The sequence below is a fragment of the Rhizobium mongolense subsp. loessense genome (genome assembly GCF_900099775.1).
Taxonomy (GTDB): domain Bacteria; phylum Pseudomonadota; class Alphaproteobacteria; order Rhizobiales; family Rhizobiaceae; genus Rhizobium; species Rhizobium loessense.
In genome coordinates this window covers 224,426-281,645 of the sequence record NZ_FMTM01000008.1, presented here as the reverse complement: position 1 = coordinate 281,645, position 57,220 = coordinate 224,426, and the positions used below count along the sequence as shown (strand labels likewise).

54 protein-coding genes (2 of these 54 cut by a window edge) are annotated in these 57,220 nt (G+C 60.1%); 41 read left to right on the top strand and 13 right to left on the bottom strand.

The features are described from left to right. The 3 genes from BLP23_RS24245 to exoR form a co-directional block, all read left to right on the top strand. Positions 1–714 carry the 3' portion of an OmpP1/FadL family transporter gene (locus BLP23_RS24245; protein ID WP_167363965.1) on the top strand. 522 nt of this gene lie to the left of the window's left edge, so the window shows 714 of its 1,236 coding nt (coding positions 523–1,236); the start codon falls outside the window, past its left edge; the stop codon is at positions 712–714. Between the two features lie 268 nt (positions 715–982). Beyond that, entirely contained in the window at positions 983–1,438 is a 456-nt protein-coding gene (locus BLP23_RS34105; protein WP_208603192.1) for a hypothetical protein, read from the top strand. A gap of 1 nt (position 1,439) precedes the next feature. Beyond that, positions 1,440–2,240, top strand: coding sequence for an exopolysaccharide production regulator ExoR (exoR, locus tag BLP23_RS24235; RefSeq protein ID WP_092587291.1), 801 nt, complete (start codon positions 1,440–1,442; stop codon positions 2,238–2,240). Positions 2,241–2,249: 9 nt separating this feature from the next. Here the strand turns inward: exoR and xth are convergent, their stop codons facing one another. After that, positions 2,250–3,041: an exodeoxyribonuclease III gene (xth, locus tag BLP23_RS24230; RefSeq protein ID WP_092587290.1), complete on the bottom strand. Its 792-nt coding sequence runs from the start codon at positions 3,039–3,041 to the stop codon at positions 2,250–2,252. Positions 3,042–3,164: 123 nt separating this feature from the next. Further along, positions 3,165–3,497, bottom strand: coding sequence for an iron-sulfur cluster insertion protein ErpA (erpA, locus tag BLP23_RS24225; protein WP_022715352.1), 333 nt, complete (start codon positions 3,495–3,497; stop codon positions 3,165–3,167). 222 nt (positions 3,498–3,719) lie between these two features. On the opposite strand from erpA, the gene BLP23_RS24220 reads away from it, so the two are divergent. The 13 genes from BLP23_RS24220 (at position 3,720) to BLP23_RS24160 (ending at position 19,079) form a co-directional block, all read left to right on the top strand. After that, the gene (locus BLP23_RS24220; RefSeq protein WP_092587289.1) at positions 3,720–4,937 is read left to right on the top strand and encodes a deoxyguanosinetriphosphate triphosphohydrolase; all 1,218 of its coding nucleotides are present in this window, start codon (positions 3,720–3,722) and stop codon (positions 4,935–4,937) included. 52 nt (positions 4,938–4,989) lie between these two features. Next, positions 4,990–6,747, top strand: coding sequence for an arginine--tRNA ligase (gene argS / locus BLP23_RS24215; protein ID WP_092587288.1), 1,758 nt, complete (start codon positions 4,990–4,992; stop codon positions 6,745–6,747). A gap of 61 nt (positions 6,748–6,808) precedes the next feature. Next, positions 6,809–9,847, top strand: a complete 3,039-nt coding sequence (locus tag BLP23_RS24210) for an SPOR domain-containing protein (protein ID WP_092587287.1) — start codon at positions 6,809–6,811, stop codon at positions 9,845–9,847. Between the two features lie 118 nt (positions 9,848–9,965). Beyond that, positions 9,966–10,979, top strand: coding sequence for a beta-N-acetylhexosaminidase (nagZ, locus tag BLP23_RS24205; RefSeq protein WP_092587358.1), 1,014 nt, complete (start codon positions 9,966–9,968; stop codon positions 10,977–10,979). A 20-nt stretch (positions 10,980–10,999) separates the two neighbouring features. After that, the gene (locus BLP23_RS24200; protein ID WP_092587286.1) at positions 11,000–11,860 is read left to right on the top strand and encodes a segregation and condensation protein A; all 861 of its coding nucleotides are present in this window, start codon (positions 11,000–11,002) and stop codon (positions 11,858–11,860) included. After that, positions 11,860–12,573, top strand: coding sequence for an SMC-Scp complex subunit ScpB (gene scpB, locus BLP23_RS24195; protein WP_092587285.1), 714 nt, complete (start codon positions 11,860–11,862; stop codon positions 12,571–12,573). Before BLP23_RS24200 ends, scpB begins: the two co-directional genes overlap by 1 nt. Positions 12,574–12,760: 187 nt before the next feature. Next, positions 12,761–12,952 (top strand): twin-arginine translocase TatA/TatE family subunit, encoded by a 192-nt coding sequence (locus tag BLP23_RS24190; RefSeq protein ID WP_092587284.1) that lies wholly within the window; start codon positions 12,761–12,763, stop codon positions 12,950–12,952. Between the two features lie 51 nt (positions 12,953–13,003). After that, positions 13,004–13,657 carry a Sec-independent protein translocase protein TatB gene (tatB, locus tag BLP23_RS24185; protein WP_092587283.1) on the top strand — a complete coding sequence of 218 codons (654 nt, stop codon included), beginning with the start codon at positions 13,004–13,006 and terminating at the stop codon, positions 13,655–13,657. Then, a complete protein-coding gene (gene tatC, locus BLP23_RS24180; RefSeq protein ID WP_092587282.1) occupies positions 13,654–14,481 on the top strand; it encodes a twin-arginine translocase subunit TatC in 828 nt (275 codons plus the stop codon). The genes tatB and tatC overlap by 4 nt, the downstream gene beginning before the upstream one ends. A 100-nt stretch (positions 14,482–14,581) precedes the next feature. Continuing rightward, entirely contained in the window at positions 14,582–15,865 is a 1,284-nt protein-coding gene (gene serS, locus BLP23_RS24175; protein WP_092587281.1) for a serine--tRNA ligase, read from the top strand. A gap of 4 nt (positions 15,866–15,869) precedes the next feature. Then, a complete protein-coding gene (gene surE / locus BLP23_RS24170; protein ID WP_092587280.1) occupies positions 15,870–16,637 on the top strand; it encodes a 5'/3'-nucleotidase SurE in 768 nt (255 codons plus the stop codon). A gap of 6 nt (positions 16,638–16,643) precedes the next feature. Next, positions 16,644–17,297, top strand: coding sequence for a protein-L-isoaspartate(D-aspartate) O-methyltransferase (locus tag BLP23_RS24165; RefSeq protein ID WP_092587279.1), 654 nt, complete (start codon positions 16,644–16,646; stop codon positions 17,295–17,297). Between the two features lie 171 nt (positions 17,298–17,468). Then, positions 17,469–19,079: a LysM peptidoglycan-binding domain-containing M23 family metallopeptidase gene (locus tag BLP23_RS24160; protein ID WP_092587278.1), complete on the top strand. Its 1,611-nt coding sequence runs from the start codon at positions 17,469–17,471 to the stop codon at positions 19,077–19,079. A 76-nt stretch (positions 19,080–19,155) separates the two neighbouring features. On the opposite strand, the gene BLP23_RS24155 is transcribed toward BLP23_RS24160, so the two are convergent. Then, entirely contained in the window at positions 19,156–20,028 is an 873-nt protein-coding gene (locus BLP23_RS24155) for an ATP-binding protein (RefSeq protein WP_092587277.1), read from the bottom strand. A gap of 211 nt (positions 20,029–20,239) precedes the next feature. On the opposite strand from BLP23_RS24155, the gene yajC reads away from it, so the two are divergent. The 5 genes from yajC to BLP23_RS24130 all read left to right on the top strand — a co-directional run bounded on the left by yajC (position 20,240) and on the right by BLP23_RS24130 (position 24,950). Further along, positions 20,240–20,587 carry a preprotein translocase subunit YajC gene (gene yajC / locus BLP23_RS24150; protein ID WP_022715367.1) on the top strand — a complete coding sequence of 116 codons (348 nt, stop codon included), beginning with the start codon at positions 20,240–20,242 and terminating at the stop codon, positions 20,585–20,587. A gap of 43 nt (positions 20,588–20,630) precedes the next feature. After that, positions 20,631–23,162 (top strand): protein translocase subunit SecDF, encoded by a 2,532-nt coding sequence (gene secDF, locus BLP23_RS24145; RefSeq protein WP_092587276.1) that lies wholly within the window; start codon positions 20,631–20,633, stop codon positions 23,160–23,162. Between the two features lie 3 nt (positions 23,163–23,165). Further along, positions 23,166–23,552, top strand: a complete 387-nt coding sequence (locus BLP23_RS24140; protein WP_092587275.1) for an Mth938-like domain-containing protein — start codon at positions 23,166–23,168, stop codon at positions 23,550–23,552. 2 nt (positions 23,553–23,554) lie between these two features. Next, positions 23,555–24,406: a phytoene/squalene synthase family protein gene (locus BLP23_RS24135; protein ID WP_092587274.1), complete on the top strand. Its 852-nt coding sequence runs from the start codon at positions 23,555–23,557 to the stop codon at positions 24,404–24,406. Between the two features lie 73 nt (positions 24,407–24,479). Then, positions 24,480–24,950 (top strand): hypothetical protein, encoded by a 471-nt coding sequence (locus BLP23_RS24130; RefSeq protein ID WP_092587273.1) that lies wholly within the window; start codon positions 24,480–24,482, stop codon positions 24,948–24,950. 3 nt (positions 24,951–24,953) lie between these two features. Here the strand turns inward: BLP23_RS24130 and trmFO are convergent, their stop codons facing one another. The 7 genes from trmFO to BLP23_RS24095 form a co-directional block, all read right to left on the bottom strand. Then, positions 24,954–26,387 carry a methylenetetrahydrofolate--tRNA-(uracil(54)-C(5))-methyltransferase (FADH(2)-oxidizing) TrmFO gene (gene trmFO / locus BLP23_RS24125; RefSeq protein WP_092587272.1) on the bottom strand — a complete coding sequence of 478 codons (1,434 nt, stop codon included), beginning with the start codon at positions 26,385–26,387 and terminating at the stop codon, positions 24,954–24,956. A gap of 272 nt (positions 26,388–26,659) precedes the next feature. Continuing rightward, positions 26,660–28,333, bottom strand: a complete 1,674-nt coding sequence (locus BLP23_RS24120) for a GNAT family N-acetyltransferase (RefSeq protein WP_092587271.1) — start codon at positions 28,331–28,333, stop codon at positions 26,660–26,662. Positions 28,334–28,463: 130 nt separating this feature from the next. Next, a complete protein-coding gene (locus tag BLP23_RS24115; RefSeq protein WP_092587270.1) occupies positions 28,464–28,955 on the bottom strand; it encodes a hypothetical protein in 492 nt (163 codons plus the stop codon). Between the two features lie 85 nt (positions 28,956–29,040). Further along, positions 29,041–30,387 (bottom strand): HlyD family type I secretion periplasmic adaptor subunit, encoded by a 1,347-nt coding sequence (locus BLP23_RS24110; protein WP_092587269.1) that lies wholly within the window; start codon positions 30,385–30,387, stop codon positions 29,041–29,043. Further along, entirely contained in the window at positions 30,377–32,641 is a 2,265-nt protein-coding gene (locus BLP23_RS24105) for a type I secretion system permease/ATPase (protein WP_092587268.1), read from the bottom strand. Before BLP23_RS24105 ends, BLP23_RS24110 begins: the two co-directional genes overlap by 11 nt. A gap of 22 nt (positions 32,642–32,663) precedes the next feature. Further along, positions 32,664–34,685, bottom strand: a complete 2,022-nt coding sequence (locus BLP23_RS24100; protein ID WP_092587267.1) for a hypothetical protein — start codon at positions 34,683–34,685, stop codon at positions 32,664–32,666. 143 nt (positions 34,686–34,828) lie between these two features. Beyond that, entirely contained in the window at positions 34,829–35,812 is a 984-nt protein-coding gene (locus BLP23_RS24095; protein ID WP_092587266.1) for a fibrinogen-binding protein, read from the bottom strand. Between the two features lie 867 nt (positions 35,813–36,679). Between BLP23_RS24095 and BLP23_RS24090 the strand changes: the two genes are divergently transcribed. Beyond that, a complete protein-coding gene (locus BLP23_RS24090; RefSeq protein ID WP_092587265.1) occupies positions 36,680–37,447 on the top strand; it encodes a helix-turn-helix transcriptional regulator in 768 nt (255 codons plus the stop codon). A 13-nt stretch (positions 37,448–37,460) separates the two neighbouring features. On the opposite strand, the gene BLP23_RS24085 is transcribed toward BLP23_RS24090, so the two are convergent. Further along, complete coding sequence (locus BLP23_RS24085; protein WP_092587264.1) at positions 37,461–37,790, bottom strand: hypothetical protein; 330 nt, start codon at positions 37,788–37,790, stop codon at positions 37,461–37,463. A 369-nt stretch (positions 37,791–38,159) separates the two neighbouring features. Between BLP23_RS24085 and BLP23_RS24080 the strand changes: the two genes are divergently transcribed. The 6 genes from BLP23_RS24080 (at position 38,160) to BLP23_RS24055 (ending at position 44,672) form a co-directional block, all read left to right on the top strand. After that, positions 38,160–39,179: a UDP-glucuronic acid decarboxylase family protein gene (locus BLP23_RS24080; protein ID WP_092587263.1), complete on the top strand. Its 1,020-nt coding sequence runs from the start codon at positions 38,160–38,162 to the stop codon at positions 39,177–39,179. 1 nt (position 39,180) lies between these two features. Next, entirely contained in the window at positions 39,181–40,164 is a 984-nt protein-coding gene (gene galE / locus BLP23_RS24075; RefSeq protein ID WP_092587262.1) for a UDP-glucose 4-epimerase GalE, read from the top strand. Beyond that, a complete protein-coding gene (locus BLP23_RS24070) occupies positions 40,161–42,050 on the top strand; it encodes a glycosyltransferase family 2 protein (protein WP_092587261.1) in 1,890 nt (629 codons plus the stop codon). Before galE ends, BLP23_RS24070 begins: the two co-directional genes overlap by 4 nt. Before the next feature lie 46 nt (positions 42,051–42,096). Next, a complete protein-coding gene (locus tag BLP23_RS24065; RefSeq protein ID WP_092587260.1) occupies positions 42,097–42,603 on the top strand; it encodes a DUF995 domain-containing protein in 507 nt (168 codons plus the stop codon). 12 nt (positions 42,604–42,615) lie between these two features. Next, positions 42,616–43,581 (top strand): glycoside hydrolase family 26 protein, encoded by a 966-nt coding sequence (locus tag BLP23_RS24060; RefSeq protein WP_092587259.1) that lies wholly within the window; start codon positions 42,616–42,618, stop codon positions 43,579–43,581. A 125-nt stretch (positions 43,582–43,706) separates the two neighbouring features. Beyond that, a complete protein-coding gene (locus BLP23_RS24055; RefSeq protein ID WP_092587258.1) occupies positions 43,707–44,672 on the top strand; it encodes a squalene cyclase in 966 nt (321 codons plus the stop codon). 158 nt (positions 44,673–44,830) lie between these two features. Here BLP23_RS24055 and BLP23_RS24050 read toward each other — a convergent pair whose 3' ends face one another. Both BLP23_RS24050 and BLP23_RS24045 read right to left on the bottom strand, forming a co-directional pair. Further along, the gene (locus tag BLP23_RS24050; RefSeq protein WP_084606424.1) at positions 44,831–44,974 is read right to left on the bottom strand and encodes a DUF1127 domain-containing protein; all 144 of its coding nucleotides are present in this window, start codon (positions 44,972–44,974) and stop codon (positions 44,831–44,833) included. A 296-nt stretch (positions 44,975–45,270) separates the two neighbouring features. After that, on the bottom strand, positions 45,271–45,417 hold the full coding sequence (locus tag BLP23_RS24045; protein WP_022715389.1) for a DUF1127 domain-containing protein: 147 nt from the start codon (positions 45,415–45,417) through the stop codon (positions 45,271–45,273). Between the two features lie 865 nt (positions 45,418–46,282). Between BLP23_RS24045 and BLP23_RS24040 the strand changes: the two genes are divergently transcribed. The 13 genes from BLP23_RS24040 to BLP23_RS23985 form a co-directional block, all read left to right on the top strand. Continuing rightward, entirely contained in the window at positions 46,283–47,386 is a 1,104-nt protein-coding gene (locus BLP23_RS24040) for a DUF2157 domain-containing protein (protein ID WP_092587257.1), read from the top strand. Then, positions 47,383–47,973 carry a GDYXXLXY domain-containing protein gene (locus tag BLP23_RS24035; protein WP_092587256.1) on the top strand — a complete coding sequence of 197 codons (591 nt, stop codon included), beginning with the start codon at positions 47,383–47,385 and terminating at the stop codon, positions 47,971–47,973. The genes BLP23_RS24040 and BLP23_RS24035 overlap by 4 nt, the downstream gene beginning before the upstream one ends. Positions 47,974–48,470: 497 nt before the next feature. After that, on the top strand, positions 48,471–51,047 hold the full coding sequence (locus tag BLP23_RS24030) for a DNA-directed RNA polymerase (protein ID WP_092587255.1): 2,577 nt from the start codon (positions 48,471–48,473) through the stop codon (positions 51,045–51,047). 151 nt (positions 51,048–51,198) lie between these two features. Continuing rightward, positions 51,199–51,360, top strand: coding sequence for a hypothetical protein (locus BLP23_RS33820; protein WP_167363964.1), 162 nt, complete (start codon positions 51,199–51,201; stop codon positions 51,358–51,360). A gap of 10 nt (positions 51,361–51,370) precedes the next feature. Further along, positions 51,371–52,045, top strand: coding sequence for a hypothetical protein (locus BLP23_RS24020; protein WP_139187100.1), 675 nt, complete (start codon positions 51,371–51,373; stop codon positions 52,043–52,045). After that, on the top strand, positions 52,045–52,245 hold the full coding sequence (locus BLP23_RS24015; protein ID WP_092587252.1) for a hypothetical protein: 201 nt from the start codon (positions 52,045–52,047) through the stop codon (positions 52,243–52,245). Before BLP23_RS24020 ends, BLP23_RS24015 begins: the two co-directional genes overlap by 1 nt. 32 nt (positions 52,246–52,277) lie before the next feature. Next, positions 52,278–53,072: a hypothetical protein gene (locus BLP23_RS24010; protein WP_092587251.1), complete on the top strand. Its 795-nt coding sequence runs from the start codon at positions 52,278–52,280 to the stop codon at positions 53,070–53,072. An 86-nt stretch (positions 53,073–53,158) separates the two neighbouring features. Further along, positions 53,159–53,869: a DUF2815 family protein gene (locus tag BLP23_RS24005; RefSeq protein ID WP_092587250.1), complete on the top strand. Its 711-nt coding sequence runs from the start codon at positions 53,159–53,161 to the stop codon at positions 53,867–53,869. Positions 53,870–53,876: 7 nt separating this feature from the next. After that, complete coding sequence (locus BLP23_RS24000; RefSeq protein WP_092587249.1) at positions 53,877–54,287, top strand: endodeoxyribonuclease; 411 nt, start codon at positions 53,877–53,879, stop codon at positions 54,285–54,287. Next, on the top strand, positions 54,280–54,915 hold the full coding sequence (locus BLP23_RS23995) for an N-acetylmuramoyl-L-alanine amidase (RefSeq protein WP_092587248.1): 636 nt from the start codon (positions 54,280–54,282) through the stop codon (positions 54,913–54,915). Before BLP23_RS24000 ends, BLP23_RS23995 begins: the two co-directional genes overlap by 8 nt. Positions 54,916–55,011: 96 nt before the next feature. After that, on the top strand, positions 55,012–55,881 hold the full coding sequence (locus BLP23_RS23990) for a helix-turn-helix domain-containing protein (protein ID WP_092587247.1): 870 nt from the start codon (positions 55,012–55,014) through the stop codon (positions 55,879–55,881). Next, positions 55,878–56,045, top strand: coding sequence for a hypothetical protein (locus tag BLP23_RS33815; RefSeq protein WP_167363963.1), 168 nt, complete (start codon positions 55,878–55,880; stop codon positions 56,043–56,045). The genes BLP23_RS23990 and BLP23_RS33815 overlap by 4 nt, the downstream gene beginning before the upstream one ends. Positions 56,046–56,351: 306 nt before the next feature. After that, a protein-coding gene (locus BLP23_RS23985) for a DnaB-like helicase C-terminal domain-containing protein (RefSeq protein ID WP_208603191.1) crosses the window boundary here: on the top strand, positions 56,352–57,220 show its 5' portion. 601 nt of this gene lie beyond the right edge of the window; only the first 869 of its 1,470 coding nucleotides appear in the window; the start codon lies at positions 56,352–56,354; its stop codon lies off the right edge, out of view.

Genomic DNA, 57,220 nt, shown 5'->3' with positions numbered 1-57,220 from the left:
CCGGAGCTCCTTGGCCTTCTGGGGCTTCCTGGAAGCGGTGTAGGTCGTCTTGATCTTGAGGGGGACGGCTGGGGATGGCGAGCCGGCGTAGCATACGAAATTCCGGAATATGCGCTTCGCGCGAGCTTGATGTACTACAGTGAAGTCAAGCTCAACGAAGTCACGGGAACGGTGGACCTGACGCAGGTGCCGGCCGCCCTAAATCCCCTCGGAGGGCTGATTATTCCGGTAGAGGGGTCGACGGCGATGCCGGATTCTGTCGAATTGAAGCTCCAATCGGGGATTGCACCAGATTGGCTTGCGTTCGGTTCCGTCAAATGGACGGACTGGAGCCAATTGCAGCGCATCCCGTTCTATAATAGCGGTGTCGAAATCACCTCCCTCGATCTGGGTTATCGAGACGGCTGGACAATCACCGGCGGTGTCGGTCACAAGTTCAACGATCAGTGGAGTGGCGCCGTCAGTGTCACTTGGGACCGCGGCACATCTCAGGAATTCGGTTCGCAGACCGACAGTTGGCTGCTCGGTGCCGGTGTGTCCTACTCGCCCAACCAGAACGTCGAGTTCCGCTTTGGTGGCGTCCTCGGCATATTGACGAGCGGAGATTCGTCTCCGACCACGATTGACGGTGTTGGTGTGGGCGACGAGGCGACATACGAGTTCGACAACGATCTGGTGACGGCGCTCTCGACGTCACTTAAAGTCAAATTCTGATCTTGCATCAACGAAGTAGAAGAGCCCGGCAAAAACCCCGGGCTTTTCTTTGCGCCCGCCGTATTAACCTTGCTCCAAGTCATCTCATTTTGTGACGATTCAGCAACACATTTTTACGACAGTTCGCATATCATGGCGGCGGGGCGAGTTTGTCCATTTCCCGCCACAAACAGGGCGCAGCGATATTTGCGGGCGAGGGAATGGCAGGCGTAGGGTACGTTTAAGAAGCAAGATGGGTCGAGTTTTTTCCGCGACGGGCAGAGAGCGTATGAGCGCCGGCTTTGATGCCGCTTCTTGTGCGATTCAGCTTTTCCCGCAAGGCGATTCCGCCCAAAAAATTCACGCAGAAGTCACCCACCCAAGCTGTCCTTCCCCCGACGATACGGCGTCCAATGTCGCCGCACGCGGGCACCGCGATCACGCCAGCACCGGTTTGGTCACATTTGGTGTTTACGACTATTCGAAGGGCGGAAGGACGCTTGTTCGCTCCGCAGGAATGACGCCGCAGGCATTGCAGGCGGACCAGGCCGGAACGCGGGTGGTCTATCGCGATGCGCAAAGAATTCAGGCTCTCGAAGAAGGGCCAAAGGCTGGATGCGACGCGGGCAAAGGGGCCATTGAGCCCGCCGCGGGATCGCTCGCCTGGAGGAATACGCCGGGAAGCCGGGCAGCGGAGTATATGCTGCCCTGGCGGTCTGCGATGGAAGCGAAAGAAACCGAGTGAAATGCTGACATCAGAGTTCAGACTTTTCAGATTTACGCTTATGGGGCTGTCTATCGCGCTTTCGGCGGCGATGTCCTCCCCGGCCAAGGCATTCGATATCAATGCAGGCGTCACCAAGGAATCCGGTCCCTTCGATCTCTTCAAGTTCGGCTTTAAGGCCTATAAGAGCGGCCAGAAGGAAGAGGCCATCGAAGCCTATAAATACGCCGCCGAAAAGGGCCATACCGGTTCGCGCTGGGCGCTCGCCAATATGTATGCCGACGGCGACGGCGTCGCCCAGGACGATTTTGAAGCCTTCAAGATTTACAGTGAAATCGCCCAGCAGGGCGTGGAGCCCGGCTCCGAAGATACCGGCTTCTTCATCAACGCGCTTTTGTCGCTCGCCAACTATTACAAGCATGGCATTCCCGGCAGCCCGGTGCGGACCGATCTCAGCCAGGCCCGCCAGCTCTATTTCCAGGTCGCATCGACCTTCGGCGTCGCTGAAGCGCAGTTCCAGCTCGCGCAGATGATGCTGTCGGGCGACGGCGGCACGCGCAGTCCGCAACAGGCGAAGAAGTGGCTGAACCAGGCCCGCAAGAGCGGCCACCCTGGCGCCATGTCGGTCTTCGGCAATATTCTCTTCCAGGAAGGCCAGTCGGCTCGCGGCCTGGCGCTGATGACGGCGGCGCTCGATCGCTGCAAGCCGAAGGATTGCGGCTGGATGGAATCGCTGCAGGAACAGGCCTTCTCGGTCGCGACCGAAGGTGATCGCCGCACGGCTGTTTCGCTCTCCCACAAGATCGCGACCGGCAGCGATTAATCTCCGACCCTATGGTGCGAAGTCGAAATAGGCGACGACCGGAACGTGGTCGGACGGCTTTTCCCAGGCCCGTACATGCTTTTCGATCGCCACCGACCTCATGTGATCGGCGGCCTCCGGCGAAAGCATCAGGTGGTCGATCCGGATGCCGTTGTTCTTCTGCCAGGCGCCGGCCTGGTAATCCCAGAAGGAATAGAGCTGAACGGCGTCCGTCGATGCGCGGACGGCATCGGTAAGCCCGAGATTTTCGAGCCTGCGGAATGCCTCGCGTGTCTGCGGCAGGAAGAGTGCATCGCTTTCCCAGACCTTCGGATCGAAGCAGTCGTGCGGTTCGGGGATCACGTTGTAGTCGCCGGCAAGGATGAAGACGTCCTCATAGGCGAGGCGCGAGACCGCAAATTGGCGCAGCCGCTCCATCCAGGCGAGCTTGTAAGGATATTTTTCGGTGTCGACCGGGTTGCCGTTCGGCAGATAGAGGCAGCAGACGCGAAGGGCGCGATTGCCGGGGATCGAGAACACGGCTTCCAGAAAACGCGCCTGCTCGTCGAGAGCATCGCCCGGCAGCCCGCGGCTCACCTCGCCCGGCGTGGTCTTCGAAAGGATCGCAACGCCGTTGAAACCCTTCTGGCCATGCGTCTCGACGTGATAGCCCATCGCCTCGATCTCGAGCCGCGGAAAAGCCTCGTCGATCGTCTTGATCTCCTGCAGGCAGACGATGTCCGGATCGGAATCCTTGAGCCATTGCGTGAGGTTGTCGATGCGCGCCTTGACGCCGTTGATGTTCCAGGTCGCGATCTTCATGAGGTTGTTCCTTTTGCCGCTTCGTGCCTGAGCTTTATCGTGCCGTCCCACGTGCGGACAAGACGATAAACCAGCCGGAGGGGATACTTCGGCCGGTTCGATGTGGATAGACAGGAGCACGCTTTAAATCGAGAAGCTGGTGCCGCAGCCGCAGCTTGCAACCGCGTTCGGGTTCTTGATCTGGAAGGATTGACCGAGAAGGTTGTCGACGAAGTCGATTTCCGAGCCTGCCATATAGACCAGCGACAGGCTGTCGATCAGTACCTTGGCGTTGTTCTTCTCGATGACGATGTCATCGTCCCGGGCATCGCCGGTAAGATCGAACTTGTATGAAAAACCCGAGCAACCGCCGCCTTCGACGGAAACGCGTAGCGCGTTCTTGCCGGTTTCGGCACCGACGATCGCCGCGATTCGTTTTGCCGCCGCGTCGGAAAGGGTTACACTTGTATCCGTCATGTTTCCTCCTGCCGGGGTCAAGATCCGGAGAGAATTGATATTGGCCGATGAAACGTCAAACGGCTGATATCAAAAGAATTTACCACACGCGTTGCCGGAACGCATTATTCGGCAAAGCATTTAAGAAAGCGCCTCTTTGCCGTTTATATTGGCTATAGGTATGAAGAGCGCGATGCGGCGTCAATGGGCGAGATGCTGCGCGGTGTTGAATGACGGTGAAAAATGAAGATCGACAGGCAGGCGTTGGGTTTTGGAAATGGCGAGCGGGCAACCTATGCGGCAGACCCCTGGACGACGCGCGGAAGGCTCTATGCCGAAAGCTCAAGTCCGACGCGCTCCGAATTTCAGCGCGATCGCGACCGCATCGTCCATACGACGGCCTTTCGCCGCCTGAAGCACAAGACGCAGGTCTTCATCGCGCAGGATGGCGATCATTATCGCACGCGCCTGACGCACACGATCGAGGTTGCCCAGATCGCCCGTGCCCTGGCGCGCGCCCTAAAACTTGACGAGGACCTGGCGGAGGGCGTGGCGCTCGTCCACGACTTTGGCCACACGCCTTTCGGCCACACCGGCGAGGACGCGCTGCATGAGGTGCTCTTGCCCTATGGCGGCTTCGATCATAACGCCCAGTCGCTCCGCATCGTCACCAAGCTGGAGCGGCGCTATGCAGAATTCGACGGCATCAACCTGACCTGGGAGAGCCTCGAAGGCCTCGTTAAGCACAATGGGCCGCTGCTGACGAAGGACGGGCAGGGCACGCGGGGACCGGTGCCGCAGCCGATCCTCGATTACTGCGAAATCCACGACCTCGAACTTGCGACCTTCGCCAGCCTCGAAGCACAGGTGGCAGCAATTGCCGACGACATAGCCTATAACACCCATGACATCGACGATGGTCTGCGTTCGGGCTACCTGACGTTCGAGATGCTTGAGGAAATTCCCTTCCTCGCCGGACTGATGGCCGAGGTCCGCGAGCGCTACCCCCAACTTGAGAAGAGCCGGTTCACGCATGAGATCATGCGCCGGCAGATCACGCGCATGGTCGAGGATGTCATTGCCGTCGCCCAGGACCGTCTGACTGAGGCGAAACCGAAAAGCGTCAAGGATGTACGCGAGGCCGGCAAGGTGATCGCAACCTTCTCGGAGGCGATGTCGCAGACCGACAAGCAGATCAAGCAGATGCTCTTCAAGCGCATCTACCGTCATCCCGACATCATGCGCATCCGCGCAGGCGCCGCAAAGATCGTCACCGATCTTTTCGCCGCCTACATGGCCAATCCGAAGGAGATGCAGAGCCATTACTGGGTCGATCATATTGCCGGCCTTGCCGATGCGCCGAAAGCCCGCCATGTCGGCGATTATCTGGCGGGCATGACCGACACCTATGCAATCAGCGCCCACAGGCGATTGTTTGACCGCACTCCGGATTTGCGATAGGCAGCGGGCGCCGCGGCACGAGCTGCGGCAGAGCTATGCATGGAAGAGTGCGATGAACCTTTTTACCGACTTCGAAGCCAGGATTAAGAACGCCCTTGAACAGATTGATATCGTCAAGGAAAAGCGATCCGAGCTCGATTTCGGCCGCGTTGCCGTCGAGCCGCCGCGTGATGCAAGCCACGGCGATGTCGCGACCAATGCCGCGATGGTGTTGGCAAAGGCGCTGGGGACCAATCCGCGCGCGCTCGCCGAAATCATCATCGCCAAGTTGAAGGAAGATGCCGACGTAGCCGACGTTTCCGTCGCCGGCCCCGGCTTCATCAACATCAGGCTTTCCATCGGCTACTGGCAGCGCTTGCTTGCTTCGATCATCGAGGCCGGAACCGATTACGGCCGCTCGAAGCTTGGCGCCGGCAAGAAGGTCAATGTCGAATATGTCTCGGCAAACCCGACCGGCCCGATGCATGTCGGCCATTGCCGCGGCGCAGTCGTCGGAGACGCGCTGGCTAATCTGCTTGCCTTCGCCGGCTATGCCGTCGAGAAGGAATACTACATCAACGATGCCGGCTCGCAGATTGACGTGCTGGCGCGCTCGGCCTTCCTGCGCTACCGCGAAGCGCTCGGCGAAAGCATCGGCGATATCCCGCCCGGCTTTTATCCGGGCGATTATCTGATCCCGGTCGGAAAGTCCCTTGCTGGCGACTATGGGGTGCGGCTGCACAACATGCCGGAAGAGCAGTGGATGCCGATCGTCAAGGATCGCGCGATCGACGCGATGATGACGATGATCCGCGAGGATCTCGCAGCCCTCAACGTGCATCACGACATCTTCTTTTCCGAGCGGATGCTCCATGATGCCGGCGCTGCCGCGATCCGCACCGCGATCAATGATCTGACGTTCAAGGGCTATGTCTACAAGGGCGCGCTGCCGCCGCCGAAGGGCCAGGTGCCGGAAGACTGGGAAGACCGCGAGCAGACGCTTTTCCGCTCGACGGAAGTCGGTGACGACATGGATCGCCCGCTGATCAAGTCGGATGGCTCCTACACCTATTTCGCCGCGGATGTCGCCTATTTCAAGAACAAGTTCGATCGCGGCTTCGACGAAATGATCTATGTGCTCGGCGCCGACCATGGCGGATACGTGAAGCGTCTGGAGGCCGTTGCGCGCGCCGTTTCCGAAGGGAAATCGAAGCTCACCGTTCTGCTTTGCCAGCTCGTGAAGCTCTACCGCAACGGCGAGCCGGTGAAGATGTCGAAACGCTCCGGCGATTTCGTGACGCTGCGAGACGTGGTCGAGGAAGTCGGCCGCGATTCGGTTCGCTTCATGATGCTCTACCGCAAGAACTCCGAGCCGCTCGACTTCGATTTCGCCAAGGTAACGGAGCATTCGAAAGACAATCCAGTCTTTTACGTGCAGTATGCGCATGCCCGTTGCATGTCGGTCTTCCGCCAGGCGAGGGAGGCGTTTCCGGATCTTGACGTATCGCCTGAAGACCTTGCGGAAGCGGTCTCCGGCATCTTCGATCCCGCGGAATTGCAGCTGGTTGCGAAGGCTGCGGAATTCCCGCGCATCGTCGAATCTGCGGCACAGTCGCAGGAGCCCCATCGCATTGCGTTTTACCTTTATGATCTCGCAAGTTTCTTCCATGCGCACTGGAATAAAGGTAAAGATCAAACGGACTTACGATTTGTTAACGATAAGAACCGAGAATCGAGTATTGCCAGACTTGGGCTGGTGTATGCTGTCGCTTCGGTTTTGAAGTCGGGACTGGCCATTACAGGCACTGCCGCACCGGATGAAATGCGATAACGTCACCATTTCCCCACATTGCGCTGGCATTTGACCGCGTGGGTTTACGGGTGGGATGAGTATGGCTGACAAACAACTGGCGTATGATACGCGAAAGAAGACGGAGCTTTTCGATGAAGGCGATCCGCTGGCTGAGCTTGCGCGTATCGTAGGCTTCGAGCCGCGCATAGCCGCCAATACGGTTCCTGATCTGCCCCGGCAGGAGCCGGCATTCAATCTCGAGGACGAGCTTCTCCGCGAATTCGAGCGTTTCGACGCTCCGCGTCCGCTCGCCGGCCTCGATCGTCCGGCCGAACCTGCCGCCGAGGAATACGACTATCCCGCAGCCGACGTTATCGTCGAGCCGGAGCCTGTCGATCCGCCGGCTGCCGCATCGCCCGCCTGGGAAGAGGCTGAGGTCCTTTCCAACGCCGATCGGGCCGCGCCCCAAGCGTCTGAGCCGGCTTTCGGTGGTGCCCGCGATCTGATCGAGGAGCTTGAGCTTTCGATCGGCGGTCCCACGGTTCAAATCCCTCAGGCGTCAGCTCCTGCCAAGGCGCCGCAGTGGTCGGCTGCCAGCATCAAGCTTCCGCTTGCAAACTTCCATGCCGCCCGCCGCGACGAGCCGGTTGAAGCGCCCGTAAAAGCCGTTGCGCCTGTCGAGGTGGTCGCTGCCGCCGAACAGCAGCCCGAGCCTGTTGCGCAGGTTGAGCCCGTTATCCCGCCCGAGCCGGTAATGGAGCCGGGCATCGAGCCGGTCGCCTTTGATCCGGCCGAGGAATTTGAAACGGCAGCTTCGCAGGGCTTTCCGGCCGAACTCGATCGCCATGACGAAGTGGTCATGGATGACGAAATGGTCATGGATGAAGCACCAGCCCAGGAAATGCCTGCGCCGGTGGAGGCGTCGGTTGCGATGGAGCCGCGGGTTGAAGCTGAACCCTTCGATCTGGTTGCTGCCGCAACGCAAGGCGTCGTACAGGCGGATGCCGCGCTGACTGAAGCACCTCCCGAAGATCAGCCGATCGCCTTCGATTTCGATGATCTGCTGGCGGACGTCTCCCGGTATCCGGTTCCTCAGCGCGCGGCCTCTGCGCCCGAGGAGCCGAAGGTGGCACCTTTCGAGGAGTGGGAGCCACTGGTGGTCACGCCCGCTGCTGCTGCACCTGTCGCCACTCCAGTGGTTGTTGCTCCTGCCGTCGCCGCCGAAGTTCCCGCTGTGGCCGCACCTGCTAAGCAGGATGCTGACAGCGAAGATCCGTTTGCCGGCCACGATTTCGAACTCGATCTCGAAGGGATCGAACTCGAACTCGCCGATCTGGATTTTGCCGAGCCTGCAAAGACGCCCGAACCTGCTCCTGTCGTCGCGGCAGCGCCGCCTTCCGTGGTTGTCGCGCGGCCGGTCGGGCAGGTTGCCGCCGCTTCGCTTTACGATGGGTCGCATCCGCCAGCCGTGGAGAGCAAGACCGCTGAAGCCGATGCCGATGAAGATCTGCCCTTCGATGCCTCGATGATTGCCGAGGCCGACCACCATCCCGAGACTGTCGAGGACATGCATGTGCCGTCGCTGCCGCCCGTCGAGCAGCCGGCGCCGGCTGCGCCGGTAAACGACTTCGATTTCGACGTCGACGCGGAAATTGCAAGCCTCTTCGAAACGTCGGTCCAAAAGGAGCCGGCTGCGGCGGCACCTGCTTGGGCCCCAGGAGCGGCACCTGCTTGGGCTCCTGCAGCAGCCGCTGCCGTTGTTGCAGCAGCGCCGGTGGCGGCTCGACCGCAATCGGCCGGCGGGCTTGACGATTTCGAGCGTGCGCTTGAGGAAGATTTCCGTCGCAGCGTTCGTGAACCCGTTCGCCGCGCCGAAGCGCCAGCCGAGGTCCGTATCCAATCCGCGGCTGAGGCCGAGGACATGGGCCGCGCCCGTTCCATGAAGCGGCTGCTTGCGGCTGCCGCTCTGATCGTCGTTTTTGCTGGCGGTGCCTACGGCGTCTATTCCGTTGTTACCGACGGAGGCCTCGGCATTGCTGGCGGCGAACCGCGCGTGATCGTGGCCGACAAGGAACCGGTCAAGATCGTCCCGGAAAATCCGGGCGGCAAGACTGTGCCAAACCAGGACAAGGCGGTCTATGATCGCGTTGCCGGTGCGACCGAGGCGCCGAAGCAGAAGGCGCTCGTTTCATCCGACGAAGAGCCCGTCGATGTCGTTCAGCGCACCTTGACGCCCGAAGTTCTGCCGGAAGACAACGACGGACCCATCGCCGACAATCCTGCAAGTACGCCGGTCGGCGAGACGCAGGATCCGCGTCTGCTTCCCAACGAGGACACGGCGGAGAACGGTGCTGCGGCCGAGGACGGCCCCGATGGCGATCGTCCGCCGGCCGTTGCACCGCGCAAGGTCCGCACGATGATCGTCAAGCCGGACGGAACGCTGGTTGCCCGCGAAGAGCCTGCCGCACCGGTTGAAGAGCCCGCCGTTCAGCCGCCTGCTGCTGTGACGGCCTCTAAAGGTTCGGCGGCGAGCTTCCCGGCGAGCAAGGAGGTTGCCTCCGCCGATATCCGCGCGACGCCTGTTGAAACGACCACCGTCCCGCCGCTTCCCGCCGCTCAGCAGCCTTCCACGTCTACCCTGGAAAAGGTTGCCGCTGGAGATCCGGTAAGTGCGAAGGTCGATCAGCCGGTCCACCCGGTTCAGACACCGCCCGCCGCTGAAAAGCCTGCCGATACGGCACCGGTACCGACGGCCCGTCCGGCCGAGCAGCCGGTCAATGTCGTCGGAACCGTGACCGAAAAAGGCAATGTCCGCCCGGCCGAACAGCAGCCGAAGCCGGCTGAAGTCGCATCAGTCGAGCCTGCCGCTACCAAGCCGCAGCAGGCTGCACCGGCTGGCGGATACGGCATGCAGATCGCATCGCTGCCGTCCGAGGCAGAGGCGAACAAATCCTATGCGAGCCTGTCGAAGAAATTTGCAAGCGTACTCGGCGGCCGCAGCTTTGAAATCCGAAAGGCCGAAATCGCCGGCAAAGGCACGTTCTACCGCGTCCGGATCCCGGCCGGCTCCAAGGACGAGGCAGCAGCCCTTTGCCAGCAATATCGCTCAGCCGGCGGCAGCTGCCTGATTTCGAAGTGAACGATTGATCGTTGATCCGGAGCGGCGGGCATGTCCCGCCGCTTTTTCATGCCCTGCTTTCCTGTGAATGGCGCTTGACCTTACTCGCAATTCCCCAGCAGGCCTCTATGATTCGGATATGACCGAATCAAAAGCGATGATCCTGGGCTGTAGCGGCCTGTCACTCACCCCCGAAGAAAAGGCCTTTTACAAGGCTGAGCGGCCCTGGGGCTTCATCCTCTTCGGCCGCAATATTTCCGAACCGCAGCAAATCGCCGATCTCGTCGCCGAAATGCGCGAAAGCGTCGGCTGGCACGCGCCGGTGCTGATTGATCAGGAAGGTGGTCGCGTGCAGCGCATCCGCCCGCCGATCCTGCAGCATTATCCCTCCGGCCAGGCGCTCGGGGATATCTACCGGCGCAATCGCGAGCAGGGGCTTCGCGCCGCATGGCTGATGTCGCGCCTGCACGCCTTCGATCTTCTCAAGTTCGGCATCAATGTCGATTGCCTGCCTGTTCTCGACGTGCCGGTGGAGGGCAGCAGCAGCGTCATCGGCAACCGCGCCTATGGCGGCGATCCGAAAACCGTCGCCGATATGGGGCGCGCCGCGGCCGAGGGATTGAAGGCCGGCGGGGTGCTGCCGGTGATGAAGCATATGCCGGGCCACGGCCGCGGCTTTGCCGATTCCCACCACGAACTGCCGGTCGTCCCGGTCTCGCGCGATGAACTGGAAGCGCACGACTTCCCGCCCTTCATCGCAATGAAGGACGAGCTTGCGGCAATGACCTGCCACGTCGTCTTTACGGCGATCGATCCGGACAATCCGGCGACGACCTCGAGCAAGGTGATCGACGGCGTGATCCGAAAGCGCATCGGTTTCAAGGGCCTGTTGCTTTCCGATGATACGTCGATGAACGCCTTGGCCGGGACAATCGGCGAGCGGGCTGCGAATATCATTGCAGGCGGATGCGATATCGTGCTGCATTGCAACGGCCATATGGACGAGATGCAGCAGGTCGTGGCAAACACGCCGGTATTGGCGCGGGCCTCGCTTGAGCGGGCAAATGCCGTGCTGGCGGGCTTCCCAAAAGTCGACCAGGCGGACGAGGCGACGATCCGTGCCGAATTCGACGGAATGTTCGCAACCGTCTGAGCAATGGAAGAGAGGCAGAGGTGAACACGGTCAAAGGCACGGAGTGGACACAGGCGGCGGCAACGCCGATGGACAAGCTTTGGCAGGACAATGGTGCCGACCGCGCGAGCCATGAGCCGGCACTTGTGATCGACGTCGCCGGCTTCGAGGGCCCGCTCGATCTGCTCCTCTACCTCGCCCGCAACCAGAAGGTCGATCTTTCGCGCATTTCGGTGCTGGCGCTTGCCGAGCAGTATCTGCAGTTCATCGAAACCGCCCGCCGCATCCGCATCGAGCTTGCCGCCGATTATCTCGTGATGGCGGCGTGGCTCGCCTATCTCAAGTCCCGCCTGCTGATCCCGCAGCAGGTCAAGGACGACGGTCCCTCCGGCGAGGAGATGGCCGCAACACTTGCCTTCCGCCTGAAACGCCTCGAAGCCATGCGCGAGGCTGCAGGCGGGCTCGTCAACCGCAACCGTCTCGGGCGTGATATCTTTGCCCGCGGCGCGCCAGAGCATATTCCGGACCGGCAAAAATCCGCTTACGAGGCAAGCCTTTACGATCTCCTGACCGCCTATGCGTCGCTCCGCCAGCGCCAGGCCGTGACCCAGGTCACGATCGCGCGCCGCACCGTCTGGTCCCTGACCGATGCCCGCGAACTGCTGACGCGCATGATTGGCGACATCGGCGGCTGGACGGTGCTTGAGCATTACCTGCTGCGTTATCTGGCATCGCCGGAAGAGCGCGTCACGGCAATCGCCAGCGCCTTTGCCGCCTCGCTTGAACTCGTGCGCGAGGGCAAGCTGGAGATCCGTCAGGACGCCGCCTTCGAGCCGCTCTATATGCGCCGGGGACCGAAGCATGCGACCCTGCAGGTCGTCGAGCAGGAGAGGCCCGCTTGATGGATTCCAGAGACGATATCGGCCGCGGTGAAGGCGAGAGTGCTTTCCACGAGAATTTTCAGGCGGAGATGGAGGCCGAGCGCATCGCCGAGGCCCTTGTCTTTGCTTCCTCGCAGCCGGTTTCCGAAGCCTTCATCGCTGATCGTTTGCCGAGAAATTTCAACGTTCGCGGCGTCATGCTCCGGCTCAAGGAGCAGTATGCGCCGCGCGGCGTCAACCTTGTCCAGGTGGATGATGCCTGGGCCTTCCGCACTGCCGCCGATCTCTCCTTCGTCATCCGCCGAGACGACAACGAGGTCAAGAAGCTGTCACGTGCCGCCCTTGAGGTTCTGGCGATCATCGCCTATCACCAGCCGGTCACCCGCGCCGAGATCGAAGATATCCGCGGCGTGCAAACCTCGCGTGGCACACTGGACGTGCTGATGGAAGCAGGCTGGGTGCGCTTCCGCGGCCGCCGCCGCACACCTGGCCGGCCGGTAACACTCGGCACGACCCGCGATTTCCTTGATCATTTCGGCCTTGAGGAACTTCGCGACCTGCCCGGGTTGGAGGAGCTGAAGGGTGCCGGCCTTCTTTCCGGCCGCATCCCTGCGAATTTCAACATCCCATCGCCCTTGATGAGCGACGAACTGACCGAGGACGAGGATCCGATCACGCAGATGGACCTTGAGGAATTGGGCCTTCTTGCGCCCGGCGGCGCCTCCGAAGATTAGCGTCGTCCGGTCTTTGTTTTGACACCGACGACGAAAACAATAGAGATCACTATAATTCGATAGCCGGACGACTTGTCATCATGGGCGAAGCCGTGACATTAAGCGTCAATTCAAGGGAAGTTTCGATATTGGAAACGATGTCGGAAACTCTTACATCGAAGAAAGATCGCAACAGGGAGTATGCGTAATGGGTTCTTTTAGCATGTGGCACTGGTTGATCGTTCTGGTCATCGTGCTGTTGCTGTTCGGCCGCGGTAAGATTCCGGAGCTCATGGGCGATGTTGCCAAGGGCATCAAGAGCTTCAAGAAGGGCATCACCGACGAAGAAGCGCCGGACACGGCGAAGACAGTCGATCACAAGGCCGACGAACCGAAGTAACAAGTCCGGGAACGGGTGGCTTTTGCCCCGCTTCCCCTCCAGGAGCCTTGAATGTTCGATATTGGCTGGACCGAGCTGCTTGTCATCGCGGTCGTGTTGATCGTCGTCGTCGGTCCGAAGGATCTGCCGCCGATGCTGCGCGCTTTCGGCAAGATGACGCAGCGTGCACGGAAGGTCGCCGGTGAATTCCGCGCCCAGTTCGACGAGGCATTGCGGGAGGCGGATCTCGATGACGTGCGCCAGACGATCAGCGATGCGCAGCGACTTAATCCGGCAAACAGCCTGCGCGAGGCGATGAACCCGCTTCGCCAGATGGGCAACGACATCAAGGCTGACCTGCAGAAGGCAACGGCGGTCGAAAACAAGACCGAAGCGCCGCCGGTTACCGTGCCGGCGCCCTCGATGAGCCTGCCGGAAACGCCGCCTGTCGTCGCGCCGGCTCCGGAAGCTGCGCCGGCACCGGTCGTCGCCGAAAAGCCGAAGGCCGTGCGCAAGCCGCGCGCTGGCGCCGAAAAAGCGCTGCCTGCGGCTGCAACCGAGGCTGCTCCCGCTGCAAAGCCGAAGCGAGCGGCTGCTGCAAAGACCGCCGCCGCCGCGACACAACCAGCCGCAGCAACAAAGGCTGCGCCAGCAAAGCCTGCTCCGGCAAAGAAGACTGCAGCCGCTCTAAAGAAGACGGCGACCAAGAAGAAGGACGAGGCATGAGCGGTGATATCGAAGACAAGCCGCAGCCGTTGATCGAGCACCTGATGGAGCTGCGCACGCGGCTGATCTGGGCAATCGGCGCGTTCTTCGTCGCCTTTATCGTCTGCTTCATCTTCGCCAAGCATCTCTTCAACGCCCTGGTTTACCCTTACAAATGGGCAGTCAACTGGGCCGGCCTCGATGTCACGAAGGCGCAACTCATCTATACGGCTCCGCAGGAATTCTTCTTCACGCAGGTGAAGGTCGCGATGTTCGGCGGCCTTGTGATCGCCTTCCCAATCATTGCCGCGCAAATCTACAAGTTCGTCGCCCCTGGCCTCTACAAGAACGAGCGTGCGGCCTTCCTGCCGTTCCTGATCGCATCGCCGGTCCTGTTTCTGCTTGGAGGCGCACTCGTCTATTTCTTCTTCACGCCGATGGTCATGTGGTTCTTCTTGACCATGCAGCAGGCGCCGGGAGAGGGCGATGTCGCGATCTCGCTGCTGCCGAAGGTTTCGGAATATCTGAGCCTCATCATGACGCTCGTCTTCTCCTTCGGTCTCGTGTTCCAGCTTCCGGTCGTCACGACGCTGCTTGCGCGCGTCGGCCTGCTCACCTCGCAATGGCTTGCCGAGAAGCGCAAGTTTGCGATCGTGCTCGCCTTTGTCGTCGCTGCCGTGCTGACGCCGCCCGATCCGATGTCCCAGATCGGCCTTGCACTGCCGACGATCCTTCTCTACGAGATTGCCATCTACGCTGCGCGACTCGTGGAGCGCCAGCGTTCCCGGCAGGCGGTCGAAGAGGCGGACGGGTCTGCAGACGTTGTCAAGACGGACAGCGTCTGAGCGTTCTCCGAAATTCCCTCCTGAACGCATGCAAACCATCCGGTCGAGGCCCGGTCAGGCTTTGGCCGGGTCATGTCCTTCGTAACGAACCGGAACGACAATGCTCGATATCAAATGGATCCGTGAGAATCCCGAGGCGCTCGATGAAGCACTGGCCAAGCGCGGTGCGGAGCCCTTGGCCCAAAGCCTCATAGCTCTCGATGAGAAGCGCCGCTCCGCCGTCCAGAAGGTGCAGGACCTGCAGTCCCGCCGCAACGCCGCCTCCAAGGAGATCGGCGCGGCGATGGCGCAGAAGAACAGCGAACTTGCCGAAAGGCTGAAGGCCGAAGTCGCCGAGATGAAGGTTTCGCTGCCGGCGGCCGAAGAGGAAGACCGCCAGCTGACGAGCGAGCTCAACGACGCGCTGGCGCGCATTGCGAACGTGCCGCTCGACGACGTACCGGTCGGCAAGGATGAGCACGACAACGTCATCGCTCGCACGGTCGGCGAAAAGCCGCGCTGGAACCACCCGCCGAAGGAACATTTCGAAATCGGCGAAGCCCTCGGCTACATGGATTTCGAACGTGCCGCCAAGCTTTCCGGTTCGCGCTTCACGGTGCTGACGGGACCGCTTGCGAGGCTCGAGCGGGCGCTCGGCCAGTTCATGATCGACCTTCACACGACGGAACATGGCTATAGCGAAGTCAGTTCACCGCTGATGGTGCGCGATGAGGCCGTGTTTGGCACTGCACAGCTTCCGAAGTTCGCGGAAGACCTCTTCAGGACGACGGACGGCCGCTGGCTGATCCCGACGGCTGAAGTAACGCTGACCAATCTTGTCTCGGGAGAGATTCTCGATCAGGAAAAGCTGCCGCTCCGCTTCACCGCGCTGACCCCGTCCTTCCGTTCTGAGGCAGGTTCGGCAGGGCGCGATACGCGCGGCATGCTGCGCCAGCACCAGTTCTGGAAGTGCGAACTCGTGTCGATCACCGATGCCGAGAGCTCGATCGCCGAGCATGAACGCATGACGGCCTGCGCCGAAGAGGTGCTGAAGCGCCTCGGCCTGCATTTCCGCACGATGACGCTGTGCACCGGCGACATGGGCTTCGGCTCGCGCAAGACCTACGATATCGAGGTCTGGCTGCCTGGGCAGAACGCCTATCGCGAAATCTCGTCCTGCTCGGTCTGCGGCGATTTCCAGGCGCGGCGCATGAATGCGCGCTATCGCGGCAAGGATGACAAGAGCACGAAGTTCGTTCATACGCTGAACGGCTCCGGCACCGCCGTCGGCCGATGCCTGATCGCAGTGCTCGAAAACTACCTGAACGAGGACGGCTCGGTGGCTATCCCCGACGCGCTGCTGCCCTATATGGGCGGCTTGACGAAAATCGAACGGGCGGCCTGAAGCGATGCGCATTCTGCTCACCAATGACGACGGCATCCATGCCGAAGGTCTCGCGGCACTCGAGCGGATTGCGCGCACCCTTTCCGACGATGTCTGGATCGTCGCGCCGGAAACGGATCAGAGCGGCCTTGCTCATTCGCTAAGCCTTTCCGAGCCGCTTCGTCTGCGTCAGGTGGCCGACAAGCATTTCGCGCTGCGCGGCACGCCGACCGATTGCGTCATCATGGGTATCAAGCAGGTGATGGACGTCAAGCCTGACCTCGTGCTTTCGGGCGTCAATTCAGGCTCGAATGTTGCCGACGATGTCACCTATTCGGGCACCATCGCCGGCGCGATCGAAGGCACGATGCAGGGCGTGCGCTCCTTTGCGCTGAGCCAGGCCTACAGCTATTCCGACGGGGCGCGCATCGTGCCGTGGGAGGTCGCCGAGGCGCATGCGCCGGCGCTGCTCGACAGGCTGATGACGGTCGACCTGCCGGAAGGCACTTTCCTCAACCTCAACTTCCCGAACTGCCGTCCGGAGGATGTGCAAGGTGCCGAAGTCACAGCCCAGGGCAAGCTCGCCTTCAACCTGCAGGTCGATGCACGCTCCGACGGCCGCGGCTTGCCCTATTATTGGCTGAAGTTCGGCGAGCGTGCCGGCGCCTTTGCAACGGGCACGGATATTCACGCGCTGAAGCATAATAAGATTTCGGTAACGCCTTTGAAACTGGATCTGACCGATTATTCCGTGAAGGACCGCGTGGCGCGGGCACTTTCGGGTACGGAGTAGGACGTTTTGACGGCACGGCTGGTGGAGAAGGAAGGTTTTGCAGCACTCGTCTTGAGGCTGCGGGCGGAGGGTATCTCAGACATCGATCTCCTGACTGCCGTCGAGCAGACGCCGCGCTCGCTTTTCGTGCCGCCGCAATTTTCCGACGACGCCTATTCCACGCGGACGATCCCGATCGAGTGCGGTTCGTTCCTGGAAGGCGTCGATCTTGCCGTCCGCATCCTGCGTCTTCTGAAGGTCAAGCCCGGTCAGCGTGTGCTCGAAGTGGGGACCGGCAGTGGCTTCACCGCAGCTGTCATCGGCCGCATCGCCGAGCGCGTGCTGACGATCGACCGCTACAAGACGCTGACTGCCAATGCGCAGCGGCGCATGGACCAGCTAGGCCTTCGCAACATCGTCGTCCGGCAGGCCGATGGCAGCAACGGACTGCAGGGCGAGGGGACTTTCGACCGCATCCTGGTGACGGCTGCCTTCAATTCCATGCCGCGCTTTTATGCGGACCAGCTCGTCTCCGGCGGTTCGATGATCGCGCCGCTGATGATCTCCGAGGACCAGTGCCGCATGGTCCGCTTGACGAAGACCGGCAGCCGCTTCGAGCGCGAAGAGCTTTTCGACGTACCCTATTTGCCCATCGTGCCGAGATTGGCTTCCCAGCTCTGAGGCGCTTTGGCGAGCATTTCGAGTGTGTCAGGCGGCTATGATTTCTCACCCGCAAAACTATGGTTATCAATTCCTCAAAAAAATCGCACTGATTCCAGCGCTTTAACCGGGTGGTAACACTAACGCGCTTTAATATACCCACGAATGGTTGAGTTATGAGTGGGTCGAGTCATGCGTTTTAGCGTTTCGCCAATGTTCGGAAAGCCGGCCGGCAATCTCTTGTTTATCGCCTTGCTGGCAAGCACCGCAACGGGCTGCAGTTCGGATGTGACCCGCTTCGGCGGTCTCTTTGCCGGGTCGGGCCAGGATCAGATGACGACCGGTTCTGTTCCGAGGCGGAACATGAATGGCTCACAGGGCGATCCGGTCCCGAGCGCCGATCTTCAGTCCGGAATGGCGCAACCCTCATACAATGCCGGCAATGACGCACTGAATCAGCCTTATCCGGCGAATCAGCCCTATCCGGCGACGACCGGAACGACAAGCTCCAGCGCGCGCCTTGCGTCTGCTCCAGTTTCTGTCCAGCGCACCGAACTTGCCGCCCCGACGGGCGCATCCCCAGCGCCGTCGCGCCAAAAGCAGATCGCCATGGCCCAGCCGTTCCCGGCAGCGCCTTCCAGCTCGCAAGCTCCCCGCCAGATGCAGGCTGCTCCGAAGCTGGCTGCGCCCGATCCGATGACGACAGGCACGACGCCGAAGGTCTCCGGATGGTCCGCGGCCAACGCGCCTACCGTCCTGGTGCGTCCGGGTGAAAATCTGGCGACGCTCGCCAACCGCTACGGCGTTCCCGAAAAGGAAATCCTTCGCGTCAACAACATGAAATCGGCCGCTGCCGTCAAGCCCGGCGAAACGATCCTCATCCCGACCTTCAACGGCGGCAGGAATGCTGCCAAGGCTGCCGCGCAGGCCGCCGATCTTTCCAAGACCGGTAAGCTTCCGCAGCCGTCGAAGACGCCGGATCAGAATCTCGCGGTGTTGCCGGGCGCAAACGCGGCTCGCGACAAGTCGCAGGCAGGCGCGGATGCTGCCGCGGGCAAGATTGCGGCCGGTGCCGGAAAGGACCCGAATGCAGGTGGCGGCACTTACACGGTCAAGCCAGGCGATTCCCTCGCCAAGATTGCCAAGGCGACCGGCACGAAGATCGATGATCTCAAGGCTGCGAACAACCTTTCGGCAAGCTCGATCCGCATCGGCCAGACGCTGACGATCCCGAACGGCTCTAGTTCCGCCGATCAGACGAAGACCGCGTCCATCCCGGCCAAGGCCGAGCCGAAGGCTGCTGCTCCGGCCGCAGTTGAAACGGCGTCTGCTCAGCCGGCCTCCTACCAGGCGCCGGTCGCAACGCAGACCGTCGACGAAGTCGAGAAGAAGTCCGATGTCGCCTCCGCAGCCCCGGAATCGACCGGCATCGGCAAATATCGCTGGCCGGTGCGCGGCGCCGTCATCGCCGCTTACGGCGCGAACGTCAATGGCAGCCGCAACGACGGTATCGACATCTCGGTGCCGCAGGGCACGCCGATCAAGGCCGCCGAAAACGGCGTGGTCATCTATGCCGGTAACGGTTTGAAGGAGCTCGGCAACACCGTCCTCATCCGCCACGACGACGGCACGGTGACCGTCTACGGCAATGCCGACACGCTGAGCGTCGCCCGTGGCCAGAAGATCCAACGCGGCCAGACCGTTGCCGTCTCCGGCATGAGCGGCAGCGTCAAGCAACCGCAGGTCCACTTCGAAGTCCGCAAGGACGCCTCGCCGGTCAATCCGATCACCTTCCTCGAATAGGTAAAGCGTCTCGGGGAAGTGCAAAAGCCCGGCTGACCGCCGGGCTTTTGTCGTTTTGCAACAGCCGTAGATCGGCTCAGTCGCGGGCGAGCGTGACGCGCATGCGACCTGCGAGATCCTGGATATACTGCCATGCGACGCGGCCGGAGCGCGCACCGCGCGTGGTCGCCCATTCCAGCGCTTCCGCATGCATCTTTTCGCGATCGAGCGTCAGCTTGAAATGCTCGGCATAGCCGTCGATCATCGTGAGATAGTCTTCTTGGCTGCATTTGTGAAAGCCGAGCCAAAGGCCGAAACGGTCGGAAAGCGATACCTTTTCTTCGACGGCCTCGGATGGATTGATCGCGGTCGACTGCTCGTTCTCCATCATATGCCGCGGCAAAAGGTGGCGACGGTTGGAGGTAGCGTAGAAAAGCACGTTGTCCGGCCGGCCTTCGATGCCGCCATCAAGCGCTGCCTTGAGCGACTTGTAGGCGGTATCGTCGTGGTCGAAGGAAAGGTCGTCGCAGAAAACGATAACGCGATGCGGCACCTGCTTCAGGATATCAAGCAGGGTCGGGAGGCTCGCAATGTCCTCGCGATGCACTTCTACAAGCTTCAGCGAGACGCCGCTTTCCCTCCGCACGTCCTCATGCACGGCTTTGACCAGCGACGACTTGCCCATGCCGCGCGCGCCCCAGAGCAGCACGTTGTTGGCGGCAAATCCCTCGGCAAAGCGCACCGTGTTTTCGTGCAGGATGTCACGCACATGGTCGACGCCGCGGATGAGCTTCAAGGCAACACGGTTCGGCCGCGCGACGGGCTGCAGATGCGTGCGGGCAGGCGACCAGACGAAACAGTCGGCGGCATTCCAGTCGTTGACGCCGGGCGCTGGACCGGCCAGCCGCTCGACCGCATTGGCAAGCCGCCTCAGCTCCTGCAAAATGACGCTGTTCAATTCTTCGGCCATTACATGTCCTCCTGAATTTCCTGCCGCGGCATCCGCGCCCGAGTTTTTCGACGCGCAGTAGCATGGCCTTTCCACAGCGGAAAGGTTATGAGACAGGGGAATCGGTACGCCCGCAGGCTGTTTTTGTTGCATTCGTTCTTGCCGCAACTATAGTCCGGCCACCCGAAAAAGAGAGGCGGATATACGCCGCCCGTAGTTGAGGAGCTTATCAATGTTCATCACCCCGGCATTTGCCCAGGCCGCACCGGATGCCGCTGCGTCGCCTTTCGGCTCCGGATTCGAAATGATCATCCTGTTCGTGCCGCTGATGGTCGTCTGGTACTTCCTGCTGATCCGTCCGCAGCGCGCCCAGGCCAAGAAGCGTGCAGAAACCCTGAGCGCGATCCGCCGCGGCGACCAGGTCGTCACGGCTGGTGGCCTCGTCGGCAAGGTAACGAAGGTCGTCGACGACAAGGAATTGGAAGTCGAAATCGCTGAGGGCGTGCGCGTTCGCGTGGTCCGTAGCGGTATCGCCGACGTTCGCGTGAAGGGCGAGCCCGTAAAGGCAGACGCCGCGTAATTCCGGCAGGCAGATCAGCCGGATCAGAGGCGTCGAGACTGAAATGCTCCATCTTTCCCGTTGGAAAACAGTTCTGATCTGGCTCATTGTCTTTGTGGCGGCGCTCGGCGCCGCCCCAAATCTCTTCACGGACGTCTCGCTGCCGGGCTGGATGCCGCACAAGCGGGTGGCCCTCGGCCTCGATCTTCAGGGCGGCTCGCATATCGTGCTGAAGGCGGAGCGCTCCGATATCCTCAGGAAGCAGCTCGAAAACACCGTTGCGAGCGTGCGCGGCAGGCTGCGCGAAGCGAAAATTCGCTATACGGGCCTCGCCGGCAATGGGCAGACCATTCAGGTCCGCATCACCGATCCGAACCAGATCGATCGGGCTGTCAGCGTTTTGACGCCGCTGACAGCTGCGGCAACCGGAGCCCCGGATCCCGACGTCACGCTCTCGAAAGGCAATGACGGCCAACTGACGCTGCAAATCACCGGCAAGGCGATCGGCCGAAGCCTGTCGGCGGCGCTCACACAATCGGTCGATATCGTTGGCCGCCGTGCCGTCGAGGCGGGCGGCATCGATCCTGTCATCGTAACCCGCGGGCCGGATCGATTGTCCGTTCAGGTGCCAGGCCTCGCCGACCCGCAGCGGTTCAAGGATCTTTTGAGCCAGGATGGCCGGCTCTCCTTCCACCTGATCGATAGCAGCATGTCGCCGCAGGATGCGATGAGCAGCACCGTGCCGGCGCGCTCGCGGATCGTCTATTCGCAGGACGACCCGCCGGACGCCTATCTTGTAGAGCGAACGGAAGTGCTGTCGTCGGCCGATCTGAGCGATTTCCAGGTCGAGCCTGGCAACGACGAAGACAGTTCCATCCTGACCTTTCACTTTAATCCCGAGAGTGCCAGGCGATTTGCCGAGCTGACGCAGAACAACGTGGGGCGGTCCTTCGCGATCCTTTTGGACGATCAGGTCATTGCCGCGCCTGATATCCGCGAGCCGGTTACCGGCAATAGGGGCGAGATACAGCTCAACTATTCGCAGGAGGAGACGGAGGACCTCGCCGCAATCTTGCGCTCAGGCGCGCTTCCCGTAACGCTGACGATTGTCGAGGAGCGGACGATCGATCCCGGTCTCGGCGCCGGATCCATCCTTTCCGGCTTCGTCGCAGGGCTTGTTGGCGCCGTTCTCGTGATCGGCCTGATGGTGGCGTTCTATGGTATCCTCGGTGTGATTGCCGGCGCTGCGCTTGTGGTCAACATCATGATGATCCTTGCGGTTCTCAGTCTGTCGGGAGCGCCGCTGACCTTGCCGGGTGTTGCAGGCATGGTGCTGACGATCGGCATTGCGGTCGATGCCACCGTGCTGATCTACGAACGTATCCGCGAGGAGCTCAAAGGGGGCACGCATCTCGATCAGGCGATCGGCGTAGGCTATTCCAGGGCCTTTATGACCGTCGTCGATGCCAATATCACGACCTTGATTGCGGCAGCGATCCTCTTTTACCTCGGAAGCGATGCCATACGCGGCTTTGCGGTCACGCTTGCGATCGGCATTCTAACGACGGCATTCACTGCCTTCCTCTTCACGCGCCCGCTGGTCGTTGCCTGGGTGCGCCACCGCCGCCTCAAGCATCTGCCGAAGAGCGTCCACACTGCTATCTTCGACGGCACGAACATCCGCTTCATGGGCATTCGCCGCTACAGCTTCACCGCGCTTGCGGCCCTTTCGCTGGTTTCCATGTTGGCAGTAACGACGATTGGCATGAATCTCGGCATCGATTTCACAGGCGGCTCCGTCATCGAAGTGAGATCCAAGCAGGGACCGGCCGATCTCGAGGATATCCGGTCGCGGCTGAGCCAACTGAATATAGGCGATATCCAGGCCAGGCGCCTGCGCGATGCCGCAAACGCCATTATCCGCATTGAAGCGCAGGGCGGCGGCGAAAATGCCGAGCAGTCGGCAATTACCCTCGTGCGCAGCGAGCTTGCGGACCAGTATGATTTCCGCCGCGTCGAAGTCGTCGGCCCCGCCGTTTCCGGCGAGCTGACGAAGACAGCGACGCTGGGCGTTCTTGCTTCGCTTGCGGCGATCCTCGTCTATATCTGGTTCCGCTTCGAGTGGCAGTTCGCCATCGGTGCCATCATCGCGACGCTGCACGACGTCATCCTGACGCTCGGTTCCTTCGTCGTCACCGGGATCGAATTCAATCTGACGAGCATCGCCGCATTGCTTGTGATCGTCGGCTATTCGCTGAACGACACCGTCGTCGTTTACGACCGCATGCGGGAAAACCTGAAGCACTTCAGGAGGATGCCGCTGCCGATCCTGATCGATGCCTCGATCAACCAGACGCTGTCGCGCACCATAATGACGTCGGCCACGACGCTGCTTGCGCTGCTCGCGCTCTACCTCTTCGGCGGCGAGGTCATCCGCTCCTTCGCGCTGGTCATGCTTTTCGGCGTTGCCGTCGGAACCTTCTCCTCCATTTATATTGCAGCACCGGTACTGATCCTCTTCAGGCTTCGCCCGAAGACCTTCGACGAGAAAGAGGATGGGGCCACCGATGAAAAATCCGGAAAGGCCACAGTGTAAGCCATGGCTAAAGGCATCGAAATCCGCGAGGCCCATTTCCCCGGCCGCGCTCCCGTCGACACGTACGGAAATGGCGGCTTCCGCTTTGCCGATATGTCCCATCGCGGCTCCATCCTCTGCCTTCCATCAGGCATCTACGGCTGGGACATGGATATGTCGAAGGGGCTCTCCGTCGAGAGTTTCCAGAAAGTGCTGGATGAGGCAGATGACATCGAGGTTCTGCTCGTCGGGACAGGCACCGAGCTTCGCCGCTTGCCGCTGGAGCTGAAGAATGCCCTGAAGGCCCGCGGCATTTCTTCCGACCCGATGAGCACGGGTGCTGCCGTGCGCACCTTCAACATCATGCTCGCAGAATCGCGCGCCGTCGCGGCGTCCCTGATCGCGGTCTGACAATGGCGGACAAACCGATGAGCAACCAGGAGATCTGCCTGGCGATGCTGCGCGACAGCGACCGCGATCGCTATCTCGCCTGCCTTTTGTCTCCGCAGGACAAGCGCGGCGCACTCGCCGCCCTTTACGCCTTCAATGCCGAACTCGCCCGCATCCGCGATCTCGTGCATGAGCCGCTGCCCGGCGAGGTGCGCATGCAATACTGGCGCGATCTGCTGGAGGGCAGCGCGCACGGCTCGACCGAGGCAAATCCTGTTGCCGCATCCTTGCTAAGCGCGATCGAAACCCACCGCCTGCCGCGCCAGACGCTCATCGACATGATCGATGCGCGCATCTTCGATCTCTACGACGATCCGATGGAAACGCGCACCTCACTCGAAGGCTATGCCGGAGAGACGGCCTCCGCGCTGATCCAGCTCGCAAGCCTCGTCTTGTCGGCGGACGAGGCGGCAAAATCCGCGGAGGCCGCGGGCCATGCGGGCGTCGCACAGGCTATTGCCGGCATGCTGCTGCTGATGCCGCTGCACCGCCATCGGGGCCAGCTCTATATTCCGCTCGAAATTCTCAGCGCCACCGGCCTCGACCGCGAGAGCTTCCTGGCGGGCAAGGACAAGGTGCGCATTTCCGCTGCTATCGAAGCCTTCGTCGGTCTTGGCCGCGATCATCTCGCAAAGGCCCGTGCGGTCGTGCTCCCGCCCGCCATTTTTCCAGCCTTCCTGCCGGTGACGCTTGCCGAGCCAATGCTGATGAAGGCGCAGAAGGCTGGTGCTGCACTCTTTGATCAATCGCTGCAACAGCCGCAATGGCGCCGCCAGCTCGGCATGACGCTGGCGCTGATGCGCAGGAAAATCTGAATCTGTTCAAACTCGCGCAAGGCTCACGCACTATAAGCGGACAACCGCTAAGCCTGAATCGGAGAAAACGGCGTTGAGCATGATCGTCTGGTCCGTCATTTTTGCCCTTGTGGTCTTCCTGGCCTTCGTCGCGACCCGCATGGCCGCACAGTACAAGGATGAGGAGGGCCTTCACGATACTGGTCTCGCGATCCTGGAATTCAATCGTGCCTTCCCGCACGAGGCGATCCGCCAGCTTCAGGCGACGGCCGACGGACAGGTGGTTTTCGTACGACTGCACGACAACAAGGCGGGTTTCATGCGCAATATGCACCGCCACTTCTCCTGCCATGTGCTGGAGCCGGGCAGGGTGCGCGTCGTTAGTTCGGAAACGGGAAGGGGCCTGGTCATCGATTTCCTCGATCACCCGCATCACAACGGCGTTTTCGAATTCGCTTCCGCCAAGGAGGCAGCCGAAGTTTCGCTATGGCTGCTCGGCAATTACGTCGCCGACGCAGACCTTGCGCTGCCGCCGGCCGAAGGGCCGGCAGCCAACAATCGGTAACACTCAGGCGCTCACTGCAAGGGGCGCGCTCTGGCCGAGCCATGTGGCGCAATCGGCAAGTGCGCGCTTGGCGATCAGCTGCCGCTTCAGGATAGTCTTGTCCTTGCCACGGAAGCGCTTGACGCCCTCCGGTTTGACGATCGAGCCCGGCTGCAGGTCCGGAAACAGACCGAAATTGATGTTCATCGGCTGGAAGGAGCGCTTGCCCGGTTCCTCGTCGGTAACGAGATGCCCGCCGGTGATATGGCCAAGCAGCGAACCCAAAGCCGTGGTCGCCGGCGGCAGCAAAACCGCTTCGCCCTTGCGTTCGGCGGCGGCGAAACGCCCGGCCATCAGCCCGACGCTGGCGCTTTCGACATAACCCTCGCAGCCGGTGATCTGGCCGGCAAACCGCAGCCCTGGCCGCGACTTCAAGGTCAGCGATGGATCGAGCAGCGTCGGCGAATTGATATAGGTGTTGCGATGCAGGCCGCCGAGGCGGGCGAATTCGGCGTTCTGCAGGCCCGGGATCATCCGGAAGATTTCCGCCTGCGCGCCGTATTTCAGTTTCGTCTGGAAACCGACCATGTTGTAGAGCGTACCAAGCGCATTGTCCTGACGAAGCTGCACGACGGCGTAGGCTTTGACCGATGGATTATGCGCGTTGGTCAGCCCCATCGGCTTCATCGGACCGTGGCGAAGCGTCTCGCGACCGCGCTCGGCCATCACTTCGATCGGCAGGCAGCCGTCGAAATAGGGCGTGCCTTCCCACTCCTTGAAGCCGACGGTGTCGCCAGCGATCAGCGCGTCGACGAAGGCATTATACTGCTCCTCGTCCATCGGGCAGTTGATATAGTCCTTGCCGGTGCCGCCGGGACCGACCTTGTCGTAGCGCGACTGATACCAGCAGATATCCATGTCGATGCTGTCGCGATAGACGATCGGTGCAATCGCATCGAAGAACGCAAGCGCGTCCGCACCCGTTTCTTCCTGGATTGCCGCAGCCAGTGACGGCGCTGTCAGCGGTCCGGTGGCGACGATCGCCAGATCCCACTCCTTCGGCGGGAGCCCGGTCACTTCCTCGCGAACGACGCTGACGAGCGGATGGTCGTTGATTATCTTCGTCACTGCGTCGGAAAAGGCCTCGCGATCGACCGCGAGCGCCCCGCCCGCTGGAACCTGATGCTTGTCGGCGCAGGCCATGATAAGCGAGCCTGCCATGCGCATTTCGGCATGGATTACGCCGACGGCATTGCTCGTCGCGTCGTCGGAGCGGAAGGAATTGGAGCAGACGAGCTCCGCAAGGCCGTCGGTCTTATGCGCATCTGTGCCGCGCACGCCACGCATTTCGTGCAGGATGACCGGCACGCCGGCATTGGCAATCTGCCATGCGGCCTCCGAGCCGGCGAGCCCGCCGCCGACGACGTGGATGGGGGAATAGGAAGAGGTCTTGTTCATGCGCGGCTGATATCACGCCCGGCGCGAACAGGGAACTCCCGGCGTGAAAAAGCCGAACTGAGCGGCAAATGCCACAAGATGCCGGTCCCAAAAGTGTTGCTGGCGAGTGCTCCAGGGGATCGCATGTCGCAGTCGTCGAGGAATTGCCCTGCGCTTACTCCTTGGCGTGCATTCCGTCGAACCCATAAGCTCTCTGGCCGAGCGCCACGCGGATCGCGTACCGCGCGTGCCAGTGTATATCGGTTCGGCAGTCTCTGTGAAAAAGCATGGCCTCAAGCCGGCACCAGTTCCGCCGCTGCGCGCTCGATTTTTGCCGAAACCCTGCCGGTCTGGTTCCGTCGCGATGTCTTCTGTCCTTTGCTTACAGCAACCGGCGCCGCTGCGGCTTGTTCGGTTTCGCTGACGATCCGCCGCAGAGCCTCGCGCGATTTTTCAGCGAAGTTCCGCTGCAGTGGATTGTCGTAGTTATATTGCTCGACCATGGCGAAGACGCGTGCAGCCTCCGGCTGGCGGCCCGCCGCCGCCAGTGCCACGCCTTGCTTGTAGTGGGCCTGCGCGTCGTAGGGCGAGCGTTCGATGATGCGGCCGAAAGTCCTCGCGGCCTCCTCGTAGCTGCCGAGCGCGAGTTGCGTGTCTCCAAGACGAAGATAGACCGGATTCGGGTCGTTGATGCGGCCGATAAGCGCCGTGAAGCCGGCCTCGGCCTCGTGCAGCTTGCCTTTCTCGAACATCAGGCTCGCCAGCCCGAACTCCGCACCCATATGGCTGGGGACGGTTTCGAGAAGCTGCCGGAATGCCGCTTCGGCAAAAGCTTTGGCGCCGTCGCGGTACATTTGCAGCGCCTGGTCGTAGACGAAGCGGATGCTGCGGGGATGGATCACGTTACCGAGATTGCGGCCGCTGCGCGTGCGGAACAATGTGCAACTGATCCGGCGCTCATCGGGGCCGAACATGTATTTATAGCGCTCGTTGCCGCGCAGAAAGTCGTATGTCTTGAATCCGTCCGCAATCGCCCTGCGAATGCAATAGCCATGCAGGATGAGGCCGGGCGAAGGCGTCTTCCAGGTCTCGTCGCGGCCGGTGATGTAAAAGAGGATCGACTTTTTCTGCCGGTCGACGATGTTGGCTAATGCGCCGAGCGGCCGGTCGCCGTACCACATCACCGGCACATCGAGATTGCCGTCCTTGAAGCTGTCCATCAGCAATTGGCGCGTCGCTCCGATCAGCCGTTCTGTGCGTTGCTTGCCTTTCCGCCCAATCCATTTCGTGCGCCACAGCTCGAAGAGAATATCGAGGTCGCGGTCAATGGTTTCCGGCGTTGCCATCGTGATGCGATAGTCGTCGTTGCCCTCGACCTTGCGCAGGAAGCGCCGCAGTTTCTGGCGCGTCTGGCTGCTCATCTTCTGTTCCAGATAGTCGTCAAAGCTCGATGGCAGCGTGACGACCGGGCAGATACAGTTGTCTATGTTTTCGGGATTTTGCGGGGAGCTGTCGCGGAACATCACCTCTGGCCCTTGCAGCGCGCGAACCAGTCCTTCGCGCCTTTCCGGAGGGCCGCTGAAATAGTCCAGCTTCAGATGCGTCCAGTTCTGCCGTTTCAGATAGGCGGCAAATCCGGCGATCGCGTGCTGCTCATAGTCCGGCTGCGCGATGAAGCCGGTATAGTCGGCCGAAAAATTGCCGGCCATGATGATCTCATCGAAAAAGAAGCCCGTCTTCTTGTCATGCTGGGTTGTGACACGCAGAGGAAAGAAGGCGACGTAGGGAGAGCGATCCTCGCGTTCGCGCAGCGCTAGGATGAACCAGCGTTTGCGATGAAAAAGATAGGATTTCAGCCATATCCAGGACAGGAAATGCTGCGCATGAGGATCGTCCATATAGACCCGATCCCAGTCTTCGCGGACAGCCTCGAAGCCGGCCTCGGTGTCGATCACGTCAATGCGCATGGTCCCCTCCCAATACCCATAACACATTCGGGAGGCTTCATTCTAAGGGCAAATGCAGGGCTTCAAATATGCCGTTCGGATGAAACGTTTCTATTAAATATGATTAGCCGCCGGGGGTTAGGTGCAGGGGCTAAAGCTTGCCGGAAACATGTGAGCTTGCGTTGATGAAGCTCCAGAGCGATTGGCTGATCGAGACGATCTCGGCGATCGATTTCTCCAGCGCCGCAATCTCCTTTTCGTCGAGTCGCTCGACCTTGCCGTAGCTAATTTCCTTGTCGTCCTCGACGAAGCGCATCAGTTGCGTGCCGGAGATCTGGCCCTTGTCGTCGAAGGAGTAGATGCAGTGGTTATACTTGTTGCGCATCTTGGATTCCTTCTTCATGCGAGACATGGCGTGAAGAACGGCCTTGCGGTCTGCTGCGGGCGTGGAATGCAGCTTTGCGAGACGCTCGACCAGGTCGATCCTCGCCCGTGTCGTGTTGAGCGTCAGGAACACGACGATTGCCGCATCCTTCCGGATTTTGAGAAGGTGGGCAATGATGTAGATCAGCAGGCTTTCCGTATTGGTCCAGACATAGTTCAGGCGGCCGACCCGCAGCAGCACGTCAGACATCGCCGCCATGAAAGCCTCCCTCCGTCGATCCTCTAGTGAAACGATACTTCAGATCGCCGTGGGAGGCCTTGTTTTCCTTTGTTGCCTGCTGCCATCAGCGTTCCTTGAATGCACGCGACATGCTGTCGGTGATCGGTTTCGTCAGATATTCGAAGAAAGTGCGTTCGGATGTCTGGATCAGCACGTCGGCCGGCATGCCGGGCACCGGATGGAAGCCGTGAATCTTCCTGATCTCTTCGTCGGGTATTTGGACACGCACGATGTAGACATCCTTCACCTGCTGGCCGGCATTCTCCTCGATCGAGTCTGCGGAAACGTAGAAGACGTTGCCGTTCAGCACCGGCGTCGTGCGCCGGTTGAGCGCGGAAAGGCGGATGGCTGCCGTCTGGCCCTCATGCAACTGGTCGATAGACGTGCGCAGTACCTGCGCTTCGATGATGAGCGGCACATGCGCGGGCAGGATTTCCATGATCGGCTTGCCGGTGGTAATGACGCCGCCTGCGGTGTGATAATAGGTGCGCACGACGGTGCCATTGACCGGCGAGCGGATGACCGTGCGTTCGAGGACGCCTGCTGCTTCGCGAACCTGCTCGCGCACGCTGTCAAGTTCGGATTCGGCAGTTTCCAGGGCGTCGAGTGCAGCCTGCTTGTTGGAGTTGACGGCGATGACCGCTTCCTGACGGAACTTGGCGATCTCCGCCTCGCTTTCATTGAGCTCGCCGGTCAGCCGCGATATATCGCCCAGCGCGTCGGCCATGGCGCGTTCGATCGCCAGAAGGTCGGTCTTGCGCATATAGCCGACCTTGACGAGACGAGCCTTGGAATCGCGCTCTTCTGTCAGAAGAGCCAGCTGGCGTTCGAAGGCTTCCCTCTGGCCGTTGTATCCCTTGAAGCGGTGTTCCAGAGATTTGATGTTCTTCTCGATGAGGTTGAGCTGTTCTTCCAGCTTGATCTGCTTGCTGTGGAAGACGACGTTCTGGCTCTGGATGATTGCATTGACGTCTGGGTCGCTCGCCTCGGCCATGACGATGTCGGGTATCTTGAATTGGCGGGCGCCTTGGGCCTCGGCGCGCAGCCGCGCTACCACCGCTTCAAGGCGTAGGCGCCTCAGCTTCAGCATCCGCTCGTTGGAGAGCGCGGCCGTCGGGTCGAGTGTCACGAGAACGTCGCCTTCGTTGACGACATCGCCTTCGCTGACGCTCATTTCCTTGATGATGCCGCCTTCGAGATGCTGCACGATCTTGTTGTTGCCGGTTGCAACGAAGCTGCCCTGCGCGATGATTGCGGAGGCAAGCGGTGCAGTTGCCGCCCAGAAGCCGAAGCCGCCGAAGGAGGCGAAAAGGACGCCGAGCCCGATGATGCTGTGATAGCGGATGGAGCGCGGCACTTCGCTGTACCATTCGATTGGGTTGCCGGCCGGTTGCGGTTTTTTACTGACCATTGTCGTTACCTTCGATACGCGGCGGCTGCGGGCCGTTACCCTTGGAAAGCGCTTCCAGGACCTCGATACGCTCGCCGAACATGGCGACGGAGCCTTCCTTCAGAAGCAGGATCTTGTCGACGCACTGAAGCAGGGCGGGGCGCTGCGTGATCGTTACCGTCGTGATGCCCTTTTTCTTCGCATGGATCAGGGCACGTGCCAGCGCTGCTTCGCCCTGCGAATCGAGGTTGGAGTTCGGCTCGTCGAGAACGACGAACTTGGGATCGCCGAAGAACGCACGGGCAAGCGCGATACGCTGTTTCTGGCCGCCGGAAAGCGGCGCACCATCGGCGGCAACGATCGTCTCGTAGCCTTGTGGAAAGCTCGCGATCAGCTCATGTACGTCGGCAAGCACGGCCGCCTCGAAAATCTGCTGGTCTTCGACGTCGTCGCGCATGCGCGATATGTTGGCCTTGATCGTACCGGGAAAGAGCTGAACGTCCTGCGGCAGATAGCCGATGCTTTCGCCGAACTGTCGTTGGTCCCAGTTGCGCAGGTCCATGAGGTCCAGGCGAACATTGCCGGAGGTCGGCAGGATCGAGCCGACGAGCATCTTGCCGAGCGTCGTCTTGCCGGAGCCGGAATTGCCGATGATCGCCAGCGACTCGCCCTTCTTCAGGGAGAAGGAGATGCCGTTCAGGATCACCTTCTTCTGCGGCGGCGGTACGAAGAGAATGCGCTCGACATCCAGCCGGCCTTCCGGGTTGGGCAGCCGCAGCCGCGGGAAGTTCAGCGGCGAGGTGATCAGCAGCTGCTTGATCCTGCCGAAGGCAGACGCCGACTTGTTGAACTGCTGCCAGCCTTCGATTGCACCTTCGATCGGCGCCAGGGCACGGCCCGAAACGATCGAGGCTGCAATTACCATGCCGCCCGTCATCTCGCCCGAAAGCGACAGATGCGCGCCCCAGCCGAGCAGTGCGACCTGCGTGATCATGCGGCAGGCCTTCGAGACGCCCGAAAAGACGATATTCCGGTCCTGCGCCGAGACGTGCGATTTCAGCGAGCCGGCCGTCTCGCGGCCCCACATTTTCACCGCCTCGGGGATCATGGCGAGCGCATTGATGATCTGCGAGTTGCGCGACATGGAATCGAGGTGGAAGTTCGCACGGCTGAGATAGCCGTTCGCCTCGGCGAACTGCCGGGCCGTGAACTTCTGGTTCAAATAGGCAATGACGAAGAGCACTGCGCAGCAGGTCAAAATGATGAGACCGAGATGTGGATGCACCATATAGACAACGACGACGAAGAGCGGCATCAGCGGTGCATCGAGAAAGGCGATGAGCGTGCCCGAGGTCAGGAAGGACCGTAGTTGCTGCAGATCCTGCAACGTCTGGTAGTCCCTGCCGTTGCCATGCAGCGATGCGCGAGCGGCGGCACTCAGGATCGGCGCCCCGAGTTGCACTTCGAGCTCGACCGCCGTGCGCATCAGAATGAAGCGCCGGATCGAATCCATGAAGGCCTGCAGGATGACGGCGCCTAGAACGGCAACCGTGAGCATCACCAGTGTATCGATCGAACGGCTCGTCAGCACGCGGTCGGAAATCTGAAAGAGATAGAGAGGGATCGCAAGAAGCAATACATTGATGGCGATCGTGAAGGCCATGACGATGACCATGTTGCGCCGGACAGCTGCGATACCCCTTGCGAGGCTGACGGCAAAGTTCACCGGTTCGCTGCGCTTGTGGAAGCTGGCGCCGCCACCGCCGCCACCGCCGCCACCGCCAAAATCGGGGGTCTTGCCGTTGTTGCCGCCGTCGTTGCGCTGGCGGCGCTCGTTCTCCCTGATTGGCCCGCGATTGCCGTCGATCGTCTTGGCGAAAGGAATTGCGGGATTGGCCTTTGCCTCGCTCTGATCACCTGGCGTCTCGAGCGGCACGATCGGCGTGTCAGGCGTTGTCTTGGCAACGGTTTCCCCGGCCTTCGCCTGTTCCGCCGAGCGCTCAGGACCTGAGACGGCTCGCGAGCTTAGCGGGATCAGCGGGGCCGTCTCCTCGGCTGGATTTTCGATCGGCTCAGGGGCTTTTTCGGCCTTCGGCTCGGCGGTCGAAACGGACTGCGCCGGCGCCGTGCGGTTCTCCGTGAGCTTCCGCAGGCTCGCAACGGCTTCGTCGATCGCCGACATGCAGGCGCCCGTCACCGTTTCGTCGACGCGGCCGGTACTGCCAAATCTGAGCGAGCGGTCGGCGGCAAGCGTCTGTTTTGAAATATGGTTCACGTAACGTCTCCCTCTGGCTCGGTTAGGCGACGACGGTTTGCATTACGTCGGCCGGTTGCGCCAGCGTCCATGAAAGGTCATGACCTGCGTTGATGACCGCGTCCTCGGATCCGCCAAGCGGCTCGTCTTCCCCGAGGAATGCGATGACTTCATTGACGAGATGATCGCTGTTCGGCCGTGGCTGCGATGTGTCGTGCTCCACCAGGCCGCCCTGGATCAGGATGGCATCCGAATAGAGCTGGCCGGCAAGGTAGGTCGTCTGGCCAAAGCTGTCGTAATCGGTAATCTGGGCGATGTTGACGACGGCATTGCTGCCCGTGTCGATCTTTATATCGGCGCCCTGGTTGTGCTCGAGAATGTTCGATACGGCCTGTGTCACGTCGTCGGAATCACCAAGGATGCTCACCTGCTTGATGATGTTCACATCGTAGAGATTGCCGGTGATGTAGAGGACGTTAAGGCCGATATAACCTTCGAAATTGCCGTCATGCGATAGCCCCGACGGCATCGCCGCATCGCGGTCCTCGATTGCCTTTTGCGTCTGCACCACATAGTCGGGCATCGCTTCGAAACGGTCGTTTGCGCCGACGTTGTGGATGGATGCGAGGTTCCAGATCAGATTGTTGCCGGATTGCACGGTGGCACCCGGAGCCCCGTCCTCGGTGCGCACCCAGTCGTTGTCATAGAGCAGGGCAATCTGCGAAATGACATTCATGTCGAGAATGTCGCCGCCGACGATGATCAGGTCGTACTGCATGCCGATCCCGAGGAAGGAGGCAAGGTTGACGGCGGCATTGCCGCCCGTCAGCACGGTTGCCTCCGAGCCGGTCGTCGTCACAGTCATCGTGTCGTTGTCGCTGATGAAGTGATACTGCTCGATCCAGTTCACGAAGGAAACATCGCCTTCGATCACGCTGACGCGCCATGCGGTGGGAAAGATCGTCTCAGCCGCCTGTTCTGCGGTGTCCGGCTTTCCATCGTCGTAAGTGCTGCGCTCGAAAATCGCGATGTTGTTCGCAACGGTCATCGCGCTGTCGTCATGATTGAACACGGAAGCGATCTCGTCGCGGTCGCTGTAGACGTAAAACTGCGAAATCGCATCGATCTGATGGTAGTTGCCCATCACAGCGGTAACCGGCGATATGATCGTCGTCTCGGTGATTTCCACCACGTTTGCAAGCACATTGGCGCCTGCGGCCACATCGAGGCTGTTGCCGCTGCCGCCGTCCTGTTCCACGGGTACGTCGCTTTTCTCAGGCTCTGCGGGCGGCGTTGCGATGCCGCGGTCGGGCATGAAGACGTCGATCGAAGGCGCTTCTTCGACGAGCTGACCGTTCACATAAGTATAAGTACTAATGCCGTCGATCTGGTTGTCTGGGAGCACGAAGATCTGCGGTTCCCCGCTTTCCATCGTCGTGGCGCCGCTCTCGCGCGCCGCCTGGATATACTCGTGGATATCGTCTGCGATCGCCCGCAGGCCCTCCTGCGTATCGACGCGGTCATAGGAAGAGAAGGGCGTAGAGGCGTCCGCTTTCTCGCTGAATTCCATGAGGCGGTGTGTGACGAAGCTCGTGTCGCGCAGCTCCGGCTGATCGCCGGTCATATTCAGGTGGTCGTCGTCGATCAACATATTCGCCTGGGCCACATGGCTGATGACCGACCCTGGTCCCTGGAAGACTTCGAGTTCTTCTTCCTCCTCGCCGGGAAGGTAGACATTGGCGCCGAAGTGTGGAGCGCTGAGATCGCGCGATGCAATCTCGGCCAGCTTCTTCAGGGTCTCTTCGAATACTCCGCCGAAGTCGTGCGGATCTCCGTAGTTAATATCATAGCTGACGGAGCGGTAATTGACGCCCGGATCGTAATCTTTCAGCTGAAGGTTCGAAGCAAAGGCCGGGCTGGAAGCCTCGTCCTCTGACAGCGAAGGATCGGCTTCGCGCGGACGGGCGCCGTCCAGGTAATTGCTTCGCATCCGCGCTTCGTCGGTTGCAGCGCCGAATAAGCCGATGAAATGGGCAACGATTTCCGAAATCTTCTCTGCATGCATGACAGCCCCTCCCGTTCAACACGGTGTCCGGCCTGAAAGGCAGCAAACTCATCGATGACGAGCTATTCTTCTCAGCCGCTTCTCAAACCGCCAAACTGCACCGGCGGAATGCCGGTGCAGTTTGTTTCCGCAGTGGTCGGAGGTTAGGCTCCAGAGTCGGCGTCGTCCCCCGCCAGGTTGCCGCCTACGACGCTGCTGTCGAAGGTGTTGGAGAGCAGGTTGGCGCCCTGAACGACTTCCAGATGGAAGCCGGAATTGGCAATGATCGCCGAAGCATCGGCCGTGCTCGTACCGGTGATATCGTCACCTGCGCCGCCTGCCCAGCCGGCACCGCCGATGTCGATGCCTTCCGAGCCGAAGGCCTTGCCGCCGTCCGCTTCGAGATGGTTGCGGGCCCCTTCGTTATCCATCTTGATGTTCCAGGCACTGTCCTGGTCGGCAAGATGATTTGCCTGGACAGCGCTGAAGCCGTTGCCGCCAGCACCGAGCGAGCCGTTGAGGATGTTGTCGACATCAAGCGTGAACGAGAAGTTGTCACCGATATTGAGGTTGCCGCCGGCGATCCCGAGGTTGTCGAAATCCTTGACGTCTTCAAGAACGGCGAAGTCTGTGTCCGTCTTGTTGAAGCTGTCGGTTGTCGTCGTATTGTGGCTGTTGGTGTCGGTGATCGTCTTGATATCGGTGTCAGTATCGGTGATCGTCTTGATATCGGTATCGGTTATGGTCTTGATGTCAGTGTCCGTCTTGGTGCTGGTGAAGGTGTCGTTGTCGCTGTACGACTTGCTGTCGTAGCTCCAGTCATAGTCGGTCTTGACGTCCGTATCGGTGATAGTGGTCGTCTTGGTGTTGGTGATGTTGTCGTTATCGCTGTACGACTTGCTGTCGTAGCTCCAGTCGTATGAGTTGTCGCGGTTGTCGCCGTTGTTGGCATCGACATCGATCTTGGAGTCCACGTCGACGTCGACGCTGCTGTCGCTGTTGTTGCGGTTGTCGCCGTTTGCCACACCGCCGACATAGCCGGTGGAGCCGTCCTCTACGTCAGTATCGTTGATTGCAGTATTGGCGAAGCCGTCGGCAAGCGCGCCGACATTCGTTTCGTCGCCGCCATTCGGATAATTGTAGCTCATTTCGCATTTCTCCAAAAAAATTCGGAGCAGCTTTCGAAATCCCTTTCATCTCAACGGGATTTTGCTCGCGCTTGCTCCGATACTGTTACAGATCGGCAGATGTAAGCACTACCTTGTCACCTGCATTTGATGTTCCGGTTTGTAGACCAAACCCTCATTGAACTGCGCGTTACTCAGTACAAAGGCGCAGGTAACTGATCCGCAATTGTAAGATTGCAGACTTCACGCACTTATTTCTTTGAGTTACCCCAGCTAAGGCGCCGCGATACCGCAGGCACTAGGTGATATTCCGACGCCTCCCATGTCGCCACTTGGCAACGGTGCGACTGTGGCCGAGAAAATATTATGTTGATAGATACCAATTCGGGCTAGCGAATCAGGAATTACTGGAAAAAGCCGGAGATAATCATGGAAAACAGACTAGCGAGGTACTCGGGCATCTAGTCGCGTCTGCGCAAACTGATGCCGCCAGGCCGCGGGCCTCGTGTTCCGAAGGTTCAGCTTGCTGGATCCGCGGCCAGAACGTTTTTATAAGTAAATTCTTAGTTCACGGCCGCGACAGTAAAATACCAAAAATAGTCGGTCTTTTATATTGGGACACAAATACCATTTCGAGACAAAAATATTGGAACATATAGCCCAGAAGTTAGCTGTACTTACGCCGATACAACCGGAACAATAGGAAATATCACTTTAAATCTGCAAAAACTAACCCATTTGGGCCATTTATTTTCGTATCTGTTCATATTACCATAATTAAGAAATGGCTAACTAACTAAGACCGAAATTTTTAGGGCACACCTCTTTGGGTGTTTTCACAGTATCGCCCAAAGCATCTGTAACGTGTAACGCTATGGGGAGGCGTAAATGTTCATGACGGCGTCGAAGACGGGGGATGCCGACCAAAGCCGAAAGTTCGGCCCGGCCGGAGATACAATACTGGTCATTGCAAATGCGGATTTGTTCTCCGAATGCCTAGCGGAGGCTTTGGCGAAGAAATTCGCAGGCTGCGAAGTGGTCAGCAAGGGCTATTCAAAGGCGATGCTGGAAAACGACGCAAACGATGCCAAGCTCGTGCTCTTCTACCATATCGCCGGCCCCGAGTTGAACGAGGCGCTTCAGGTCGTGCGGGAAAACCACCCGTCGACGTCGATCGGTCTGGTGGTCGAGGCGATCGACATGCTGGAGCCCTATATAAACCGGCTGGTTGAAGCGCGGGTCATTGATGGCGTGCTGCCGCTCAATCTCCGCCTCGACGTGTTCATGGCGGCGGTCGACCTTCTGATGAAGGGCGGCGAGCATTTTCCATCGGCGCTGCTTAACCGGCTCACGGCCGCGCAGCCGGAGAAATCGCTTTACGACACGAAGTCAGTTGCTGCAGCCAGTGGCGGCAATTTGAGGCTTCGCCAAGGCGATCTTTCCGCGCTCACCACCCGCGAAGTCCAGATCCTGGACCTGATCTGCAAGGGTACGCAGAACAAGATCATCGCCGATGAGCTTCACCTTTCCGAAAACACCGTGAAGGTTCACGTACGCAACATCTACAAGAAGATGAATGTCCGCAACCGCACTGAGGCCGCTTCACGCTTCTTCAACAATGAAGCCGGCAACGCATCGGGCAGGTGGCGAAACTAGACCCTCAGGGTCATCAGGTGGCCGGTCGCGCGAAGCAGCGTGACTTCTGGCCGAACCCGCTCGGCGTGCAGATCCATGGCGCGGAGCCATGATAAACCTTGGACCCCGCGCTCACTGGCACTGCCGCTCTGTTGCTTGCCACCGCATAGCTGTAGACCTTGGTGCTGCGCGGCACTTTGGTAACCACGGTTTTTGCCGGCTTTGCATTGGAGGCAAGTGCCAGGTCGTCATCGACGGCTGCGCATGAGATCGGTCCTGCGGCGATGAGCATCAGCCCAAAAGCCAGCGCAGTCCTGCGGACGGTGTCCGACGCCCGTATTCCGGTGAAATCGAAGTTCCGCATCGCTCTTTCCCCTCAGCAAGGCAGCCTTTTGCCTGTCTTCCCCTCCCATGTCTAGAACGTATTGGTTGAGCGAAGCTTGCATTGTCGATTCTGTTATCAAATCCAACATGGTTAAGCAGGATTAAACAGGCTTACATCAACTGTATTACAAGAGTAATCAATTCGACATAGCCCACGGTTTTCATATTGACGGAATATAAAAGCCTAATATCATCAACCATAGATAGACTTGAATTGGTAAATTAGAATAAACGCTACTCAGATAGTTCAAGTATCTATCTATGTTGCTTCGGAGTAATTCTGGAGACTGAAGGAGATCTACTAAATACAGGGATCAGTGTTCTTGGTCCCATTGGGAAGGGGTTTGTAATGCGTAGTTTCGTTCCCAACGAAATATGTTCCGGTTATGATAACCTATCGGGCCGGACACCAAAGAAAGTGCTCGTCAACGGAGGCGCGGGATTCCTCGGCTCCCATCTTTGCGAGCGGCTTCTCAAGGGCGGCCACGAAGTCATCTGTCTGGATAATTTCTCGACCGGCCGCCGATCCAACGTCCACCATCTCCGGCCATTTTCACGTTTTCGGATCATCGAGCACGATGTTCGCAGTCCGTTTGACGTGGATGCGGCGCTGATTTTCAATTTCGCGTCTCCGGCATCTCCGCCCGATTATCAGCGCGATCCGGTTGGAACTCTGCTTACCAATGTGCTCGGCGCCGTCAATGCGCTCGATCTCGCACGACGGAACGGCGCGACGATCGTGCAGTCCTCGACCTCCGAGGTCTACGGCGATCCGGAGCACAGCCCGCAGCGGGAGAGCTATTGCGGCAACGTCAACCCGGTCGGTCCGCGTGCGTGCTATGACGAAGGCAAGCGCAGTGCCGAGACGCTGTTCTTCGACTACCATCGAGCCTACGGCGTCGATATCCGGGTCGGGCGGATATTCAACACCTACGGACCGCGCATGCGTCCGGATGACGGTCGCGTGGTCTCAAATTTCATCGTCCAGGCGCTGCAGAATAAGAACATCACCATTTACGGCGATGGCTCGCAGACCCGTTCCTTCTGCTATGTCGACGATCTGATCGAAGGGTTCCTTCGTTTCTCGAACGCCGGGAAGAAATGCACCGGGCCGATCAATCTGGGCAATCCGGCCGAAATCCCGGTGCGCCAGCTCGCCGAGATGATCCGCGAGATGACGAACTCGCGCTCGCGCATCGTTCATCTGCCTCGGGTCACAGATGACCCGAAACAGCGGCGGCCGGATATCTCTCGGGCCCAGGCAAAACTCGGCTGGCAGCCGCGTGTCTCGCTGGAAATCGGCCTTGGAAAGACGATCGAATATTTCGAGGCACGTCTTTCCGCGGCAAAGGTAGCGGAGGCCGTATGAGATGTCTCCCTACATCATCGTCACTGGTGGTGCCGGCTTCATCGGCAGCCACATCTGCAAGGCGCTGGCCGGCGCGGGGTTCACGCCGGTCGCATATGACAATTTGTCGACCGGCCATCAGGATGCCGTTCGCTGGGGTCCGTTGATCGATGCCGACATCGCCGATGTCGGCTCCCTGAAAAAGGCGCTCGGCCGGTTCGAGCCGGTATGCGTCATCCATTGCGCGGCGAATGCGTATGTCGGTGAGTCCGTCGCAGATCCGCGCAAGTACTATCGCAACAATGTTGCCGGCAGCCTTGCGCTATTGGAAGCATGCCTTGACGAGCAAGTCGATCGCATCGTCTTTTCGAGCAGCTGCGCGACCTATGGCATTCCTGCGGCGTTGCCGATCCGCGAGGAGACGGTTCAGCTGCCGGTCAATCCCTACGGACGGACGAAACTGATCTTCGAAATGGCGCTGGAGGATTATGCAGCCGCCTATGGCCTTCGTTTCGTGTCGCTGCGTTATTTCAATGCCGCCGGCGCCGATCCGCAGGGCGATCTTGCCGAGCGTCATGAACCTGAAACTCATCTCATCCCGCGCGCGTTGCTTGCGGCTGCACACCGTCTGCCATGCCTGGAGGTATTCGGCAACGACTACGATACCGAGGATGGCACCTGTGTTCGCGATTACATCCATGTCAGCGATCTCGCGCAAGCCCACCTTGCCGCCGTTGACTACCTTGCAAGCGGCGGCGAAACGCTGCGAGTCAATCTCGGTTCCGGCCATGGCACCTCCGTCGGCGAGATACTGAGCGCCATCCATCGCATCACCGGACACGAGGTTCCGGTTCGCTACGATATCCGCCGCGCCGGCGACCCGCCGGTGCTTTTTGCCGATACCGCACGGGCGCGGGCGGTTCTCGGCTTCACGCCGCAGTTCTCCGATATCGACACGATCATCCGCACGGCAAGCCCGACCTTCGGTCTGGAGGTACGCGCATGAACGTCGCGCCATTCGTGACCAGACAGAGAAGGGCGACGGCGACCCGTGCTGCTAGACAGGACGCGCTCGAGCCCATCTTTGCAGGATGGAGCCGCGCCGCCTACTGGTTCGGCGTCGCCTGCTGGCTCGCCGCGCTTGCCTATTTCTGGACATGGTGGCTGCAGCCCTCGCATGTGATCTCAACGCCTGCATTCATCATGACGACGGCGACCGTTGCCTGGCTCACGCTGATCCCGGCCTATTTCATCTTCATCTTCGTCAATGCGAAGCGGATTAAGCCTTCGGCAGCCGTTCCCCCGGGCCGCATCGCAATGGTGGTCACCAAGGCGCCGTCCGAGCCCTTCGAGGTGGTGCGCAAGACATTGCTCGCCATGCTGGATCAGAAGGGCGTCGAGTTCGACATCTGGCTCGCCGACGAGGATCCGACGGAGGAGACGAAGCGCTGGTGCGCCCGGCATGGCATCTTCATTTCGACGCGCAAGGGCGTTGCCGCCTATCACCGGACTGAGTGGCCGCGCCGGACACGCTGCAAGGAAGGCAACCTTGCTTATTTTTACGATCGCTACGGTTATGACCGCTATGATTTCGTGGCGCAGTTCGATGCCGACCACGTACCGGAGCCGACTTATCTGCAGGAGGTCATGAAGCCCTTCGCCGATCCGCGCGTCGGCTATGTCTCGGCTCCCAGCATCTGCGATGCGAATGCCGCCGGCAGTTGGGCCGCAAGAGGCAGGCTCTATGCCGAGGCAAGCCTCCATGGTTCGCTTCAGGCTGGTTACAACGGTGGCTGGGCGCCGCTCTGCATCGGCTCACATTATGCCGTGCGCACCGCAGCGTTGCGTCAGATCGGCGGCCTCGGACCGGAACTCGCCGAAGATCACTCGACGACGCTGATGATGAACGCCGGCGGCTGGCGCGGCGTGCATGCGCTCGATGCGATCGCCCATGGCGACGGTCCGGCGACGTTTGCCGATCTCGTCGTCCAGGAATTCCAGTGGTCGCGGAGCCTGGTGACGATCCTGATGCAATACTCGCGCATCTACGTACCGAAGCTGCCGCTGAAGCTGAAGTTCCAGTTCCTGTTTTCGCAGGTCTGGTATCCGCTGTTTTCGGCGTTCATGCTGCTAATGTTCGCCCTACCGGTCCTGGCCTTGCTGACAGGTCACGTCTTCGTCGGCGTCACCTATCCGGACTTCCTGCTGCATTTCTCGCCGCTGTCTCTGGTGCTGATTGCGCTTGCGCTCTTCTGGAGGCGCAGTGCAACTTTCCGCCCATATGACGCCAAGCTTTTCGGCTGGGAAGGCATTGCCTTCGTTCTCCTACGCTGGCCGTGGTCGCTTGCCGGAAGCCTGGCTGCGCTGCGCGATCACGTCTCCGGCTCCTTTGTCGATTTCCGCATCACGCCGAAGGGCACGCAGGCGCAAAGGGCGCTGCCGCCGGTCGTTCTGCTTCCCTATGTGCTGCTGGCGGGTATTTCCCTTGCCGCGATGGTGCTGGCGCCTGCCGAAGGCGCTGCCCGCGGCTTTTATATCTTCGCCGGCATCAACGCCGTGATCTATGCCGCGCTGGCCATGCTGATCGTTGCGCGCCACGCACGCGAGAACGGGTTGCCGCTTATGCCCCGCTCACGCGGTCTTAGGCTCGTGGCGGCCAGCGCGCTGACGCTTCTGGTCGCCAGCACCGGCGAAATCCGGCTGCACGGCCTGAGCAGTCTCGAAGCGCTGTTGCATGGCCAGGGCGTCGTCAGTTTCACGGAAGCTAAATTCGCAGTCGCAGGCGCCGGTCTCGGCGGCGGCAAGACGCGGATCGTCAAATTCCGCTTCAAGTGGAATGGGTTCCGGCAGCAGGCTGCCGCAGGATCAAAGAGAGTGGAGCCGAGCGCGTAGAGTCAAAGCCATGTCGGCGGGTGCGCTGCGGTTGAAGGAGGGTGCAATGAGAATAGGAACAAGAACATATGGCGCGGCGGCTGCCGTCCTCAGCCTGGTACTTTGCTTGCCGGGGGCGGCAGCGGGAGCCGAAGCGAAGAAAGCGCCGATGCCGCTCAGCGCCTACGAACTCTACCAGCTCTATCGCGACAAGACCTGGACCTGGGGCGCCGGTGGCGGCCGCTTCATGGACGAAGGCCGCCGCTTCGTCGCCTGGACGAATGATGGCGGCAAGCAATGGGTGGCCGAGGGCCGGTGGGCTGTCGACGATCTCGGGCAGATGTGCATGCGTGCCACCTGGACGAACGAACAAGGTCCGGCCCGCGTCAGCACCTGCTTCGGTCACCGCAAGATTGGCAGGGTGATTTATCAGAAGCGCCAGCCCGACGGCAATTGGTACATCTTCCGCCACGCCTCAGCGCGCGCCGGCGATGAATACCTGAAGCTCGTGCCGGCGGACACCGTCAGCGCCAATGCGGATGCCTACAGGCAGAAGCTGATGGCTCGGAGGTAAGAGGAGAAAGCCATGACGAAGCTAAGGGGAAGAATAGTCTCGGCCACCGCGATCGCGCTGCTGCTGTCGGTCGCAGCTAACCCCGCAACGCCGAGCCTGGCGCAGGACGCAGCTGGAGTTCCAGCACCCTTGAGCCAGTCAATCGTTGACAAGCGCCCAGTTCTGCATGCTGACGGCATCAAGTTCGGCGCCTATGACCCGCACGGCGATTTCACGTCGCAGCAGGGTGTCGCGACCGAGCACCTGTTCCTGCCGTGGGAAGACGTCGATCTCGAAACGCTGAAGACGGCAGACGCCTATGCGCAGGCGAGGGGACGCAACCTGCTGATTTCCGTCGAGCCCTGGTCATGGGATGTCGACTGGCGACTGACCTCCGATGAGCTGCGCCGGAAGGTCCTGCGCGGCGATTACGACGTCAACATGCGCGCGATCGCCCGGATGATCACAAAGCTCAAGAGCCCGGTCATCGTCCGCTGGGGGCAGGAAATGGAAGATCAGAACAGCCGGTTCTCGTGGGCTGGCTGGAACCCGCGCGACTATGTCACCGCATACCGGCGGATGATGGATATCGTGCGTGCCGAGGCACCTGGGGTGGAAGTAATGTGGTCGCCGAAGGGGCTTGACGGCCTCGATGCCTACTATCCGGGTGATGATTATGTCGATCTCGTCGGCCTCTCCGTCTTCGGCCTGGAGCCCTACGACACACTCGCCTATGGCGGTCCGCGTGACTTCCGCCAGGCGCTGACGGACGGCTACCGCCGAGTCTCGGGATACGGCAAGCCCATCTGGGTAGCCGAACTGGGCTATGAAGGGAAAGACGCCTACATGCGGCCGTGGATCGACACCGTGACGTTGAAGCACAGCGATTTTCCGGAACTGGAAGAAGTCGTCTATTTCAACGACCGCGACGTCCATGCCTGGCCCTTCAATCTCGGCCGTCCCAACTGGAGGGTCATCAAGGGCGACGAGACGAACTAGGCGTGGTCGACCAAGAGCTGTGGATGGCCAGCCCGGTTTCTCGCGACTGCATCGGGCTGGCGCAGGCAAGGAGAAGTGGATTATAAGCGAGCTATCGACCCGATCTGCCGATAGGCACGTCCGACATGACTGACTCTGGCTTGGTGATCGACTGGCTTCTCCGCTCCGACCCATCGATCCGATGGCAGGTGATGCGCGACCTGAGCGACGCCCCGGAACCGGAGTGGGCGGCGGAGCGGGCGAAGGTGGAGACCGAGGGCTGGGGCGCCAGACTTCTTTCCTACCAGGACGAGGACGGGCAATGGGCGGGCGGCTCCTTCGTCCCAGCCGATTTTGATCCTTGCGAGTGGAAGGAGCACGGTCAGCCGTGGACGGCCACGACGTTTTCGTTGTCGCAGCTCCGGGAATTTGGTCTCAATCCCTCGTCGGATCGGGCCAAACGAACTGTCGAATTGATCGGCGTTAACGCACGTTGGGATGAGGGCGGCCAGCCTTACTGGGAGGGCGAAGTAGAGGAGTGCATCAACGGCCGGACCGTTGCCGATGGTGCATATTTTGGGGTTGACGTCTCGTCCATTGTCGACAGGCTGGTAGGCGAGCGTCTCGCTGACGGCGGCTGGAACTGTGAGAGGCTTAACGGCTCGGTCCGCTCGTCATTCGCCAGCACGATCAATGTGCTGGAAGGGCTCCTGGAATACGAGAGAGCCACGGGGGGTACGCGTAAATCTCAAGAGGCTCGTAGGTCTGGCGAGGAGTATCTCCTGGAGCGCAACCTCTTCCGCCGTCTCGGCACGGGAGAGCCGGCCGACGAGCAGTTTTTGCGTTTCCTGCATCCGAACCGTTGGCGCTACGACGTCTTGCGTGCGCTCGACTATTTCCGCTGTTCTGCGATGTTGACCGGCGCCGATCCCGACCCGCGACTTGGCGAGGCTATCGGCCACGTCCGTTCCAGACGTCTGGAGAACGGCACCTGGCCCCTCGACTGGAGCCTGACGGGGCGGGTGTGGTTCGAGGTCGACGACGGGCAGGGCAAGCCCTCGCGATGGGTGACCCTCCGGGCTATGCGGGTGCTTAGGTGGTGGGAGAGTTAGCCGATCGGGAAATTTCCCATCAGGCGCCTACGAACGTTCCACCAAAGGAGAGATCGAGGCTGCTCGTTTTGCTGGCACGCAGTGCCTGGGGCCGACAGGGCCCAGAAACGAAAACGGCGCCAAAGCGGCGCCGTTTTTGGTGTATCACGCTGCCGCGATCAGCGGAACGAGCGGGATGCGATGTTGCGGATCTCGTAGCGGCTGATGCCGATGTCGGAGAGCGTCTGGTTCGAAAGGCTGCCCAGCTCGTTGAGCGTGCGGCGGTAGCTAATCCAGCTCTTAGCAATGCGGATCGGGTTCATTGTCATCTTCCTTAGAACGTTGCCTCGCGGGCGGCGCCATCGCCGTCTCTGCGGTTGACATTCATATAGTGGTTCCCGGTCATATTGTGCAGTGCAAAGAAAAGGCATCTGCTATGCGTTTGTGCAATGTGGTGCACGATAAATACGCAGAAGCCATTTTTTGAGCGGTAAAAGAGAGGTCGTTTTCGCTGCAACTATTGCGACAGCGTAAATTGAACAAAAGAAAACGCCCGCTGCCGAAGGCACCGGGCGTTTTGAAGGAGGAGATCAGCTTGGGAGGACGCTGATCGCCTGAATTAGCGGCCAGAAGCCTCGCGAGCAACGCGATGGATGTCCGAACGGTCGATGCCGAGGTCGTGCAATTCGCGGTTGGTCATGCGGCCGAGTTCAGTAACTGTCTGACGGTACTTGCGCCAGTTGTTGAAAGAGCGTGTGAAGTTCATTTTAATCCCCTTTCCGAGGGCTTGCCATCTGCCAGCTGCTGCCCATCAGCGCTGGCTTGCGTTTGATGACCAGAATATATGTTGCGCCGCGAAGATCTAACAGAGACAAGATTTCATTCCACCTATGCATCCGGCGCAAGTCTATCGCGGGAAACTGCGCGATCTAGCCGTTTTCTGGTCAACGAATAGGCAGAATGTTTTTTGGTGGGCATCGCTTAAAAGTCGATTGCTCAAATCGCCGGCAGGCCGGCATCGCTGCCGATATTGGCCGCCCTCAAATTAAAGACCAGTATCATCCGCCCTTCGACGGAGATTTGCTGTTGGCAAGAGCCCGGCGCGCTTTCCGGACCGTCGGAGCCGGGCGTTTCACGAGTTGGCGAGCCTGTCGGCGAAATCCTTGCAAACCGGGAGGCTAATCGTTTTATGCCTCGCAAACCAAAACGCCCACCGGGGGAGGATCCGGTGGGCGTCATGTTGGTGACTGACAACTGGGAGGAGGAGTGTTGCCAGTCTATCGGAGGGCGCTGGGAGGAGGAGTGCGCTGCTCCGAATTTCGTTGCGAACATCATATCCGCAGGCATCCGGTAAACCGGGTCGGGCTGCCATGCCCGCGCTTCTTGATCGTCAATATAGTATGACTAATGATTATTTTGCAGTGCAATATTTTCATGGTGGCCATGCGTTTCATGCATGCCTTATCCGCAACGACTCTATACTAGTTCGCGGCTCTTAATGCCCGGTTAATCCCGTGCCAAGTTCGCACAGTGAAGTATCTTCAAGGGCATAGGTCCGGGAGATTGCGAAAGACGCCGCTCCATCTATAACATTGACGGGGAAAGCCGCTGGAATCGGCACGGAGGCAGGGATGTATCGGGGACGGTTGGAGCGGGATCTGTCGCTCTGGGTGGAAAAGGGTCTGCTGCCCGAGGCGATGGCGGAATTGCTGCTTGTCGAATATGACAGCCGGCCTGCAAATTTCAGTCTCGGCAATGTGCTGATGGTGCTTGCCGCGGTGTTGCTTGCAGCGGCAGTCCTGCTGCTCATTGCCTCCAACTGGGAGGCGATCCCGCGGCTGGTCCGCGTCGGCACCATCCTCGCCCTGATCTGGGCTGTTTATCTCGGCGCGGCACTACTGTTTGCCCGAGGGGCTTCGGCGGTTGCCAGCGGCCTGCTCGTCATCGGTGCCCTGAGCTTCGGCGGCGCGATCTCCCTCATCGGCCAGATGTATCATCTGTCGGGTGACGAGCAGACTGTCATGTATCTATGGTTCGCGGTCGCGGCCGTGTCTGCCGCGCTCTTCCGCTCAGGTACCGTGACTGCCGTAGCCGGCTTTCTGTCCTGGGCCTCATTCGCTGTTTATCTGACGGACTACGGCGCCCGTTGGGTGGGCTTCGATCCCTGGGCGCCGCCCGTCATGGCCGTGGTCATTGTCGCGCTGGTGCGCTTTACCGGTGCCGATCGTGCACGGCATCTTGCCTATCTGCTTGCTGTGGGCTGGCTTGCATGGCTCTACACCTTGCATGAAGATATCCAGGTGGCGTTCGCCTTCGTGCTTTGCGGCATGGCCGCGTTCGTGGCCGTCAGCCTGCCGCCGCTGCGTGGCTTTGCATTCATAAGGACTGCGGGTGCTGCGCCGGCCTTTTACGCATTCCTGGTGGCGGTAGTCGGATTGCTGTTGCTCAACATAGAGTACGATGAAAGCTGGCCGCTTGTCGTGGTCGGCATGGCAACGCTCGCAATTGCCGTGCTTGCCATCGCACTGCAGGGCCGAGACAACGGCGCCGTGCGGTATCTTGCCTACGCCACCTTTGCCGCCGAGGTTTTCTACCTTGCTTCCGTCACAGTCGGTTCGATCCTCGGGACGTCGGGCCTGTTTCTCCTGTCCGGTCTGCTGGTGGCGATCGTCGCCTGGGCGGTGATCCGCCTCGAGAGACGTTTCGGTGCAAGGTCGACGGAGGTGACGGAATGAATGCGCTGTCTTCAAAACGTCAATCGGGCAGGGGTTACCTGATTGCGGCGGTCATTGCTGCCGCCCTCCAGACCATCGTTCTTGGATACATAATCGAAAGCCGCGCGGCGATCCTGCGCAGCGGTACGGAAGTCCTGCTGAAGACGACACCTGTCGATCCACGTGATTTCCTGCGTGGCGACTACGTCGTGTTGAATTACGAGATCTCGTCGGTTCCGGCACAAACGGTGGTCGGCGAACTGCCCGCCGCACCGGGCGAGCAGACGCTCTGGGTCCGCTTGAAAAAGCAGCCGGACGGATTTTGGGCAATCGCCGAATCGTCGTTCCAGCCGCTCCCCGAGGCAGCGGAAAGCGCCGTGCTCAAGAGCCGTCCATTTTACAGCTACGGTGTGCGCACGGCCGACACGATCCGCGCCGAATACGGGATCGAACGCTATTACGTGCCGGAAGGCCAAGGCAAGCCGCTGGAGGAAGCCCGGCAGGATGGCAGCGTTTCGATTGCTGCGCGCGTTTCAAGCGATGGCACGGCTCAGATCCGCAGCTTGCTCGTAGACGGCAAGCCCGCCTATGAGGAGCCTCTTTACTGACTTTGGCGAAATGCCAGGAGAGGGGCCCTGCAGCCCAAAAAATCCCTGTCATTTGGCCTTCATTTTTCCTTTGCCTCCACCAAATCGGGTGATATAGAGACGCCGCGCTCCGGAAGGCCTCATGTGCAGGCAAATGCATTGCGGTTTTGCGAACGCGGGTATGGTGAAATTGGTAGACACGCCAGATTTAGGTTCTGTGTGATGGTCCCTATCACCGGTGAATACAATCCCTGACATGAAGTTGAAAGGCCCCATATGCTTGGGGCTTTTCTTTTCCATTTAAGCATTCACCAGTGAATACAATGAGTGTTTACTGGCTGGTGCGTGACACATCGTGTGTCATTTTGTCGGAGATTACCACCCACTTAGGGAGCCGCAACGCGGCCTCTCAAAGCCCGCCCCGGCGATTACCACCCACTTAAGCAAAGCCCCGAGAACCGGCCCTTGAAGGGGACTGGAAGGGAGCCTTTGGCCCACGCAAAGACGAGGACCGTAGAATGACCATCGAACAGACCATCCTTGATAACCCGCTCTTTGAACGTCAGCTTGAACTGGAACAGGAGATGAGAACCTCCGGTATCCAAAGGTTCAGGAAGAACGTCGAGAAGGCGGCTGAGAAGGGCCAGATGACCGGAACCATGTCGGTGAACCGATTGGTGACTGAAGCCCACGAGAAGGTGGTAGCAGCTATCAACGAGTTTCTGACTGAAGCGAAGAGCGGTGCAGCCGGTCGCCGTCACACGGCAGTGGCCTTCATCGACAAGCTCGATGTCGACACGGTCGCCAACATCACCGCCCGCGTGATCCTAGACGAGGTAACCCGCAAGTCGAACCTCACGAAGACTTCACTCGCCATCGGCTCGATGTTGGAGAACGAGTTCAACTCCCGCAAATTCGAAGAGGAGATGCCGAAGGCTCACAAGAAGTTCCTCAAGAAGGCCAATTCCGAGACGCTCGACCGTCGTCGCTGGTCTCATCTGCTCTACCCCGCACGTCTGCTCGGCGTCGAGCTGGAGGAATGGTCTGAGAAAGACCGCATCCTCGTCGGTCTGAAGCTGGTCGACCTGTTCATTCAGGCTACCGGTCTGGTCGAGAAGCAGGTCGTTCAGTCATCCCGCTTCGGTACCCTCGAACTGCTCGTTGCCAATGAGGCCACGCTGCAGTGGATGGAAACCGAGAACAGCAGGCTCGAACACCTGTTCCCGATCTTCATGCCTACCATCGTCCAGCCGAAGCCGTGGACATCGCCTTTCGACGGCGGCTACTACACGGCCTTCCGTCGTCTGCGTCTGGTGAAGACCCACAACGTTCAGTATCTCGAAGAGCTGAACAACCGCGATCTCTCGGAGGTCTACGAGGCGATCAACGCACTTCAGGACACAGCCTGGGCGATTAATGTCGAGGTGCTGGACGTGATGCGGACGCTCTACGAGACTGGCTCTGGCGTTGCTGGTCTGCCTCAGGCTGACAAGCTGCCGCTCCCCCTGCGTCCTCACTGGCTGCCAGAAGGCAAGGACAAGATGGCGGTCGAGGACATGACCGAGGAGCAACTCGAAGAGTTCAAGGCGTGGAAGGCCGATACGCACCGCATCCACAAGGAGAACGCTGCCATCCAAGGGCGTCGGGCTACCTTCCTGCGGACGCTGGGCGTGGCCGAGAAGTTCAAGGATGAGGAGGCGTTCTTCTATCCTCACACCCTCGATTGGCGTGGCCGAGCCTACCCTCTGCCGCTGTATCTGACCCCTCAGGGCAACGATCTGCAGCGTGGTCTTCTCACCTTCGCCAATGCCGTCCCGATCAACGATGAGGAGGACGCTGGTTGGCTGGCAATCCACGGGGCAGGGTGCTGGGGCTACGATAAGGTCAATCTTGAGGACCGCATCCAGTGGGTTTACGAACACGAGAAGGAAATTCTCGCCTCGGCTGAGAACCCCTACGACAACCGCTTCTGGATGGATGCGGACAAGGGCGAGAAGAAGTGGCAGTTCCTTGCGTTCTGCTTCGAGTGGGCAGCGCTTCGCCGCGAAGGCTATGGATACCTGTCCAGCCTCCCGGTCCAAATGGATGGCACCTGCAATGGCCTGCAGAACTTCTCGGCCATGCTGCTGGACGAAGTTGGTGGCGCAGCCGTCAATCTCATCCCAGCGGATGAGCCGCAGGACATCTACCAGCGGGTCTGCGATATCGTTTGCGAACAGCTCGCTCGCGATCTCAACAGCGCCGAGATGGTCACCCTCAAGGGCAAGACCGACAGCGGTGAGGAGTATGAGAGAGTGGTATGCTCGGTCGCTGACATGGCTGGTGGATGGCTGCCGAAGATGGGACGCAAGGTCACCAAGCGTCCGGTCATGACGCTGGCCTACGGTGCCCGCCGCTTCGGCTTCGTGTCGCAGGTCGACGAGGACACCATCAAGGACTGGCGTTCAGGTTCGCCCGAGAGCTACCCCTTCATCAGCCAGGGCGACGATGGCAAGCCCACCGACTACGGCTACAAGGCAGCCCAGTACATGGGCGGTCTGATCTGGGACTCCGTGGGTGAGGTCGTGGTCAAGGCTCGCGAGGCTATGGACTGGCTTCAGGCTGCCTCTCAGGCCGCGTCGAAGGAAGGCCTGCCGATCAACTGGACCACGCCGGTTGGTTTCCTCGTGCAGCAAGCCTATCGTGTGCCGAATACGAAGCGGGTGGATACCACGTTCAATTCGCAGCGTATTCGCCTCACGTACCAGCACGGTGTGGGCAAGATCGACAGCCGACGTCAGGCATCTGGCATCAGCCCGAACTGGGTTCACTCGCTCGACGCCTCGCACCTGATGAAGACCATCGGGCGCAGTAAGCGGGAAGGGATCACCTCCTTCTCTATGATCCACGACAGCTACGGCACCCACGCGGGCAATGCTTGGGCCCTCGCACGGTATCTGAGGGAGGAGTTTGTCCAAATGTATTCACAGGTGGATGTATTAGGGAGATTCAAGGAGGAACTGGAAGCCCAGATCGGGGAGCAACTTCCAGACCTCCCGGCCAAGGGTAACTTGGACCTTCAGCAGGTGCTGGAGAGCCCGTTCTTCTTTGCCTAAATGTATGCACCAGTGAATTAAATACGCCAGCGATGATCCCTTTGAGGGGATTACCACCCACTTAAGCAAATCCTCGGCGCGACCCTGAACGCACCGGTCCCGCCGATTACCACCCCCTTAAGCAAATAGCTCAAACAGCAGGTCTCATATCATGAACAACTCCGACGCCAACAAGGCTCAGAGCGCGCTCGGTCGCGCCATCGCACTCTGGAATCAGGGCCGCGACATCTCCTTCCACCACGCTCAGGAACTTCGCGAAGATGGCTATGACGTAGCCGCTCTCCGTCGCTTCCACTTTAAGCTCGCGCTCTGAGGTGAGCGTGATGACGAAATTGACACCCTCCATTTACGGGGCAGCTCCGAATGACTTGGGCTGCCACGATCTCGACACCTCGGAAATGATGTTCTGGCTGTACCTTCCGATCAAGATGCCGGGGTGGTTCGAACCGACGCTGCCGAAGCAGCTTGAGAAGTACCGGTCTCTGATCGAGGCGGTGCAGGAAGACGTTATCCTCTTCACCGATACGGTCTGGACTAACAGTTACGTCTACCTTTCCGTGAAGATCACGCATGTCACGCCAGATGCCCCCGGCAATCGCCCTGGCTGGCACTCGGATGGCTTCCTGACGGACGACTTGAACTACATCTGGGCCGACCGGAACCCGACCGAGTTCTTCATCTCTGACGATACCTTCTCGCTGCCTGCAGATCATGCGCGGTCACTCTGGATGTTCGACCACGTTGCTGAAAGTCCGCGTTCGTCGTCATGCAGTCGCAAGACGCACGCCAAGGTGAACCACCTCTACCGCCTCGACCAGACGAACATCCATCGGGTGTCGCTCAACGTCGAAAGCGGGAAGCGGGCCTTCATCAAGGTATCGATCTCCGACACGCCGTACATCCAGCTCGGTAACTCCATCAACCACGATCTGCCTGAACATCCGCTGCCAACGCTGGCACGGCAGGCCGAACGCAACTGCCCGCAGGGGAAGATGTGATGCCTGACCCTCACTGCCTCATAGGCCGCGTAAGCCTCAAGCAGATGGTTCTCCCACGCGCCTTCAAGACCCTGACGTCCTGCCACAAGCACAACCCTTATGGCGAGGTCTCCGACTATTACGTCCGCAGGGACGGGGTCGAGACCGACTTCGAAGACGAACTGATGGGCCTGACCCATTTCGTTCGCGCAACCCGCTGATTATCAGCCCTCGACATCTGAGAGAAATCACCATGAAGAACTTCAACACCGCCATTCGCGTAGCTCCGACCGCGTCCAACTGCAACACGACGGGCGAGATCAAGCTCGCGACGTTCGATGCTGACAAGTACGTCAACCTCATCACTTCCGACCGGAACCTGACGATCTCGGCAGACGAAGCCAAGAAGCTCCGCGATCTACTCAACGAAACCTACCCGCTCGAAGTCGCCAAGCCGTCCAAGTTCAAGGTTGGCGACAAGGTCACCTACAAGTCCATCGTCGGCTACGGTGTGCGTGGCATGGAAGGCCGCAAGGGCTCGATCAAGGAAGTCCTGGCCAATGAATGGTACATGGTCAACTTCTCCGGTGGTCCGTTCGACAACCTGATCAAGGTTCACTCGGACTACCTCGTGGCAGGACCGGCCCCGACTGTTGGCGGCTTCAAGGTTGGTGACCGCATTCGTCGCCTTCAGGGCATCTATAAGGGTCAAGTCTTCACCGTGACTGAGCTGAATGCCAGCCTCACGGAGCTGAAGGTTGACGGCATGGCGGGCTGGCGTATGCCGAAATACTTCGAACCGGCAACGGAGGCCCCCGAACCAGCCCCGGCCAAGATCGACACCGGTCGCTTCATCGTGGTCGCCCTCGAAGGTGCCAACTACGTCCCCGGCAGCAAGCCGAAGCTCCACGTCACGGACTTCGCGGCCAAGGCTGAGGCCGAGCGTCTGGCCAAGGATGTCGGTGGTACCTACCACGTCTTCCGCGCAGTCTTCGAAGCCAGCCGCGAGAAGCCGGTCATCCCTCCGGTCAAGACGACCAAGCTTTAGCCAATTTCATCCACCCGTGGATGTTTCTCGGCCCTTCGCCTTGCCGGTGAGGGGGCTTTTCCAATTCTCCTAGCAGGACTTTTCACATGGCAGAACGCAAGAAGAACCCATCGTTCATCTCCCCTCGTGGTCCCCTCAAGTTCCCGAAGATCGACAAGGTCGACTACGGCACGAAGGAATACCCGAAGCCGAACGGTGAGTACTCGACCAAGCTGGTGCTCGAAGCAGACGCACCGGAGACCAAGGCCTTTATCGCCAAGCTGACCCCGATCTACCGGGAAGCGATGGACGAGGCCGCGCTGAAATTCAAGGAACTGAAGGTCGAGACCCGCAAGAAGCTCGGCAAGGTCACCGAGAACGACCTTTTCACCACCCTTTACGATCAGGAAACCGAGCAGCCGACCGGCTACATCGAGTTCAAGTTCGCGATGGCGGCGAGCGGCGAGCGCAAGGATAAGACGAGGTGGTCGGCCAAGCCCGCGATCTTCGACGCCAAGGGCAAGCCGATGGTCAAGGTACCGGAAATCTGGTCGGGCACTGAGGCCAAGGTCTCGTTCGAATGCCAGCCGTACTTCATCCCGGGCACCGGCGCTGCTGGCCTGAAGCTGAAGCTGAAGGCTGTGCAGGTGATCGAACTCGTCTCCGGTGGCCAGCGCACGGCATCGAGCTACGGCTTCGGCGCTGAAGATGGCTACGAACACGAAGAGCCGACCGTCGAGGAAAGCTCGGGCGACTTCGGTGACGAGAGCCGTTCCGACACCTCGTCGAAGACAATCGACGACGACATCCCGTTCTAAGGATCACATGACCTATCGCACATCAGCCTCTGGGCTGCGAGCGGTGGGCATACGAGAGGGCTTCCGATCTGGACTTGAAGACAAGGTAGGCGACCAGCTCAAGGCGCAGGGCATCGACCCCCGCTACGAGCAGGTCATCATCCCGTACATCAAGCCAGAACGGAAGGCCAAGTACACACCGGACTTCCAGCTACCGAACGGTATCTTCATCGAGACCAAGGGTCGCTTCGTCACAGAGGATCGGCAGAAGCACATCCTCATCAAGTCGCAGCACCCTGAACTCGACATCCGGTTCGTCTTCTCGAACCCCAAAGCCCGCATCTCCAAGACATCCCAGACAACTTACGCCGATTGGTGCCTGAAGCACGGCTTCAAGTTCGCGGCGAAGTTCATCCCCCAGGAATGGATCGATGAGTAGCATGTTCACCGTCCGTAAATCGACGGCCTACCTCGTCGTCCACTGCTCAGCAACACAGCCCAAGATGGACATCGGCGCGAAGGAAATCCGCCAGTGGCATCGCGAGAAGGGTTGGATCGACATCGGCTACCACTTCGTCATCCGCCGTGATGGCAAGGTCGAGATCGGTCGGCCTGAGAATGTGGTCGGCGCTCACGTAGAGAACCACAATTCCAATTCTATCGGCATCTGCCTCGTAGGCGGTGTCGACGCAAACCTGAAGCCCGAGAACAACTTCACCCCGGCCCAGTTCGCTGCCCTCGCTCTTAAGCTGCACGAGCTGAAGCAGAAGTACCCGAACGTCACCGTTCAGGGACACCGGGATTTCCCCGGCGTGAAGAAGGACTGCCCCTCGTTCGATACCCGCAAGTGGATCAAGGACACGGGCGTCTTCACCGAGACCGCAGAGCCGATCAAGCTCGATAACGACGGCCTCATCATCCGCTGCATCGAAGTCACCGCAGCAAACCCGACACTCTTCAGCCTCGCCAAACGCTTTGGCTACACGGCTGCCGAGCTGCAGAAGGCCAACCCTTTCGTTGACCCGACCCAGCTCAAGGTTGGCCAGCTCATCCGCCTGCCGGACTGAGATTACCACCCACTTAAGCATGACCTCCACTGACCCTCACGGTTTCCCGCCGTGGGGGTTTTTTCGTTTTTACGACCTCAACATCTGAGAGATCACATGAACACTTTCAAGCTCGGTGCCCGCGTGCGCCACAATCACAGCCCCCGCTTTGGTGTTGGTATCGTCACGTCGATGCGCAATGCGCTCGGCCATATCGAAATCCAATTCGAGGGCCGCAAAACCCCGTGGACGACCCGCCCCGGCTACGAACACTGGTATGAGTTCCTTCCTGAAGTCGTCGCGCCTACGCTCAAGCTTCCGGTAGGTTCACACGTTCGCCACAAAGACAACCCGCAGTACGGCAACGGGCGCATCCGCTTCATCCACCCGAACGGCACCTCGCTGGCCGTCGAGTTCGAGAACCGCACGGGCCTCGTGCATGACTGCGCTGGCCACGGTAAGGCAGACTTCTGCCGCTGGACCAAGGCCGATAGCTTGGAACTGGTCAACCCCTTCAACGTTGGCGACACGGTCCTGATCTGCGCTCTCGACAAGCGCTCGGACGAAGACTTCTGGTACACCCCTGACTTCGCCGGTCTGCAGGGTACCGTGATGGCTGTTCACGAGGATTGCGTTGACGTGCAAGCCACGTCCCACGGCGTCTCGTGGACCCAGTACATCCCGACCCACGACCTCACGCTGGTCAAGATCGACCCCGTCGAAGCTGTCAAGGCAGCGACCCCGAAGGTCAAGACGATCACCTTCAAGTCAGGCAGCCAGTGCGACCGTCTGGTCAAGTACATGCTGTCCGGTCAATCGATCACCCCGCTCAAGGCCCGTGCATTGTTTGGCGCTGAACGCCTCGCCGCACGCATCCTCGAAATCAAGCAGGCTGGTCACAAGGTGAAGTCGGTCATCAAGACTGACATCAACGGCAAGGTCTACTCCGAGTACTCGCTCCGCAACGTCGGTCGGGTAGCAGCATGAAGAAGTTCCTCGGCTACATCGCATGGGACTTCGCCCTGAACGAACCGAAGAGCGGCACCCGCCGCTTCAAGGTTTGGACCACTGAGCGTGAAGCGGGCAGGGGCATTCCCGAAGGCTCGAACCGCTACGGCGTGAAGCCGGTCTACGTCGAGGTGGAAGCGTAATGGGCTTCCTCATCGGCTTTGTGATCGGCTTCCTGATCATCCACCTCATCTTCAACCGATAGGAAACCCCATGAAACAGGCATTCTATGCCGTGGTCATTCGCGTGGCCAACGGTCTCCTCACTGTTGCCGGTGTCCGTGAACGCTGATGCAATCAGAAAGCTCCTTCGTTCGTAAGGAGCCATGCCCCGCGTGCGGCTCAAGGGACAACCTTGGCCGCTACTCAGACGGCCACGGCCACTGCTTTGGTTGTGACTATTACGAGCCGGGAGATGGCTCCGACCCTCAACATTCAAGGAAATCAAAGATGTCGCGAGAACTCATCTCGGGCGGGGAGTACCGTGCCCTTTCGAAGCGCGGCATCACCGAAGAAACGTGCCGCAAGTTCGGCTACCAGATCGGGCACTACAACGACCAGCTCGTCCACATTGCCCCTTACTACGATGAAGAGGGAAACCTCACGGCGCAGAAGATTCGCTTTGCCGATAAGACCTTCACGGTCACCGGCAACATGAAGCCCGCGCTGCTCTTTGGCCAGAACCTGTGGAGTGGTGGAGGCCGCAAGGTCGTCATCACCGAAGGCGAGATCGACGCGATGTCGGTCAGCCAGGTACAAGGCAACAAGTGGCCCGTGGTGTCCATCCAGAATGGCGCTCAGTCTGCGAAGAAGGCACTCTCCGCAGCCCTCGAATGGCTCACTACCTTCGAGGAAGTCATCCTCATGTTCGACATGGACGAGCCAGGGCGAGAAGCCGCAGCCGCGTGTGCTGCTCTTTTCCCTCCCGGCAAGTGTAAGATCGCCCGTCTACCGGACAAAGACCCCAACGCTCTGCTCATGGCAGGGAAGGGGGATGAGATCATCACTGCCATCTGGCAAGCCCAGACCTACCGCCCCGATGGGGTGGTGTCCTTCAAGGACATCAAGGACGCGGCCCGCAAGCCTATCGAGATGGGCCTTCGCTGGTTCTGTGAGCGCCTGACCAAGCTCACCTACGGTCGCCGCTTCGGGGAAGTCTACGCCTTCGGCGCGGGCACCGGTATCGGCAAGACCGACTTCCTCACCCAGCAGATCACCTTCGATGTCACCGAGCTGGGACAAAAGGTTGGCGTGTTCTTCCTCGAACAGATGCCAACCGAGACGGCCAAGCGATTGGCAGGCAAGTCCGCCAAGCGTCG

Coding starts and splice junctions, on each gene's coding strand:
- BLP23_RS33815 (WP_167363963.1), top strand. CDS start 55,878: ATGAAGAAGTTCCTCGGCTACATCGCATGGGACTTCGCCCTGAACGAA.
- xth (WP_092587290.1), bottom strand. CDS start 3,041: ATGAAGATCGCGACCTGGAACATCAACGGCGTCAAGGCGCGCATCGAC.
- BLP23_RS24070 (WP_092587261.1), top strand. CDS start 40,161: ATGAACGTCGCGCCATTCGTGACCAGACAGAGAAGGGCGACGGCGACC.
- BLP23_RS24005 (WP_092587250.1), top strand. CDS start 53,159: ATGGCAGAACGCAAGAAGAACCCATCGTTCATCTCCCCTCGTGGTCCC.
- tatB (WP_092587283.1), top strand. CDS start 13,004: ATGTTCGATATTGGCTGGACCGAGCTGCTTGTCATCGCGGTCGTGTTG.
- trmFO (WP_092587272.1), bottom strand. CDS start 26,387: ATGAACAAGACCTCTTCCTATTCCCCCATCCACGTCGTCGGCGGCGGG.
- BLP23_RS24000 (WP_092587249.1), top strand. CDS start 53,877: ATGACCTATCGCACATCAGCCTCTGGGCTGCGAGCGGTGGGCATACGA.
- secDF (WP_092587276.1), top strand. CDS start 20,631: ATGCTCCATCTTTCCCGTTGGAAAACAGTTCTGATCTGGCTCATTGTC.
- BLP23_RS24115 (WP_092587270.1), bottom strand. CDS start 28,955: ATGGCGGCGATGTCTGACGTGCTGCTGCGGGTCGGCCGCCTGAACTAT.
- BLP23_RS24010 (WP_092587251.1), top strand. CDS start 52,278: ATGAAGAACTTCAACACCGCCATTCGCGTAGCTCCGACCGCGTCCAAC.
- BLP23_RS24040 (WP_092587257.1), top strand. CDS start 46,283: ATGTATCGGGGACGGTTGGAGCGGGATCTGTCGCTCTGGGTGGAAAAG.
- BLP23_RS24095 (WP_092587266.1), bottom strand. CDS start 35,812: ATGAGCTACAATTATCCGAATGGCGGCGACGAAACGAATGTCGGCGCG.
- BLP23_RS24090 (WP_092587265.1), top strand. CDS start 36,680: ATGTTCATGACGGCGTCGAAGACGGGGGATGCCGACCAAAGCCGAAAG.
- BLP23_RS33820 (WP_167363964.1), top strand. CDS start 51,199: ATGAACAACTCCGACGCCAACAAGGCTCAGAGCGCGCTCGGTCGCGCC.
- BLP23_RS24085 (WP_092587264.1), bottom strand. CDS start 37,790: ATGCGGAACTTCGATTTCACCGGAATACGGGCGTCGGACACCGTCCGC.
- BLP23_RS24045 (WP_022715389.1), bottom strand. CDS start 45,417: ATGAACTTCACACGCTCTTTCAACAACTGGCGCAAGTACCGTCAGACA.
- BLP23_RS24210 (WP_092587287.1), top strand. CDS start 6,809: ATGGCTGACAAACAACTGGCGTATGATACGCGAAAGAAGACGGAGCTT.
- BLP23_RS23995 (WP_092587248.1), top strand. CDS start 54,280: ATGAGTAGCATGTTCACCGTCCGTAAATCGACGGCCTACCTCGTCGTC.
- BLP23_RS24160 (WP_092587278.1), top strand. CDS start 17,469: ATGCGTTTTAGCGTTTCGCCAATGTTCGGAAAGCCGGCCGGCAATCTC.
- BLP23_RS24135 (WP_092587274.1), top strand. CDS start 23,555: ATGGCGGACAAACCGATGAGCAACCAGGAGATCTGCCTGGCGATGCTG.
- BLP23_RS24030 (WP_092587255.1), top strand. CDS start 48,471: ATGACCATCGAACAGACCATCCTTGATAACCCGCTCTTTGAACGTCAG.
- BLP23_RS24155 (WP_092587277.1), bottom strand. CDS start 20,028: ATGGCCGAAGAATTGAACAGCGTCATTTTGCAGGAGCTGAGGCGGCTT.
- BLP23_RS24060 (WP_092587259.1), top strand. CDS start 42,616: ATGACGAAGCTAAGGGGAAGAATAGTCTCGGCCACCGCGATCGCGCTG.
- erpA (WP_022715352.1), bottom strand. CDS start 3,497: ATGACGGATACAAGTGTAACCCTTTCCGACGCGGCGGCAAAACGAATC.
- BLP23_RS23990 (WP_092587247.1), top strand. CDS start 55,012: ATGAACACTTTCAAGCTCGGTGCCCGCGTGCGCCACAATCACAGCCCC.
- BLP23_RS24220 (WP_092587289.1), top strand. CDS start 3,720: ATGAAGATCGACAGGCAGGCGTTGGGTTTTGGAAATGGCGAGCGGGCA.
- BLP23_RS24100 (WP_092587267.1), bottom strand. CDS start 34,685: ATGCATGCAGAGAAGATTTCGGAAATCGTTGCCCATTTCATCGGCTTA.
- BLP23_RS24055 (WP_092587258.1), top strand. CDS start 43,707: ATGACTGACTCTGGCTTGGTGATCGACTGGCTTCTCCGCTCCGACCCA.
- BLP23_RS24120 (WP_092587271.1), bottom strand. CDS start 28,333: ATGCGCATTGACGTGATCGACACCGAGGCCGGCTTCGAGGCTGTCCGC.
- nagZ (WP_092587358.1), top strand. CDS start 9,966: ATGACCGAATCAAAAGCGATGATCCTGGGCTGTAGCGGCCTGTCACTC.
- BLP23_RS24015 (WP_092587252.1), top strand. CDS start 52,045: ATGCCTGACCCTCACTGCCTCATAGGCCGCGTAAGCCTCAAGCAGATG.
- exoR (WP_092587291.1), top strand. CDS start 1,440: ATGCTGACATCAGAGTTCAGACTTTTCAGATTTACGCTTATGGGGCTG.
- BLP23_RS34105 (WP_208603192.1), top strand. CDS start 983: ATGAGCGCCGGCTTTGATGCCGCTTCTTGTGCGATTCAGCTTTTCCCG.
- BLP23_RS24035 (WP_092587256.1), top strand. CDS start 47,383: ATGAATGCGCTGTCTTCAAAACGTCAATCGGGCAGGGGTTACCTGATT.
- BLP23_RS24140 (WP_092587275.1), top strand. CDS start 23,166: ATGGCTAAAGGCATCGAAATCCGCGAGGCCCATTTCCCCGGCCGCGCT.
- surE (WP_092587280.1), top strand. CDS start 15,870: ATGCGCATTCTGCTCACCAATGACGACGGCATCCATGCCGAAGGTCTC.
- yajC (WP_022715367.1), top strand. CDS start 20,240: ATGTTCATCACCCCGGCATTTGCCCAGGCCGCACCGGATGCCGCTGCG.
- BLP23_RS24080 (WP_092587263.1), top strand. CDS start 38,160: ATGCGTAGTTTCGTTCCCAACGAAATATGTTCCGGTTATGATAACCTA.
- BLP23_RS24065 (WP_092587260.1), top strand. CDS start 42,097: ATGAGAATAGGAACAAGAACATATGGCGCGGCGGCTGCCGTCCTCAGC.
- BLP23_RS24190 (WP_092587284.1), top strand. CDS start 12,761: ATGGGTTCTTTTAGCATGTGGCACTGGTTGATCGTTCTGGTCATCGTG.
- serS (WP_092587281.1), top strand. CDS start 14,582: ATGCTCGATATCAAATGGATCCGTGAGAATCCCGAGGCGCTCGATGAA.
- BLP23_RS24110 (WP_092587269.1), bottom strand. CDS start 30,387: ATGGTCAGTAAAAAACCGCAACCGGCCGGCAACCCAATCGAATGGTAC.
- argS (WP_092587288.1), top strand. CDS start 4,990: ATGAACCTTTTTACCGACTTCGAAGCCAGGATTAAGAACGCCCTTGAA.
- galE (WP_092587262.1), top strand. CDS start 39,181: ATGTCTCCCTACATCATCGTCACTGGTGGTGCCGGCTTCATCGGCAGC.
- BLP23_RS24050 (WP_084606424.1), bottom strand. CDS start 44,974: ATGAACCCGATCCGCATTGCTAAGAGCTGGATTAGCTACCGCCGCACG.
- tatC (WP_092587282.1), top strand. CDS start 13,654: ATGAGCGGTGATATCGAAGACAAGCCGCAGCCGTTGATCGAGCACCTG.
- scpB (WP_092587285.1), top strand. CDS start 11,860: ATGGATTCCAGAGACGATATCGGCCGCGGTGAAGGCGAGAGTGCTTTC.
- BLP23_RS24020 (WP_139187100.1), top strand. CDS start 51,371: ATGACGAAATTGACACCCTCCATTTACGGGGCAGCTCCGAATGACTTG.